Source organism: Rubinisphaera italica, assembly GCF_007859715.1.
GTDB classification, from domain to species: domain Bacteria; phylum Planctomycetota; class Planctomycetia; order Planctomycetales; family Planctomycetaceae; genus Rubinisphaera; species Rubinisphaera italica.
In genome coordinates this window covers 2087113-2144783 of the sequence record NZ_SJPG01000001.1, presented here as the reverse complement: position 1 = coordinate 2144783, position 57671 = coordinate 2087113, and the positions used below count along the sequence as shown (strand labels likewise).

The following is a 57671-nucleotide window of genomic DNA, read 5'->3' as shown; positions in this document are numbered from 1 at the left end:
ATTGGTCGTCGAGCGATGTTATCCATCCGTCGACACGCTTACGCGACGTGGTCATGCGAAGGAGAAGCTCGTCACGACTTGGATAGTCGGCAGCGTTATCACTTAACGAGGTCTTTGCCGCAAAAAGTTCACTGTGACCATCAGGAAGGCAACCTGGCTCTCCGGTGAACGCTGAAGCTACCACATCGTCCGATTGAGCAATGTGGCCCATGACCCAGAGGGCATGATTGCCTGCCGCTCCAGCACGAGCTGCCAAATGTTCGTCGGAAAGCGATTCAAGTAAACCCAGGAGAAAGCTCCGCGAGGTTTTCATTCGTTCTATGGCTATGTGTCCAAGCATTTCGTTAACTCGATTAAAATATGCGTAGCGGAAACCCCGTGATGGTAAACGACCGTCACGGGGCGTCTTTATCGCTAAGCGTTGGACTCTACGCAATTCCCGATTAGGGAATGCTGGCGTGTTTGTGGGCCAGGCACGCTGGACTATCCGAGATTTTGAAAGAACTCAGCGGACGCAACATCGAGTGGAAAGAGCAACTCAATACGTAATTCACTGAGAGCAATCTCTAGTGCAGATTCTATCTTCATTACGGTGAAGAACGTTGTAATTACCCGGTCACCGACTCGGAAACGGGGGCCGATTACTTCTGGTCCGCCTTCCGAAGGCTCGGGCCGTTCCACATCGATCATGTGGTCCAATGCCCGCTCAACCAAACGGGCAAGCTCGACATTGTCTGTGCGGGCGACTTCATGGTGCTGCCGATCTATCCACGCCCATGCCACCTCTGCCCAGTTCTCCATGCGGTCCCGATATGGCCCCGGCGAGAAGAATGTATCCACCGCCTGCTCTGGGGACAGCTTTAGGCACTCCGGAAACATCTTGCGGAATGGTCTATTAGCCAACACGATGGCCCCCAGCGAATTGAATGCAGCACCGGGATTCGGCTCGTGATGTTCAAGGATCGATTTCACGGCCCTGAAATATGGCTGCGTTAGCTCATCTTGCAGGTCTCGTTCAGGGAAGCTAGGAGCAAAGCCCGCGGCCACCAGCAGCGCATTTCTGTTTCGAAGGGGAAGGTCGAGTGCCTGCCCTAGACGCAACACAATACTACGCCCTGGGCGTGACCGACCGGTTTCAATAAAGGACAGGTGCCGAGGCGTAGTGCCTGCAGTAAGTGCTAACTGTTGCTGACTCAAGGATGCCTTCTTGCGCCACAACTTTAGCAGCTGGCCAAACGTCGCCTTCGAATTGTTGGTCATTAAGTGCCTTTCTAGCCAGCACATCCGTCGCCTTGTGTGGCGCATCCACGCCCTTAATCAGAAACACTTCACTCACTCGCCGCTGCGTCTGTTGCTTTGCGAGCGTGTCTCCCTTGACGATTCCACTCTATCAGCATCGCTAATTTCAGTCGAGTTGGCTCCATCAGGCGAAAGTACGCAGCTTGTGCTCACGATTCAGATTTCTTATTTGGTTGGCGAAGAAATGATCGTCGGAAACGGACATGGTGGACAGCAGCCATTGCGAATCTTGCTCATCATGTAGAAAAAAGGTGAATGATGACTGATTAGCCCATGCCATTAAATAAGATGTTCGCACAGCTGAAAAACAACTGTCAAAGAAACGGTCAATGCCTAAGCATTGTGACGACCGTGCGTCGGAAGCAAACTTCGAACGCAGGGTCTTGTCGCGTAGTTGGCGATGACCTCAGAGCATTCAAGAAGTCGCTACGAGACAGAGGTATGACACACTTTCCTCTGTTCCGAATCAGCGTCAGTCAAACAGACCGATGCAGCTTGGCCAAATCTCTCGGACCCTTCGGATTCATCGGCCGATGCGTCGAAAATGCACAAGAGGGCGTGGCCGCAGCCGCAAACTTTTTAGTAGCATCGGCCGGTTCGTCATTAGTCACGACCAGAGCCATTCGCGAACTGCCGGATGTCATCACCTTGACTACGATTTTCACGTAACCGAACTGCGGTCGGTGGAAACCACCGCTGTCTCGAACGACAATTCCGTCGTGCTGGAGGCTGATGCAACCTCAGTTCATAGGAATCCTGGAATGAGTGACGTGTTGCCGAGACTTTTTTGCATTCACCTGATACAGGTCAATCCCGTTAGTCTTCGACTGGGAAAAGTCATGACTGTGGAAAAACAACCATTGAACTTCTCTCTGAAAGAGAAGAGAATGCCCAATTGGTTGAGGCAATGGTCGGCATCCAAATGAAATTTAAGCTGAGGATAACATCGATGTTTCTCGATGCCATGTGGCAGGATTCAATTGTAAAGAAGTCGCAATGCTATGCGGTGAACGAATCCGCTAATCACGAATCGCCCGTCGGACCGGTTGTCCGGGATAAACGCCTTTCAAAACCTTCGAATCCTTCACGACAACCGTGCCGTTGACAATGACGTACGGAATCCCCGTGGAAGGCAAGCCGCCGTTCTTCATCGTCGAATTATCTATTACGGTCTTTGGATCGAAGAGCGTGATGTCGGCATCGCAGCCGACCTGAATTCGCCCCTTCTTTGCCATCTGTTGCACGCCGTTGTCCTGCATGAATCTGGCAATCGTGTAGGACATTTTTGAAATAGCCAACATCAAGGGAATATCGACCTTCTCTTCACGCACCAGTCGCAGCAACCGTGCATGCGCCCCGGCACCGCGCGGGTGCCCATTCACGCCATCGTAGGGTGTGTCCCATTCGATCGCCGGTCCGCCGGCTTTCAAGGAATATGCAAACGCATCGCTGCCAAGCACGGTGCTTGGATGGGCCAAGCCGTCGTAAACGGTCTGCTCGGTGGCATTGTAGAACATCACCGATGTGCCCGGAGCGGTCTTCACTAACTCTTCATACCGTTCTTTGGTGAGCGGTTTGAGTGTAGATACTTCGATGATGTCTTTGTAATCGCGTTTCATGTTGCGTTGGTAGTTGTCCGGGTGAAGATAGTCGGCACCGACAATTGTCCCGCCATAATCGTAAGGATAGATCTCTGCGATGACATGAGTCCCACGAGACCGGGCGTCATCGATCATCCGCAAAGCGAACGGCGTATCAGCCAGAGTTTGTGCCGTGATGTGCTGAACAACCAACCCTCCACCGTAAGTCGCTTGTGGAGCCATCATCTCATAGGTGCCAAGAATCCCACTGGCTGGTGGCATCTGGCTGGAGTACCGGCCATGAAGTGCCACGAACGTTTTGTGTTTTCCAGCCAACTGCTGGGCGATGGTCGATTCTTCATTGGTCACTCCGCTGACCATATAACCGGGCACGTGACCAATCGCGATCGCTCCTGCATCCAACCCCTCTTCCAACATCTTGCGGAATCGAACCATATCTTTGGTTGTAGCGATCGTTTTTGACCAGGCCATCGATGTCCGAGTTTCTTTGGGAATCTGCATATCGTAAAGAATGTCGCCCGCAAACTTGGTCTTGAACTTCGGGTTGAAGATCGTTTCGCGGATCGGCATGGTGCCGACCGAAACGCCGTAGTTCGACTGCGATTTCCCCTTGAGAGCGGCATACCACTTGTCGACTTCGTAGACGCCGAGTTCCAATTCCATGGGAGTCGTGACGCCATCTCGCAGTGCGAGTTTCTGCCCGAAGGGTACTGCAACATTATGGTGATGCATGTCGAGAAATCCGGGAGCCACGACCAGCCCCTTTGCATCGATCGAATTGGTTCCTTGAATTGACTCATCAGTAATGGTGGTGATCTTGCCATCCTTGATGCCGACATTTCGAACAGCGTCGAGCTTTGTCTCCGGGTCCATCACACGACCGTTGAGAATCACAAGATCGTAGTCAGCGGCGTTCGTTGAAGCTCCGCTGGAAAGCAGGATTGCAAGAATAAAGAAGTGAAGCTGTTTTGAAATTGACGCGATTGAGCCAATTCGAATGTTGTGCATGTGAAGACGCATATTGTTTCCTATGGTCGGGCGTTGCTTGGGCGATCTGTGGTCTTTCGCTTTTCGATTCGTGCGAGCAGCATGTGGTATTCGCAACAGAAATCAGCGTTTTTGGGAAGCCGACCTGCGAACCAAGAGGGGGAGTGGAGATTGCGCAATTCGGATGAAGCAGTTTCTTTCGAACCCGTGGACTCTTTCAGTCCTGCCTTTGAGTTTGCCATCGGTTTCACATTCGGCTTGATTCCACCGGAGTCAATTGTGTGACTCTTCAACCACTGTTTCTTCGATGCCGGAGTAAACCTCCCTTGAGTTTCAACCGGATAACGAATCGGCTCTCCTGCCCAAACTTTCTGGAATTTGGAATCCTTAACCACCATGTTCCCGTTAACCACCACGTAGGGAATCCCGGTTGTGGGCAGCCCCTGTTCGCCTGCCTTGTAAGTCGCATTGTCCTTGGCATTTTTGGAATCAAAAATAACGATGTCAGCAACCATACCAACCTGTAAACGCCCTCGGACTTTCATCGCGTCCACACCAGCATCACCGAGGTGCTTCGCTGGCCAATAACTAAATTGGGCCAGGCTGAACATCAAGGGCACGTTGTATTGCCGTCCCAATCGCAAGACCTTTCCATGGCAACCTGCGGTTCGCGGATGCCCTTTGTATTCCTCGTACTTGTCATCCCAAGAGAGTCCCGACCACATTGAATCAGCACCGACCGCCATGTGAGGCGTTTTTAACCAGAAAGGGAGCCATTCCTTACGCGGTGGTATGAAGCAGACAATCGTTCGTGCTGGATCACTCTTGGCAAGGTCGAGATACTCATCCTTATTCAGAAATTTGTCCTGCGAGGGATCATAAAGTGTCTCTTCGTATTTATAGCCCATTCCCTTTTCCCATGAGTCAGGTCGGAAGAACTCGGCACCAATTGTTGTTGAACCAGCCGTGTAAGGATAATACTCCGACCACATATTTAGCCCTTTTGCCCGAGCCATTTGCAGTTTCTCTTCGATCTCCCACCAACCGTAGTCATTGTCGTGGCAATAGATCATCGGAGCACCTAACAGGAAGGCATTCGTGAACAACTCGTCGAATCCAAGCGGGGATTCCGTTGGCGTTTGCGATGAGGGATGAAAACGAGGATGTGCAGCCGTTAGTCTGCCGTATCGAGCGGCGGCACGTTGGGCTTCAAACATCTCGTAAGTGGTGACGCCAGTCCGCATATAACCAACGGTTGAAGAGACTCCGATAGCGCCCTGACGGAGACCTTCGTCAAGGATTTTGGAAATGCGGTTCATTTGCTCAATATTGCTGCGAGTTTCCGACCACCCGATAACGCCATCCTTGCCTGCTTCGGCTCTTAACTCTGCGACTGTTGTGGCATCGACGGGGTCGTTGAGTTCGAGCCGATCGTGGACGATCATCCGAGCCCCTTCGTGACTGATCCCAGTACCGTAATTCATGGGCCATTTGTTTTTCTTCGCGGCATACCATGCGTCAATGTTCAGCGCGCCCCATTCCAAATCCATGCCCGTTGTCACGCCATCTCTTAATGCAAGCCGAACAGCGAGTCCGTCCAGTGCATGGTAGTGTGTATCGATGAAACCGGGGGCGACGACATGGCCACTAGCATCGATGGTCTCTTTCCCTTTGATGGACTCGGTTGTGATAGCGGAGATCTTGCCATCCTTGATGCCAACATTTCGAACGGCGTCGAGTTTTGTCTCCGGGTCCATCACGCGACCGTTGAGAATCACAAGGTCGTAGTCGGCGGCCATGATGATGTTGATCGGGAAAAGACTGATCGCAAAAACAATGACGACAGTTTTCAACATAGTTTCTATTCCTATTCTGGCCGGAAAGTCGATCGACTATTGCCCCGTGATCTGTTGGTGAACGCGGATCGCGTTACCGCCGATGAATTTGGCCAGATCCTGGTCAGAGAATCCGCCTTCGAGCAGCATCGCACAAAGCTTGGGGAGATCGGTGAAGTCTGGGAACCACGCTGGCATGCCACCTGAGATATAGTCGGTCGCCCACGCAACATGATCGATTCCAACGGTATCTGCCAACTTCATCACCGCCTCTACGAATGCTTCAGCACTGCCAACGTTTCCGGCGAACGGTGCAACTGCCCATGTGCCGATGACACCTCCCGTTTGCGCAATAAGAAAGGCGTAGTCTTTTGACATGAATCGAGGGAAATCGTAGAGATAGGAACCAAAACGCTTCGAGTTGTACTTCATGAATCCATGGCTGAAGGTGATTGGTCCAGTTGATAATTCCGCAATTTGGTATGCACTTTCGAATGATGCATGCGCACAATCGATAACCATTCCCAACCGGCTTGCCTCGACGATCGCCTCTCGACCGAGTGGTGTGAGCCCCCCAAAGTGCGGTTCATCTTGTCCGTTGTCCCCCAAGTTGTTTTTGACATAGTGAAACGGACAGAATTTTCGCACTCCATCGGCATAAAGCGTTTCGAGTCGCGAAACATCGTTTTCGAGCATATGGCCGCCCTCGGTCGACAGCAGTAACGCAACTTTGCCGGACTCGTAAATGCGATCGATATCGCCGGAGTGTTTCGCAACCTCCATGGGCATGATTTCGAGTAATTCGTCAAGGTTGGCTTTCATATGCTGATAGAACTGCCATGCCTCACCTTTTTCCCAGTCACGATCCATGTGTGCGGTAGCCCATGAAAAACGGACAGTGGCGGGCGATAATTTTTGCCCCTTTGAAAAGTTCGAGATTCATGAGCAAAGCCCCATTCCAGCCGCCGGCCGAAGCGTCTGGTGACCCCAAGCGTCGAGTGTACACCGACGAGTTCAAGCAGGACGTCATCCGCCTGATTACGGATGAAGACTACTCCATCCGTGGCGCGGCCAAGGCTGTCGGCGTGTGTGAGCAAACTGTCCGGAACTGGTATCACAAGCTGGCTCCCAAGCCAGAGCCGATTGGTGAGGACGCATCCGTCGAACAGCTCAAGGCCGAGGTCAAGCGGCTGACCAAGGAACTCAAGCGAGCCGAAATGGAGCGCGACATTTTGGAAAAGGCGACGGCGTACTTCGCGAAGGATCAGCTGTGAAGTACGCCTGGATTGCTGAACATCGGATTGAGTTCTCCATCACTGAGATGTGTCGAGTGCTGAAGGTGAGCCGATCAGGCTACTACGACTCGCTGGACCGGCCTCAGAGCGAGCGGGCCAAACGGACTCTGCGCGTGCGCGAAGCCGTTGCTCAAGTCCATCAGGAAACCGACGAGATCTACGGCTCAAGGAAGATCACTGAGGAACTCAAGCATCGCGATGAACTCGAAACGGCCTGTCGAAACACGGTCGCCAAAGCGATGAAAGAGCTGGGAATCCGCAGCAAAACCGGCCGAAAAGTGTTCCGTCCGACAACGACTCAGGTCGATCCGTCGAAGCGGCCGGCTGCCAATGTGCTCGATCGCGAGTTCACTGCAACGGCTCCCAACCAGAAGTGGGTGACCGACATAACCTACCTGGCCACGGCAGCCGGCTGGGTTTACCTGGCTGCCGTTGTGGACCTGTTCAGCCGCAAGGTCGTGGGCTGGTCTGTGAGCCACTCGTTGGCCACTGACTTGGTTCAGGCGGCTCTCAAGGATGCCATTGAGAAGCGACGTCCTGACGGCTCAAAGCTGTTGCATCACAGCGACCGCGGCTGCCAGTACACAAGCGATTCGTATCAGAGGACACTGCGAACTCTCGGCATCACTTGTTCGATGTCGAGGACGGGCAACTGCTACGACAACGCAGTCGCTGAACGGTTCTTCTGGAGCCTGAAGTACGAGTGGACCAACCATCAGATCTATGCCGATCTGGAGTCTACTCGTGCCAGCGTGTTCAACTACATCGAGATGTTCTACAACGAACGTCGGCGGCATGAAACGCTCGAATACGTCTCACCCAACGACTTCGAATGCCAGTTTCACAAGCGAACGGCCGATCACCGAAGAGTCGAGAAAACCGAGGCGGCTGCAGCGGCCGTCTAACACAAATCCGCCACTGTCCGTTTTTCATGGGCTACCGCAGTGTCCTGGCTTGGCAAAGTTGATCAGCGGAAAGTCGCCTGTAAAGCATATGTAGGCGCACTTGTTGATGCCGGCAATCATCCCTTCGAGATTCTCTTTGAGATGAGCGTCACCCTTGTAGACAGAAGGTGGCATGCCAACCTTGTCAATTCCTCTCGTCTCCCAGACGCCGAGGTGGCTGTGCAAATCCAGACTCGGGTTTTCACGCAGAATCGCCGTCGCTTTTTCCAGGCTATCTGCAGAGAACAGCGATTCGTCTAGAGCCTTGCCGAATTGCTCATCTGAAGAGAGTTCGCTTCCTTTTGTCGTCGTAGGATTAAGGGAAATATGCTCCATGTAAAATGCCTCCAATTTCTCTAAGTATTGGATGCCAGCCATTCTCTTGCGGAGTCGAGCTGACTGTGGTCAAAGTACTGAATCTTCGCCGAGGTGACGGTACTTATTGGTCTCGGTGATCATCACACTAGAGGTAGTTTCAAAACTTCTGATTAATGTGAACGGATTGGCAAGCGAATTGCATACCAGTGCCTCCGAAAGGAGACACTCAAATGTTAATCACCCTGCCGATGTGGCCCAATTTGGGTCGGAATCGAACGGGGGCCAGGACGACTCCGAAGCCGTATCTCAATGATGAGCAATGGAATCTGATCGAAGACCTCTTTCCCGAGCCAGTCATGACCATCGCCGGAGGACGCCCGCGGGTGCCCGCTCGGCGATGTTTGGAAGGCGTGTTATGGGTACTGGTCAGTGGCGCACGATGGAAAGATTTACCAGAACGATACCCCAGTCCTGCAACATGTTGGCGACGACTCAAAGAATGGACCGAGTCGGGCGTGTTCCGCAAGGCGTGGATTCGCTTGTTGGGGCAACTTGACGAGTTTCGCGAGATTGATTGGGAGGAAGCCATCGCCGACGGGACGTTTGCTCCTGCTAAAAAGGGGGCGCATCGGTCGGCAACACGAAGAAAGGCAAGGGAACGAAAATCATGTTGATGGTGGATTCTCAGGGCACCCCGTTGTCCGTTGACATCGCAAGTGCCAACAAGGCGGAAGTCAAGTTGATTGAACCGCTCATCGATCAACGAGCCCTCGATCGGAAACCGGCACGGCTGATGTATGATCGGGCCGCCGACAGTGATCCGCTCCGCAACCGACTGGGCCTGCAACAGATCGAGTTGATCTGTCACCATCGACGAAGCCGAAAGAAACCTGCAACGCAAGACGGACGCGCGGCCCGACGATTGAAGCGACGCTACCGCGTCGAACGAAGCATCAGCTGGTTGTTCAATCATCGAAGACTGACGGTCCGCTACGAACACTATGACCACCTCTATTTCGGCTTCGTTCAACTCGCCTGCATGTTCACGTTAATTAAATGGTTTTGAAACTACCTCTAATCAAAACCCAAATGTGTAGAAGTTGCTCATTCGATCTTCGATGTGATTCGTTCCGGCCACTGGACCAACATCGCCAAGATACCAACGGATATCGATCTCCGGTTTGGAAAGGTCAACATTCACATTGATCAGCGTGCGTTCTTTCGGCCCTGCTTCAGCCTTCTCGTCGTCAATGAACGCGCAATGAATCGCATCGGTCAAACTTGTGGCATCCTCACGTTTGAAGGGGGGCTTCAGTCTTGCGTAGGCATCGTTCAGCAAAACCTGGCGAGTAAATGAATTGTGTTCAGCCTCCATGTTGATTTCAGGAAACGTGTCTGGAGTCGGAAAGAGATGCAACGGATGGTTCGTGATGAAGAATGGTTCGCCCGCTTTGCGATCCACAAAAACATAAGCCTGGGTTTTCTGATCAATTTCAAAAGCGGTCGCATTCCCTTGGCGATCAGCGATCAAGACGTGTGCATTGATCAGAACCTGCGTGAGGTGGTTTCTAAGAATCAAGTGCTTCGCTTCTTCCACCGTCGCACACGTCGAGAGGATGTATCCAAATGATTGAATCATCGTGATCCCGGAAACGTCCATGCCTCCCGAAGGAGATGTTTCGCCTCCCACGCCCCACGGATCATGGAACGCGGTGACATAGAGTCCTTCCTCATTGATGCCGTCAATCCATGGAGAGAGAACCTCGTGTCCACCAACCTGAATTGTCTTGTAACCTTGATCGGGCCGGGTCTCCAGGACGATGCCGCGCTCCCAGCAATTGTGTGCCCCTTCGGGTGGGGTTTTGCCGATGAGTTCACTCCAAAGCACCATCGCCATGAGGTCAAAGTTGCGAGAGGCAAAAGTCGCTCCGGTATCGGTCTTCTCGCAGGGAAGCACGACCGCGGAGCAGGTGTTGGCTCCGAGACTGACACCTCTAGTTGAGTCGTAGAAGTCGTAGGGCAGTGTCGTGCCATCAAAGATGACGTCGTCTTCATCTAGGCCGTAGGCTTTGAGAACTCCCTTCGATTTTTCCAACATTTCGGGCCAGTTCCGCGACAGATACTCTCGGCGGGCCTTTGCGTAAACCGGATCATCATAAACGCAGAGTTTGGTACCGTACTCCTCGCGGGCCAAATTGCCCAAATCGTGGCCAATCTCTTCATTAGTACCGGACACGATGATGTGACGCGGGTGCGTGTAATCGCTGTCCTTGAACTCGTAAACCGGCTCATTCTTTATGATGCTCATTCCGTTTCCTTTTGACGTGCGAATCCAACTCTCAGATCATCGAACTGGTCAATCGATCAATTCAAAGTCGCTCAGTTTCCAGGTCTTGTTGATATAACCTTCGAGTGGGCCGTAAAACCTAAAGACGACGAAGAAGCCTTTTTCGGGGTCAGTCTTAATCCAGTTCTTTTTGTTGACTCCCGCGGGTAATTCCGCACCGAAGTAAACGTCCACTGAACCATCGTCATTGACTTTTGGATCTCGCATGCTGCCAATTGTGATGTTACCACCCGAATTGAGCAGGCTGCGGCTGGTTGGATCGTAAGCGGTCACGGCCCAAAAACGCTTCACGGGTGGGTTTGCCGGTACTCGCAATCGATAGGTCTTGTCACCGATCAGATAGTTGGCCTGTTTGTCTCGGAAACAGGTCAAGTAAGCTGTTCCGACCCCTGGGGTGGTTGAAAGCAGATTTGGCGAAACACAGATCGCCTGATAATGCCACAATGTCCGAGCGTCGATATCGTTATGACCGCGAAACACAAACTCGGTGTTGCGAACGAACATTTTCTCCCAATGTCTTTCTGGCCAATAGTTGATCTCCGGTTCTCGAGATGCATAAGTAATGGCCCGCGACATGGCGACGCCCTGCAGGGCTGCCTTGTGAAAGATCTTTTGCATTCTATCGTCTGGTGCGAACGGTTTACCTTTCTCAATCCCAATCGTTGCGAGATCTCCCAGGAGTTCCTTACTGAATAATTCGGAGGGTTCATGTTGAATAATGTCGTTAAGCAGTTTGAAGTAGGAACCATCTTCGGGTGGAAGTGTATTGGCTCCCTTGCCTGAACAATTCACTGCCTTCCCTCGACGGTTTGGTTCACTCAGTGGATAAACCTTGAGTCTTTCTTCAAACCATTTGACGGCCTGGTCACCGTTACCGACCTCGCCGAATCCTCGCATCATTGCCCAGATCCGATAGCTGGGTGAGTGAAAGACATAGTATCCTTCAGGTGCATCATCCTTGTAACCGGGTGGAAGAAAAAGGTATTTACCGCCTTTGCCCTTGTCTGGTCCCGTCGCTCCGAAGTCCGTCAAGTATTTAAACGCGGCATCGTTCGCGTTGCCGTACATTCCGGCCGGAATTTCCACGACGGTCGGGCCGTCGATTTTTAGATCAATCGAGGCGAACGCGTAGACGGTAATGTCGTTACCTGTTAGATAATTTTCGCTTGGCTTCATGAAGTCCGCTTCGACTCCAATGTCTGAAGAAGTCCTAAAACCAAAATCACGCGTCTGCGACTTCACGATGGTGTAAAGCGACATTGCAGGAAAGAAATCCATGTAAGCCTGAGTCGCCCTTTGCAAATCCAGTTCGTCGTAGAGCTTTCGTGTCGACTGTTTATCAGGAAATGCACCACCTTCGAATTTCAACGTGCCAAAGTTGGTTTCGATGACAGCGGGAGCCGGGACGAAGTCTATCGCCGTTTGCTTTGGTTCATTCGATTTGAACAGATTGGCATCCTGGGCATAAGATACACCAGCAAATGCAAAGACGATCGCGAGGAATGCAATTGGTTTCGATAATTTCATATTCATCATTTCCCTGAAATTAATTGACTAGCTCAATCTCGCTCGGTCGCCACGACTTGTCGATCCAAGCCTGTTCGGGTCCATACATCCGGAAAACAATCCACCAACTTTTGCTGGGGACTGTTTGCAGCCAGTTCGCATTCTTGCCCTCTGGTGCTTCTGGAGAGAAGTAGATGTCGTATGATCCGTCGTCGTTCTTCTGAATTCCGTCGGACTGACTGCCAACTGTCGGAAACTGTTGATCGGTTTGGAGCTGCGACCGTGTCTGAGTGTCATAAACGGTGACGGCCCAGAAGTCTTTCGCAGGCACATTGGGAGGGACGGTGAGCTTATAGGTTTTCGCCCCGTCCAATGCCTGATCGTTTGAGTCGACCATATTCATTGCGTAATCGGAGCCCTTTCCTGGGATCGTCACGGCCATTGCAGGTGAGACGCAGATGTAGCCGAAGTGGAAGAAGATGCGAGCATCAAGAACGCGGGCACCGTTGCGAGTGAACGTCGTGTCCTTGTCGCCGTAAGCCATCAACCAAGGACTGTCTGGACCATAGACAAACTGGCCTGGGTTTCGCGGATAGATCGAGATCGCCCGAGCTGCTCCGTTAGCAATCGCCGCAGCGTCAGAGAGGATTTGCTTCATGCGATCGCTCGGGCGAAATTTCTTTCCCTTCTCGATGCCGATCGACGCAAGCAGGCCTTTGCGTTCCGGCCCCAGGAAGCTGTCCGGCTCAATTTGAATCAACGCGTGAATTCTCTCAAAGAAGCTGACATCGTTGGGCAGAATAGTATTGACAGTCTTGCCGGAAATGTTGGTGAACGACATGTCTTTAGGAGAGGCCGCTCTTGAAAGCGGATAGACCTTAAGGTTGTTGCGAATGTTATCGGAAGCGGCCTTTAAGCCTTTGTCGAGCAGCCCCCGCATGAACAACCAGTGTCCGTAGGTATTGGTTTTGACCACAAAATATCCGTCGGGTACCTCTCCCTTGAAGCCAGGTGGAAGCACCAAATACTTGCCACCTTTTCCCTTATCGGGACCAGCCATTCCAAGGTCAGTCACGTAAAGGAACGCCCTGTCGTTGATCATGCCCAGCATGCCTTGGGGCAATTCGATGACTGTGGGTCCGTCCCGCTTCAAGTCGAGAAATCCCATCGCGTACATCGTCGAAGTATTCCCAGTCAGGAAGAGACTTTTCGAGTCCATCAGCTTGTCGAAGATGACAATTTCATGACATTCATCCGCACCGGCTGCGGCTAGCCCGGCGCGAATCTGTTCCATCGACATCGCGGGAATACAGCTCAAAAAGGCTTCCACGGCTCGGCCGCGATCCATGAAGTCGTAGAGTTTGGTAACAGTCTTCTCTTTTGGAACACCGTCGAAGAATTCGAGAGTACCAATCGATGTTTCCACCTTGTCCGCAACAGTGATCGACGGCGGGACGTCGGACGCCATTTTCAATTTCGGAATTTGAGTCAGATGTGGCCCGGCTATTAACCCGAGCACAGCGATCGCAAGTATGGTACCCTTCATATCTCGTTACTTTCTGGAATGGATGGAGTCGTGTCTGGGCACATCTAATTCACTTTCTCAATTTTGTTCATTGGGAAAGTTTGATCGAAGTACGCTTCTTCCGGGCCGTAGAGACGAAGGTAAACGAAAAACGACTCGCCTTCGTTGGTCTGGATCCAGTTGAGCTCTTTTCCTTTCGGTGCGGTTGGCCCAAAATAGAGATCAACCGATCCGTCTTTGTTTTTGATCAGCCCTTTCGTTCGGGATGAGCGGTCCGAGCGTTTCGTTTTGTTACGGATAATGAGACGATTCTTGATGTCGTAGACTGTCACCGACCAGAAATTGGCAGCAGGCGGATTCGGCTCGATCCGAAGTTGGTAGTGTTTCCCGCCCATCAAGGCGTTGCCGTCCGCATCGTAGTAACTCCCCAAATAGGCTGACCCCTTGCCTGGGACGCGCGATACCATTCCGGCCGACGTCGTCGTGGCTTCAAAACCGTAGGACGCACGTTCGTTAAATTGAGAGTAGTTCTTAAGGTCAATTTTGGGATTCATGCCCGCCATCGCGTCTTCCCATCCAGAGTCACCCCGGTAAAGACTAGTGGCGAACATCTCTTTCGTTTTGTTGAACGAGATTGCCTGGGCCATCGCCATGCCAACATCAAGAGCCTTTTGCATGGTCTCTTTTTGCTTGTCTGTCGGCTTGAACGGCTTGCCTTTTTCGATCCCCAGATCTTTGAGCCAAGCATAGAAGAACCGGTCACGTTCTGCCATTGGTTCGCGCTGGACGTAGGCGTTCACAAGTTTCCAGAAGCGGAAGTCACGAGGTTGAGTGTTGATCATGACCTTGTCGCCCGGTTTGGGGGCGTATTTGATGAACTTCGTTTTGGGTGGCTTCTTTGCCTCAGAGAGTTTATAGGCTTGGACCGCAGTCCTGAGTTTCTTTGCTTCTTCACCCGTGCCAAGTGCCCTGTAGAAGTAAAGCACAAGGAAGGTGTTGGACTGAATGGTCTCCCCCTTGAAACTCTTCGGAGCTTTCTGACCGGGGCCGAGCAACAACAGCGTCTCCGGCTCGCCTGAACCGATTTCTTTGAGTGGCTGCATCCAGGCGTTGTTGACGACGCCGTAGATTTCCCCAGCGGGAAGATCGAGGACAACCGGGCCCGTCTTCGACATATCCGACATTGCGATTGTGTAGGGAGTGGTCACGTTGGCTGTCATGTAGGGATAAACGCCGTCGTAGCCATCACACAAACTGAAGAAGACGTCCTTCTCGCTCATCTTTTGATTTATTAGCATCGCCGGATAAAGCGTTTCAAAGTTCATCATGGGCATCGCCCACGTGACCAATTGCGTGGCACGCTGCAATGCGATTTGCTCATGCAGCAATTCGGCCGTTTTTTTCGTGATTGTCTGATCCTGAAATTTGAGTTTTCCAAGATAGGTGTCCCGCGACGTCTGTGCGGATGCTGATGAGTAGCAAAATGCCGCTAATGCGATCAGGCCAAACGGCAATTGACAGTTGGTTCTCATTGTATGAAGTCCTGAAAGAAGTGATTCTCGCACTAGCGCGGTTGCTATTTGAGAAGTTCCGGATCGCTCGGCTTCCATGTTTTGTCGTAGAACGGTTTCAACGGGCCATAGAGTCGAAAGATGGTGTGCCATCCTTTTCCTGGAACCGATTGAATCCAATTGTTTTCAAACCCTTTTGGAGGCTTGGGGCCAAAGTAAATGTCGTAGGAGCCGTCCTTGTTTTGCACGAGTCCTTTCTGATTGTTGTCCAAACCGGGAAACTGCTGGTCGGTTTGCAGCATGGAACGCGTTTGCGTGTCGTAAATCGTGAACGACCAGAAGTCTTTTGCGGGCACGTTGGGCGGCAGGTGAATCTTGTAAGTTTTGCTGCCATCCAACGCGTTTTCGTCTTTGTCCAGATATGCGATGAGATACTGTGATCCTTTGCCGACATTCTTAATCGCCATCGCAGGCGTGATTCCCGTGGCGTAGAAGTGCATATAGATTCGCGAATCGATAAGTCGCACGCCATCAAGCAGGAAATCGTAGCGTCCTTGAATGAACGGATTGGTCCAGACCCGTTTGCCCGGATAGACATACAATCGTTGATCCCGGGGTCGAGCCGTCAAAGCCCGCGCCGTAATCGCGGCAACATTTGCGGCATCGGTCAGGATTTTTTTCATGCGGGCGTCCGGCTTAAACTCTTTCCCTTTTTGAATTCCGATGGTTGCCAGCCAGCCGAGGATTTCAGGGTCGAGTGCATCGGTCGGCTCACGCTGGATCACGTCATTCAGTTCTTCCCAATATCCGTAATCCATCCGGTGGATGGTGTTGTGAAACTTGCCCGAAACATTCACGAAAGACATCTTTGGAGGATTGTCCTTTTGTGAAAGCGCGTACACGCGGAAGTGCTTTTTGGTGGCGTCAACCGCAGGTTTTGTGGAGCCATCCTCTTGAAAGCCGCGCCACAAGACCCAGTTGCCATGCGTTTCAGTTTTAGCAACGTGATATCCCTCGGGCACGTCTCCTTGATAGCCGGGAGGAAGAATCAGAAACTTCCCGCCCATTCCTTTGTCCGGTCCCGCGTTGCCAAAGTCGGCGACATATTTGAACCATGCATCGTCGATTAGCCCCAGTACATTTGGAGGCGTCTCGATGACCATCGGTTCGTCTCCCAGTTCCAGCCATAACGCCATGTACACAGAGACCGTGTTCGGCGTAAGCCACAACGCTTTGGAGTCCATCAGGTCCTCAAACAATAGAGCCGTTCGATTCGCAGGCCCGAATCCAAGCAAGCCACTTCGCATGGCATTCATTGAAGATATTTGGATCGTTGATAGATAGGCTTGTGTCGCTCGTTGGAAATCGAGTTGATCAAAGACCACTTGAGTTGTTGCAGCATCCGGAACACCATCGGAAGACCGCAGCGTACCAATCGGCGTTTCTAGTATGTCAGGAGTTGAAATGCCGTCGGGAATCTCGGTTGTCATCTTCATTTTCGGAGGTTGATAGGTAGTTGCGAATGCTCCTGCGAACACAGCCGATATTCCAATTAGCGCTAACGTAGTCTTCATAATTGTTCTTTCTAATTACAGACGATGCATGTCAATTACGGTGTGGGAAACCGTTTCCTGAATTGAGATTTGAAAACAATCGAGAAATAATTTGAGTCGCCTGGGATTGCCTTCGCCCAGGATAATGTCCCGGTACACCTCAGGCGTCTGTAGGTTGTATTTGGCATTGAGTGCTCGATGAGCAGCACTGATGTATCGCGTCGTCTTGCCTTCCTTTTTGTACCGCTCAATTTCTTCCTGCTGGGATTGCAACACCTTGGCACGATCAGCCTTCCAGTCCCCGAGCGTCTTTCCTCGCGACTTGTAGTCGTACTCGATGAAAGCCATTAGCAGCGTCCGAACAACGACGAACGCGGCGTTCCGGTACAGAGTGTCGAACGTCGCCGAATCAGCATAGAACAGGGATGCGTAGTCTGAGACCCCTTCTGCGCTGCCTTTGTTGAAAGGCTGCTTCAGCTTGTCCACTTCGCCGATGGTTTGGGCCGGATTCTTGTGAACTCCGAAATAGGTCCGCTTGGCGATATCAAAATGCTCTGGGCTCCTGCGCCACAATCGCTCCGGAGACCCAGCGTCTTCCTGGATTTCGCCAGAGAACAGCTTCTCGTGGTCGACGTAGTTGCCGTAGTGAGGCATCTGTATCTTTTGTTGATAGGCAGCTCCGCGACCCGATCGGGAGATCTCAGATTTGATCCAGCCAACAACTTCCTGGTTCACTTTGTCAGAAGGCTGAGGCTCTTCTTCGGGCGGCATCGTGCCCAGTTCAAGTTGTGCCAGGACCCTCGGCCACTTCTCCGCGTCCCTGGAATCAGTGAAGCCAGAACTCAATCGGCTCAAGTTGACATCGCCCTCGGGTTCGTTCTCACCATGGCACGACTCGCAGTAATCGTTCAGAAAAGGCTTCACAACCTTGTCGAACCCCTTCTTGCTGGCTGCTGCCTGCTTATCTGCATCAGCGGCACGAACTGGAACCACCATGCAGAGGAGCAAACAAACAAAGCCAGAAGCTGCCATCTTCATGCAACGACTCCAATAGTCTTGATCATATCACTTGACGTCGCGGCAACAGCCCATCGGAATATTGCGAGTCAGGAACGCTGGGAGGTATGCTATCATACTTGGTTGTCGCTTTAAAGGACAAGCGCACTGTATGCAGAGCAGTTCTGCCCCGCCCTCGTACGGGACGTTGAACCAAACAAACCGAAGTCGTCAGCACTGACTTCGTCCAAAAGCGGCGAGAAGCCATCATAAATCGATTGTGTCGCACGAAGTGAGTGTCTGATAGCTCCTATGTTCCAAAGCCAAAACACAACTCAAAAGCAGATATACATGTCCATCAACTTGGAACATCGTCTCATACGATCCTGCTGCGCCTCAGGTAGAGACCTCAGTCTGCTGACTTTGATCTTTTCGGCAGCTTTCCTGTTCGCGCAGGAAGCTGTCGCTGGGAAACCAAATATTCTACTTTGCCTCGCGGACGATCAGTCCTTCCCGCACGCCAGTGCATACGGCGAACCGGTGATCAAGACGCCCGTTTTTGATCGTGTCGCCCGCGAGGGTGTTCTGTTTACTCAAGCCTATTGCGCTGCACCGTCCTGTACGCCGTCGCGGAGTGCAATTCTGACTGGTCAGGATATCTGGCGGCTGGGGCAAGGCGGGCAATTGTTCGGAACACTACCCGCTGAGCATCCGGTTTATACGGACCTACTGGCCGCGACCGATTACTTCGTGGGGTATTCCGATAAAGGCTGGGCACCGGGAAGCGTGCAAGCCGGCGGACGCAGTTCGAATCCAGCGGGACGGTTCTTCAAGACGTTTCAGGACTTCTTTAGCAAGACGCCCAAGGACAAACCGTGGTGTTTCTGGTTCGGCAGTCGCGACCCGCATCGTGGCTACCGAAAAGGCAGCGGAATACAGTCGGGCATGGCCCCGTCAAAAGTGAATGTCCCCGACGTCTTTCTAGACACCCCGGAGGTTCGCAGCGACATCTGCGACTACTTTTTAGAGATTCAGCGTTTCGATCAACAGATCGGCGAGATGTTGAAACTGATCGACCGAGCCGGGCAACTGGATAATACGTTGATCGTGATCACCAGCGACAACGGTATGCCTTTTCCACGTGCCAAGGCAAACCTCTATGACCTGGGATCGCGCATTCCGCTCGCCATTCGCTGGCCAAAGAGCGTGCCGCGCGGGCGCACGGTCGATGACTTTGTGAATCTGACCGACCTCGCGCCGACGTTCCTGGAGGCGGCGGGCATGACACCACCTGAGGAAATGACGGGACGCAGCCTGCTGAAGCTGCTGACATCTACGAAATCCGGAAAAGTTGAAGCAGATCGCAATGCGGTCTATACGGGACGGGAGCGGCATGCCTGGTGCCGCATTGACGGCAAGGGTTACCCCGCGAGAATGATCCGGACAGAAAAATTCCTATACATCCGCAACTACGCGCCAAACCGTTGGCCAGCGGGTACCTACCGCATTCGGACTAACGAAGGGCACTACGGAGATATTGACGCCTCGCCGACTAAGGACATCATGATTGAGCTGAGGGATGGGAATCCCCGTCTGTTTGATCTGGCTTTCGGGAAGCGTGCCCGGCAGGAACTTTACGACTGCCGCAAGGATCCGTATCAACAACGCAACCTCGATTCAGACCCTGCGTATGCGGCAACTCTCAAAGACCTGTCCGCCCGACTTACCAAGCACCTTGAGGAAACCGGCGACCCGCGCGAGACGTCCGGTGAGTCTCCCTGGGATGCATGGGAATACCACGGACGAAAGAACTGGCCCATAATTCCGGAGTAGACCCCGACATTGCAAACATATGTAGCGAAAGTCGCCAAGACGTCGCCAAGACTTTTGGTACTTCGAACGTGGCCAAAACTCTTGGCGAGTTTCGATACCCCGACTAAATCCCAGAGAAACGCTCGATGAATCCCAATAAAGGAATATAGATGATGAGAAATACGACAATCCTGATTGCTGCCATTGCGGCTCTCTTCAGCAGCGATGCGAGAGGTGCCGATAAACCGGTCAAGGTCTACATCTTGGCCGGACAGTCAAACATGGAGGGACAGGCCAAAGTCGAGACGTTTGACTATATCGGCGAAGATCCGGCAACAGCGCCTTTGCTCAAGGAGATGCGCGGACCGGATGGCAAACCTCGAGTTTGCAAACGAGTGTGGATTTCCTATCTGACTGGATCGCCGGATCGCGGACTGCTGGGTGAGGGATTCGGTAAGCTCACGGCTGGTTACGGATCGCGAAGTAACCCGGCCGAAGATGGCGGCAAGATCGGCCCAGAATTTACCTTCGGCTTAACGATGGAGAAGGCTTACGACGGTCCGATCCTGATCATCAAGACTGCATGGGGTGGCAAGTCGCTGAACACTGACTTCCGCCCACCCAGCGCTGGGACCTACGGGTTTAACGAGAACCAGTTGGAGAATTTCAGGAGACAGGGCAAGGACATTGAGCAGATTAAAGCCGACAAGGAGAAAGCCTCGGGCCGGTACTACCGACTGATGATCGATCACGTCAAGAATGTGCTTGCGAATCCGAAGCGCGTCATGCCCGATTACGACGCCAATACGGGCTATAAGATCGCTGGATTCGTCTGGTTCCAGGGCTGGAACGACATGGTCGACAGCGGCACGTATCCCGAACGTGGCAAGGCGGGCGTCGGTTATCCGAAGTACAGCGAGTGGATGGCCGACTTCATCCGCGACGTCCGCAAGGACCTGGCTGCTCCGAAGATGCCGTTCGTCATCGGCGTACTGGGCGTCGGAGGGCCGATCGGCGAGGACTACAGTCCGCGATATAAGGTTACGCATCAGAACTTCCGCGACGCAATGGCGGCTCCGGCCAGTCTGCCAGAGTTCAAGGGCAACGTCGCTGCCGTTCGTACCGAGCTGTATTGGGACCAACCCCTTGCGGCTATCGAGGCCAAACTTGGTGAAGTCAGAAACATGGCTCGTCAGCTGAAGAATAAAGCCAAAGGCTCGGCCAACGAAGATGGCAGCATGACGCCCACTCAACAGAGGGAATACGTCGCGGAGTACCGCGCGAAGCTGATCTCCGCGAAGGAGGAGGCAATGTGGGAAAGCGGCGCCTCCAACGGCGGCTATCACTATCTTGGTTGTGCCAAAACCATGGCCCTGATCGGCAAGGCGTTCGCAGAGGCGATCGTCGACATGGAGTAAGCCGCTCCAAAATCCCTTCCGGAGCCAAATGGGGCTCGAATCATTTGGGACTTCGGTTAACTGTCACGTCATGTCGTGCATTGACAGCATAATCGAGGCTGGCCATTCGTCGAATTCAGCCCCGAAAAGTTCTAACCGTGTCTGGTTGCCCCGACTATTTTTCGAAACAAGCCCTTTGGCCAACAAGTCAAAGGGCTTTCTCATTGTGGGGACTAGACTTACGTCATCGAGAGTCCAGTTCAAACATATGATTTCGAGCAGACGACATTTGGCAGAGTAATCTGCCGTAAGCCACTTCTCTCGAAGGCTTTGCGAAAGTTCAAACGCTTTGACCGCAATATCGATGATTTCGTGTCTGCCTCGATCAGCAACGTCGATTTCGAGCTTCAACTGATCTTCTCGATCCCGCAGTTCCTGGCTCTTCGAAGCGAACGTATCGGAGTTGATCTCTTCGAGCATCCGCAAGTTGAGCAGACGGTTCTGCTGGTCCCGTACCTGCACAAGCTCCTCTTGCAGTTGCTTTGCTTTTGTCGCTGAAGATCGCTCGTCCCAATTCGTCGCCTGCCGAAGTTCTTCACGGATGAGATCACGGAAGTCGTCATCCTCAACTCGAAGCGAGTCGAAGATTTCAAGCATCTGTGCATCAAGTTCTTTCTCGGTCAGCCGGATGCGAGGGTGGTCGCCTTTGTGGTACTGGGTGCAGCGATAGTACATGTACTCTCGCTCGCCGCTCTTGGTCATCTTCGTCTTCCGCTCGCCAGTGATCGGTGAACCACAGTGACCACATTTGATCAGGTCGCTGGCGTAGGTCATCTGATGCTGCTTGTAGACCTTGTGGCCTAGGAGGGCCTGCACACGATCCCAGAGCCGCCGCTCGATGATCGGGGTATGGGTGCCAGGATACCATTGGCCTCGGAACTTGATGTCACCAATGTAGGAACGGTCGTTCAGAATGGTGTAGAGCTTGCTTCGTCCAAATCTTGGCACGGATGGGAGCCACTCAATCCCTTCGTTTCGGAGTGTTTCTACCAACATGTCGAGAGTGTGGTTGTGGTAACCGTACAACTCAAAGATACGCCGTATCTTGATGGCGTTCTCGGGATGAAGCTCAATGATGCTGCGGCCATCGATGCGGACATTGCTGTATCCGTAGGGTGGCCTTGTTGGAAATAAACCACTCGCTACTCGACGTTCGAGTCCTTCTTTGACATCCAGGGATTGCTGCTCGGTGTAGAAACTCGCCATGCTCGCCAACATTCGCCGCTGCATCTGGGAGGTTGCGTCTGATGGGGATGTCGTCGTTCGCTACAATGGTCCTGCTCCTATCTTCAAAGCGTTCAAGTACTCTGACGAGCAAATAGCGGATTTGCTGGAGTAGTCAACGTAGATATAAAAAGGGCCAGTCATGCAAAAGTTACAAGTCCCTGTCCACTTCAAAGATGGAATGCAAATGAGCCGGGGTAATTCGTTGGCTTCATGAGTCGGGGAAAGCAGTCCGGACAGCCGAGTGCTGACAAACTCGCGAATCTCATCCCGAACGCGTCGATAGTGATTCATACCTTCTTCTTCAGCTCACCGACCATGGAACAGCCGCAGTGACCGCAGCTGATCAGCCTGGCGAAAGCAAATGCTTCTCGTTTCTTGGGCTTTCTGAGTTTGTTGGTTCGACGTGTTGCTCGGACCTCCTGAACCTTGTCCCAGCATTTACGACTCACCAAGCCCTCGTGGATTCCCTTGTACAACTACTTCTTGAACAGGAAATCCCCGTAGTAGAATGAATTCTTGAACATGTACTGGACGACCGCCCGGAAGTTACCTTCGCGCTTCAGTGGCAGCCTTTCCTCCATTGCCAAGAGGCTAACTTCTTCAAGCGAGACGTTGCCAGCCACGTATCGCTCGAACATCCGCTTCACGATCGGCCCGGTTTCAGGATCAGGAATGACCACTTACTTTTTGTTTGGGCCTTCGACATTCAGGTAGCCCAACGGTGCTTTGCTCGGCCAGATTCCCTGCTCAGCCTTCTCCAGCATTCCTTTTTTGACTTCCTCACTGAGGTTGTCGACGTACTGGCGAGCCATCAGCACTTTGATCCCGTGCATGAATAGCTCAGATGTGTGCGAGTCGGGAGAAAGGACAAAATTCTCTTTAACGAAGTGAATAATGACACCCAGTTCGTCGAGCGTCACATAGTCCTTCAAGTTGCGATAGAGTCGATCGGTCTTTTCGACCAGGATAGTATTGCAGCGGCGGTCATCGTCTTTGATTTTGGCTTGCTTCTCGAAGAACTCGACCATGTCGTTGAATCCGGTTCGGCCAGCAGCTTTGGCCGTTTCAACATCAATGTATTCCTCGACGATCGCTATCCCATTCTCACCGGCATACTTACGCAATAGTTTTTGCTGAGCAGGGATGGAGAAGCCTTCTTTTCCTGCTCCTCCGAGGAAACTCGCGCGTACATGACGGCCGTTTTTGGATGATTTGAAAATTCGCGAAGCACGTGCTGCTCCTTTCGATTAATTTCGACAAACCGCTACGGCAATTGATCAGGAGTTAACGTGCGAATATCTTCAATGGTTCATTAAAATCTGAATTGCAAGAGATTTCAGTTTGAATAGATATGATCTATAGCGATCGGTTGAATTGTTGGGAGGGCGATTTGTTACTTAGGGAGCAGTTGGAAGATAAGCTTCGATCTCCGTTCCCTCACCCATTACGAAAAAGACGAATTTAGGAAAACGGAATCGCTCACCCACTTGGACATGCTTTTCATAGAGGCTGACGCGGTTGATCTCGCCGGGAAAAAATTGGGTTTCTGGTTCATCGACCTTCGCGAAGCCCATTGCCACCAGTGCCTTCTCTTGACTAGCCGCCCGGGGACGTGTGGTCGGAGTTATGGCGTAGAGCATGCCCGGTTTAGTGACCACCACATCCGTATGCTCAATACTGGTACGAAAGAAACGACGATCTGCAACCGTGTCGGGCATTTCCTGGAGCGTGTAATCGCGATCCGTGAAGAGTTTCACACCCAGCTTCATAATCGCCGGAGGCATCGGTGAAACGGGGATTGGTTTTCGAGTAAGTCCTTTTTGTGAGGCGAAGGCACCAACGTCTTCCAGTTTGCCGAACATGATGCGATCCGTAGAGCCTTTATGATCGCTTTGTGAAACCGTAAGCCAGATTGCACCGTCATGTTCGTGGAAGGTCGGGTATTGAAAAGACTCCGGTGTCTCAAAACGATATTTGCGTTCCCACGTTTGGCAATCGCGAGAGACGTCCACATTAAAGACGCTGCGGTTGCACCCATCAATGCGTGTGTTTTCCTGCCAGCCGAGATAATAGACGTCACCGAATCGATCGAAGGTCGGTTTGGAATTCAGTCCCTTCTGAACGAACGGCATTTCCTCGCCCTCGCTCCATTTCCTGCCATCCACACTCGTGGTGAAATGGTAGTTGCCAACATCGTTTCGACAGATCGCCATCCACGTTCCGTCGGGAAGGCGGTTTACGGCAGCCTCGCTGAGTTGTTGAGACTGGGGCTCATTGAAATGACCAATGACCTCGAAGGTGATTCGATCGTCCTTTACTAACGCGAGAGCATTCTGTTTGCCTGGCCAATTGTTGATGGCGACATATGTCTTGCCATCGAACTGCTTAAAGGAATCGAACAGGTACAGACCGAAAGCTTTCGCCGGTTTTTGAAATCCTTGTGCTACAGCGTCTGCGTAGAAGTGTCGTGGCTGCATGTCGAACACACCAGCAGCAGTCTTGAGCTTAGCTTTATGAATGCTGCTTTCAAAAGTCTCCTTACGGAGATCGAAGTCTCGATACCAGGTCTGAGCCTCACGATTGGCTCCATCTTCGCTGGCAAAATAGCACCGCAGGAATTGCCCGTTGAGTTTGAGAATCCGCGGTACGAAGCAAGCGCCGGCAGGCAGTGTTACGTTCTCAAAGACCTGTTCGGACTTCGCCATCGGGATCGTTTTATCAACTTCCAATGTCTTCAGATTTACGATGGAAAGAACGCAATACATCTTATCACCAGCGCCGTGTCCGGGCTGTACATCATTGTCGTGTTCGACAATGTAAGCTCGATCTCCCACGCACACAAACTCTGCATCATGAGCTCCCATCACTTGGGGAGCAGATACACGGACAAGGTGGTTCATGACCTGATCACCTGCCAGTGCAGCGTCCCATTTGGTCGGAATGAGTAACAAATTAATGAGATCTTTACTGACGTTCTCATCCGCATCCAGCGTTTCGCCAGCATGTGCGTTTATGGCCAGAAAGATCACCGAGAAACAAAGTATAATCACAGGAGACCATTGTCGAACTCTTAACATCATTAATATCACTTTCTTATTGAGCGATGCATTATTAGTGCATTAAATTCTAACTGCATGATTTATCCAAATACTCAGATTGCAGAGAATTGAAACAAGAGTGCACTCTTTTGTTGTAACATGCTTCTCAGCAGGATGGACAACGCATCCTCTCAGTTGAAAATGGCTTTCCCACCCACTGCTTCAATGGTTTCACGAAAGTATTTAGTATCTCGATTGTGCTTGCCTGATATCACTTTTTCATCATATCTGCAATCAACGTGCGTTTTTACAGGCAGGATTTGACTGTTGATCCGAAAGCAACCGATACCGTTTTCGGCACAAAACTGAAGCGATGCCAGCAACGCCTCGGCATTCGCCAGGCACAGCCCCGACAGTTTGACAAGTGCCGCATCTCGATTCATGCCGCTGATTGACTTGACCGTCGTATTGCGGAACTTGATCGGCTGCTCAAGAAAGATGCAGCAAAGTCCAAGTCGAATTCCTGTCGTGGATGGATTCTCCGTCATTGCTTCCAGTTACTCCGCCAATCGCAATTGCTGCGATACACTTTGAGTCACTTGTTTCGCCAGAGCTTCATTTCCCTTTGCGTTGAAATGAACTCCATCCGTAGATTGCCAATCCGCATGGTCTTCCACCAGTTCAAACAGGTTGTTCGTCGAAACGCCATTCCTCTTCATAATTTCAGCTGCAAGCTTGTTTCGCTCTTTGACCCGCTCCGTTTGTTCCGCGAAGGATTGCAAGTCAGTCTTCTCACGCACGGGCGTCGTGGTCGCCCAGATAAGTTGAGCACCGCCCGAATTCTCCTTCAGGGCAGCAACGGTTTGGGAAAGCCCATCCCGGTATTGGTCTTCGGTATAACCCCAGCCATGCAGGCCATTATTGAAATGAATGACAGAGAACTTGTACTGCTTGAGCAACAACAGGAGATCGTCATTGAATGTCGGATCAGACACACATTTCGATGTGGTCAATCGGGCACAATAGGCTTTGCCGGCGAGTTGTTTTTCGACAGCGCCGAAGTACCCTCTGGTGATCGAGTCCCCCACGAGCAGAACTCGGGGAAGATCGTCTTTGTCAGCATCCGTGACCCAAATATCGATCCACTCGATTCGTTCATGAACCGGTTCATCAGCAGGCAAAGAGTGGCACAGTGCCAACAGCGACAACAGAACGCAGAAATACTTCATCGGTGATTTCCCTCAAAGTTAAATATATTGATCACAACCCGTCGAAACTTGCTAGAGTCTAACGCATTAAACGATGGTGAGAACTCAGCCCGACCAGATGGGATGTGCGATGATGGCCTTAACACATTGAATTTGCTCAGGCAGTACGCGATCCATTCATTTTGGCAATGCTCTGGAATTTCTCGCAGACAATAAGTGATGTTGGCAGAGACACGCATCTCCTAAAATAACAATGCATCTGAGAAATTCCGCGAGCTACCGCAGCATTGCATAGATGTGATTTTACCTAATGCTTGTTGATGACACATTCGCATGTCCACATTGCTCGGCCGATAGATTCAATGTTCTTGTGGGGGTGATTGAGGAAAAGCTAGTGCTGGGTATGGCTTGTCTGGCATGCTAAACATGGCCGCGGTTGATCTTCCATTTGTAAACGCGCGGTCGACCACTCCGCGTTCATCGCTTGGTTCAGCCTTCTTGTGAATCGACGAGAGATCGCACAGTTCCTGCGTACTCATGTGTCACAACGACCTTGTCAGGGTAAACCCAAACAGCGAACTCTGGCTGCACATCGTCGGTTTGAAGATAAATGATCCAATCTTGCTTTGCATTCGACAAGACGTCTTGAATCCCGAGAACTAACTTCGGGAATGCCGCCACGGATTCATCACTGTAGAGGACAACCGTACGTGACCGCGCGCCATTCCATTTGAAAGGAATCGTGTAGTCGTCGTTCGCACGGAAATCAGTAGCAAAAAGCTTCTCAAGTTGTCCATCCAGCCAATCCAATTCCGATGAGAGGAGGCCTTCATTTGTGTCTGTTCCGCCCATATTGAACGGTTTCTTCATGTCGTAAATGTCGAAAGACTGCTGATCGACGACGTGCAATTCAAGCGAAGGCGTATGCTTCGGTTTTGCGGCTCGAAATTCTTTGTCCCAAGGTGAAAGAGAAGCTTGTAGTTTGTCTAGCCCAGCCGGTCCTGCGCCGTTGCACCTGACGGACAACGACAGTACCGACAGTATTTCCATGGACGAATCATCGGAGAGCTGATTTGCAGTTGGCCGTGTGGCTACGTTTCGCGGACTCGTCATATGCGGCCTATCTAATGGGCAAAATGGTTGGGTCGATCTCAAGGCACGCATTCACTGGGCGGTTCGATTTATGTGCGTGACAGGCGTTATCCGCCCGCATTGAATTGCTGACGATGGCAGCGTCAATATATCTCTCGGCGATTGGTCGTCATATTTCGGCAAACTTGCAGCCCGCATTCGCAATTCAAAAGAGCAATGCCGTTTATAGATTCGCCATTCGTCCGCTTTGATAATGCCACGCATATAATGGTATGATGTCAATTCCGCAAAGCTTGCGATGTTACCCAAAAGAAGGCTGATGATTTGCCAATCCATTTGACGACCCTAACTCGACGGAGTTTTCTTCAAGCTGCGGGTGCGAGTGTTCTGCTGTATGGGCACAACGTCCAGGCGTCAGCGGCTGGCGAAGTCGATGCCGATTTGGTTTATCTGCTGAACGATACTCACATTGGTGAAAAACACCCGGAGGATTCTCCGGTCCCCAATCATTTGCGCCAGGTTGTCACCGAGCTGGTGAATCGAACGACCAAGCCAGCGTGCGTGCTCATTAACGGTGATCTGGCTCTGAAGGATGGACAGCCGGGAGACTATCGGCATTTTGCCAAACTGATTGCTCCACTTCAGAAAGCTGGCGTCGATACCCATCTCACGCTCGGCAACCACGATCACCGCGATGCGTTCTATGAAATACTCAAAGAGCAGCGACCGGATAAGCCTCCTGTCGAGTCACGTCATATCGCCGTCATCGAAACACAGCATGCCAACTTTTCCTACTCGACTCGTTGCAAAAGACGATGGTGACTCAGGGAACTATCGGTACGCAGCAACTGGAATGGCTCGCCTCAGCACTCGATGGTTGGCAAACGAAGCCCGCGATCATCGTGGCCCATCATAATCCGCGTCTGGGAGGTGATCCGTTGCACTCTCCTGGCGGACTGATTGACTCGCAGGAACTGTGGAACGTCATTGGCATGCGGAAGTGGGTCAAAGCCTACATCCATGATCGCAGCTATGCCGAACATCAAGGCATCCACATTCTGAATACACCTGCGACGTCGTATGTCGCCGATCCGAAGAAATCAACGACCGGTTGGACGACCGCAAAACTGACTGCCAGCGGAGTCACACTCACCACGCACACCACCGACGTTCAGCATCCCTGGAATGGGGAATCGAAAACGCTGACCTGGCGGGGAGCATAACAAAGTACAAAAACATGAAACAGTTGATGAAGTGCGTATTGTTGGCAGCGGTGTCGCTGCTGTCCGTGTCAACATGTCACTCCGCAGAACCAATTCGCCTGCGAGTGCTCAGCTACAACATTCACCATGCAGAAGGTATAGATCGTAAGCTGGATGTCGAGCGGATCGCGAGTGTCATACTCTCTGTCAAACCGGACATAGTGGCCTTGCAGGAAGTCGATCAGAAAGTGAAGCGAACTGACAGTGTGGATCAGCCTGCTGAACTGGCTCGGTTGACGGAAATGAATGTCATCTTCGGTGCAAATATCGAACTGCAAGGCGGCCACTATGGCAACGCCGTACTGTCACGGTTTCCAATCACCCGACACAAAAACCATCTCCTACCCAATATCGACGACAGCGAGCAACGCGGAGTCATCGAGATGGAAATCAGTCTGCCGAAGTCCAATGAGTCGCTGCTGCTACTGGCCACACACCTGGACTATCGAGCTGATGAACGCGAACGCCTCGCCTCAGCGAAGTACATCAATGAGCTGATCGCGAGTCATCCACAACATCCCGCGTTGCTGGCAGGTGATCTGAACGCCACGCCTGACAGTGAAACGCTTCAACTGTTCGGGGAAAAGTGGACTCGTGCGAATGAAAAGCCCATGGCAACTGTGCCGGTGAATCAGCCGACGAAGCAGATCGACTTTATATTGCACCGTTCGGCGAATCGCTGGAAAGTTGTTGAGGTCAATGTGCTGGACGAGGACATCGCTTCAGACCATCGTGCGATCTTTGCCGTTTTGAAACTTCAAGCAGACGATGAATAGGTTTTACCGAATGAATTACCGCGTCCATCTGATCATCCTGACATTCCTGCTCGGCGTCGGCACTCGTGATGCGTCAGCCGAGTTACGGCTGGCAGGAATTTTCGCTGATCACATGGTTCTGCAACGGGACCAGCCTGTTCACATTTGGGGCTGGGCGGATGCTGGTCAAAAAGTGACCGTCTTTTTTACCGATCAGACAGAGAAGGTAGTTGCCAATCAGAATGGTGTTTGGTCCGTCACCTTCAAACCGATGAAGGCTGACCCACAAGGTAGGCAACTGCGAGTCGAGAGCGGCGGGCAGTCGATCGTGTTCGACGATGTCCTCGTGGGCGAAGTCTGGCATGCGAGTGGTCAATCCAATATGGCAATGAATGTTGATGCGATGGCGAAGGAACTGGAGGCTGTTGCGAAGGACATTTCTGCAGCTGACCTGCCCATTCTGCGGTTCTGCCGCATCAACGAACCAGAGAGCTCGCAGCCGTTGGACGACTTACGTCAGCGAGCAACTTGGACCGTGTGTGATCCGACGACCGTTTCACGGTTTTCTGGCGTCGCGTTCTATTTCGCGCGACGGCTCCATGCTGAGCTAAACGTCCCCATCGGAATGATTGACTCCTCGCGTGGCGGAACTCCAATCGAGCCGTATATCCCGCGAGAGGCATTCGATTCACACCCGACTCTGAAGAAGGAACTGGAACTCGGAGATCGCGGCGACCTGGATGCGATTTGGAAAATGCCTGGCGGAGTCCGCGCACGTGATGCCAACTGGTTGCCGGGACGACTATTCTATTCCCGTCTGGCTCCGATCAGCCGTTTCGGCGTCCGTGGCGCGATCTGGTATCAGGGAGAATCCAACAGTGGCGTTCAGGAAGACCCGCGCGACTATCAGCACAAGATGCGGGCGTTGATCAACGGTTGGCGTCAGGCGTTTGGCGACCGGAAACTGCCGGTCTACTTCGTGCAGCTTCCTGGAAGCGGTGCTGGCGAGGGCTGGCCTTATCTGCGAGAGCAGCAACGGCTCGCCGCCGATCTGCCGCACACGGGCATGGTGGTGTCCGTGGATCTCGATGGTGCGGGGATTCATCCACCGAACAAGATTGATGTCGGCGAGCGGCTGGCCCGCTGGGCCTTGGCAAAAGACTACGGTCGCTCGATCGCATTTAGTGGTCCTGTGTTTGAACGGCAGGAGATTCAGGGAGACAGCGTCGTGATTCACTTCAGCCACGCCGAGAATGGCCTGATGGTGTCGGACAAAAAAGGGCTTGCAGAACCTCGCGAGACACCGGGCGACGAGCTGGCCTATTTCGAGGTCGTTGACAAATCCGGCAAATGGCACCCAGCCACTGCTGTGCTCGACGGCAAGCAGGTCGCCGTCAGTTGCAAGGATGTCTTGTCACCGATCGCCGTTCGGTACGCCTACGCCATCAACCCGGAAAACTGTAACCTCTATAACCGCGATGGCCTGCCTGCATCTCCATTCTGCTCGCGGCCGGAGTTGCTGACGTACGATCCGAAGCTGCCTGAGTAAGTAAGCGATGTTGTGACTACATTATGCTTCGGGAGGGTAATAGCCTTGAGCTACAATTCCTGCACATTTTTCACTGATAGCCAGGCTATTTGTCACAAAATTCTGGACTTATCCGAGTGAGTTTTCGTCACATTGACAATCAGTCGATGAATACCGGATTTGGTCGTTAATTTCAATTTGCTTGTGAAACTGCCCTTCTCTAGATTAAACCACCTCCCGCTCAAACGACTTGATCAATCCACCAACGTATTTTCTGACCTCAATCTGATCGATTGAAATGGTCGCCACTTCATCGGGCTCCCGCAGCAGGCGGTCCTTCCTCACTGCCTGGTAAGCGAGCTGGGCCAGCAGCCAGCGAGCAGTGTAACTAACTGCACGCTTTGGTGATCCGGCCCAGCCTTTGATTGCTCTCGCCGCTGTTGCGACAGCCAGGCGACAGTCCCAAGTAGTTGGCCAGACTGCGAACCCGAGGGAACCCGCTGACTTCCACCACCGCAATTAACGATTCATTGAGCTCAGCACAGCGGTCGCGCAAGCCATGGTGGTCTTGCCGACGCCACCTTTACCGGTGAAAAAATAATACGAGTGGGATGATCGAGATGTTTCATGGCAATACCTTAACAGGAGCCACTCAATGGCGTCCCCGTCCACAGTGCAAGATTCTCCCGAGTCGGATACTCGCCGCGACTCACGATTCTGCTGTCCACGAGCAACAGCGGCAGGCAGTCAACGCCATCTGTGTACAGCATCTGCTGAACCGTCGTATTCTTTGCGTATTCTGCTGGCTGTTGAGAAAGATTGAATCGCTCGACATGATGCCCTTTCGACTTCAACCATTCCAGATCACTTGCAAACCGAGGTAGCAGAGGGTCAACCTGCGGTCAGCAGATACCAGTCGAACAACACATCGCCTTGTCGTAAATTTGTACTTTTGATATCACGCTTTCTCCAAAGATAAATGGCCTGATAGTTAGTTGACACAGTGGTTTCGACTGTAATTCTCACCATGCAGAGCCTGTCTTAGCTTTTATATTTAAGGACATTGACAGCAGTTATCCCACTGCCGTGCATCGGTCCCAATGTTCTGGTCGGTACGCACCATTCCTAGTGGTGCGTCGATGTGCAATGTAAACATTTTCCTTTGTGCTTTACGTTTTTCATTACACCGCCCTAATGGGATACCAGATCCGGTTATCTCGATTCGCCTTCGTCGGACGATTCGGCTGGGAACCAGCCTTTCGTTTTGATACAAAACTTGACCAAACCCAACATCAAAGGCACTTCGATCAGTACGCCCACAACGGTCGCCAGCGCTGCTCCTGACGACAATCCATACAACATCGTGGCAGTCGCGATCGCCACTTCAAAGTGATTCGATGCTCCAATCATTGCTGTCGGAGCGGCGGTCTCGTAAGTGAATCCCATTGCTTTGCTGATCCCGTAGCCAAGTGCAAAGATCATCAGCGTCTGAATCGTCAAGGGAATGGCGATCCATAAGATTGTGAGCGGGTTTTCAACAATGGTTTCGCCTTTGAAGGAAAACAACAATACCAGCGTTACGAGCAGTGCTGTGATGGTGATTGGCGTCAGAATTTTCAGGAACTTGTCGCGAAACCACGCTTCCCCCTTAGTCGCGATCAACCATTTACGAGAGAGGTATCCAGCCACCAACGGCAACGCGACATAGACACCGATCGACAACAATAACGCTTGCCATGGAACGGGAAGCTGGCCGACTCCAAGCAAGAACCCACCCAGAACACCATAGAGCACTAGCATCGTCAGCGAATTGATCGCGACCATCACTAGCGTGTGTCCATCGTTCCCCTTCGCCAAGAATCCCCAAACCAAAACCATCGCCGTGCAGGGAGCGATACCAAGCAAGATACACCCCGCCAGGTAACTTCGCCAGAGCGGAACTTGCAGCATCTTCACGCCATCAACTAATACCACTTCGCCCGCGCCATACGTTGCACCGACGTCGAGATTGCTCCCCAATGGGGCTTTCACGTAATCGACTGCGTCGGGACCGATAAAACCAAGAAACAGTGTGCCGAGAAAGAAACTGGCAATCGCGTACATCGTGAACGGTTTGATTGCCCAGTTGAGTAACAACGTCAAACCAACGGGGCGAATTGCTTTGCCCGCTTTCACAACTTCGCTGAAGTCGATCTTGACCATGATCGGGTACATCATGAAGAACAGGCAGATTGCGATAGGAATCGAAATCACCGGAGCCTCATTGACATAGATCGCCATCCCATCAAGTGATTTGGCAATTCCGGGAGCGATCTTCCCGAGCACGATTCCTGCGACAATACACAGCCCGACCCAGACGGTCAGATAACGTTCAAAAAAGCCAATTCCTTTATTATCCGGGGTGCTAGCATCGGGTTGAGTCATATCCGTGTTTTCCATTCAGTGAATCATTATCGTTTATCGTCGCTGTGCAAGGGCAAAATAAACGGTCACAATTCAGCAATGAGCGTCTTGAGTTGTTCGAGTCGTTCGGAGTTGATGCAATAACAGACCTTGGGACCTTAAATCTCTGCCCGAATAAGGCCGGACTCCTTCAGGATTTTCAGGTGCTGGGAGACCGTTGACTGGGCAAGTGGCAGTTCCGCCACAATCTCTCCACATATGCACGATTCCCGGCTGATCAACAACCGAAGGATTCGTTCACGAGCCGGATGAGCGACCGCCCAAGCCAGCTTGGCTAAAACACCAGCGCTCTCATCGTCCGGCAATTTGACCGGACGCGAATCACACGTTCGCTGATTTTTCCTGACTGTGGACATTCTGCTCCTTTATCGTTTATCTACGATTAATAATATACAGTCTTTTTCAATAGTCAATATGGTCTGCGAAACTGCTGCTGTTGTAGCATCGCATGAGGGAACGCAGCATTTTTTAATTCCGATCGTGAACGATCTACAGTCTTCTCAATCAGCTCAAACTCTTTGAGGGCAGCAATGAACGATTCGTTGTGCTCGGCAAAGCGTTGTTTGAGTTGGTCAAAGGATTGTAGAATCTTGACAGGCCGAGTGGAGACCTGTCGAGCGAGCAGGACGTCTCCCTGCTGGTCTCTCAGGGAGACGGTCAGTTGTCGTGCATGTTGATCGATACCGAGAAAGAGCATGGTGGTCCTCCTGTGAGAAAGAGTGAGTGTGATTCCCCAGCAATAGGAAAATCACAATTCCCACTCAAAGCAACTCTTTCATCGATATCAAAGATGCTTTATTCTTATCAGAAGACCAGTTAGGTTTGGTAACACCCTCAATTGTGGACACTTATTCTGACACACACCAAGCGATTAATAATCGCGAACGGTGATATTAGCTACGACTGAACTACTGATGAAGAAAATTTTTAATCTAATTCTTATCGGTCTTGTGATGACAGGATGCGGTTTACATTCTGTATTTTTGATTGCTGCTGAAGCCCCAGTTGTCACGATTGCAAAGGAACATTTTCTTCTACTTCAGTCGCACTGTCTGGATTGTCATAGTATGAATAATGCCGAAGCAGCATTTCGTGTCGATACTTTACCATTAACGATTTCAGATATTGAAACCGCAGCTCGCTGGCAGAAGGTACTCAATGCCCTGAATTCGGGAGAGATGCCACCGAAAGAAGAGCCAGCAATTGAAAAGTCGCTCAAAGCGGATTTCCTCGATCATCTGGCAAATGCGATGGTAGCCGCACGTCGAAACCTCGCTGATCAGAAAGGCGTGATCACGATGCGGCGGCTCAATCGACGGGAGTACCAGAATACTCTGCATGAGCTGCTGGGTGTGGAAATTAATGTGAATGATCTCCCGTCCGATATCGGAAGTGGCAGCTTCGACACCGTTGGATCGAATCTCTACATGTCGAGCACTCAGTTTGAACAATACATGGCATTAGGGCGAGAGGCCCTCGATGAAGCATTTGAGTGGAAAGCGGCCTTTAATGTCCACAATATACTTCGATTTGAAACCGAGGAGATTACCTCGAAAGTGGCCAAGCATATCGAATACCAACTTGATGCACAAAGCCGGGCTACAGAATGGACGAAACTGGTTGATGAGGCGGTCGCAAAACCTGAAAACGCTAACATTGTTGCGGAAATTCGTGCAGGACCATTGGGGAATCACGCACATATCTTCTATCGATCCTGGAAGAAATTCCCTGGGGTCCCTGCCCCGGAAACCTTTGGATTCAACACCGTAGAAAACAACGCAGATAAAGCGATTACCGCGCTGCGACCATTCCATCTTCCTTATCATCGATATTATCTGGAACAGCCCGCAACGGATACTGGAGCCTATCTGGCCGCTTCTAACGAACATCCCTCCGTTCTCGACAATGCCACAATCAATCTTCTGGTTCCCTTCAGTTGGCCAGTTGGTGAATACGTCGTCCGATTCCGCGCCGGGACAACAGAACACGCCACTTCCGATCGAAAGTTTATCGAATTCGGAATTAACCCGAGGTCTCAACAGGCGTTGAGTGTTCATGAAATCACAGGCACAATCGACGCCCCTCAGGTCGTCGAAATCCCACTCACGATGACGAGGGCGAATAAAGAACGGGCGAATCGTTCGCTGTTTCTGAGAGAAAAAGGGACCCGAGACAATTGGGATCAAGCGACAAGAGTTGCTCGTGAAGGGCGGAGCCAGAATCACGAAATTGGACGAACGTTTGCACTCTGGGTCGACTGGATAGAAATTGAACGTGTCCCCGCCTCGGATGAGCAGACGTCTGCGGGCATGGCAGCAATCAGCCATCTTCCTCACGACGATAATTCAGAGATGCCCTCTGACTATGATTTATATAGGGCTTTTGATCAATTCTCCAAAACTGCATTTCGAGGAGTCGAACCATCCCCGGAATATGTCAATCGTCTCGTGCAAATCTACCAGTCACATCGAAAACTGGGTGCAAAACATACCGATTCACTAAAAGATACATTGGCGATTGTCCTGTCATCACCGATGTTTCTTTATCACTCCGAACCTCGCATGGCCGAGAGGCCAAGAGCATTAACGGATCATGAATTAGCCAACCGGCTTGCTTACTTTTTGTGGAGCGGCCCTCCAGATCATACACTGTATTCTCTTGCCGAAAACAGTGAAGTGAATCAGCCTGAGGTGCTCAGCGAACAGGTTTCTCGACTCCTGAGCGATCCTCGAATGGAAAATTTTGTAACTGGATTTACCTACCAATGGCTGGGGCTTGATCGTCTGGACTTTTTTCAAGTTAATCTCGATAAGCATCCTCGCTTCGATAACAGCACTCGGCAAGCGGCTCGTATCGAGATCTATAAAACCGTTAAATATCTCTTGAATAACAATGGCGCTCTTACAGATCTTTTAAAATCAGATTATGTGGTCATAAACAGCGTACTTGCCAATTATTACGGTATCGACGGGGTTCACGGAGACCACTATCGAAGAGTGCAACTGCCGGAAGATTCTCCCCGAGGAGGCTTTCTGGGGATGTCTGCCATTCATCTTATGGGGGGAAATGGCGACACAACCAGCCCGGTCGAACGTGGTGCATGGGTCCTGCGAAAGCTACTCCACGACCCACCTCCTCCGGCACCCGCCAATGTTCCACAGCTCGCCAGATTGGCCGGATTAACGCTGACAACACGAGAGCGAATCCTGGCTCATCAGGAAGAACCTCAATGTGCCAGTTGTCATCGCAAGATTGATCCTATCGGCTTTGGATTGGAAAATTTTGATGCCGTCGGTAACTGGAGAACAGAGGACAGTTTTCAAGTCGTTGATGATAAAGGCAAACCTGACCCCGACAAGAAAATAACATGGAAAGTCGATCCTTCCGGCTCATTATACAATGGCCCTGCTTTTGAGAATTATTTTGAACTTCGCGATCTCGTCGCATCACACGAAGAGGACTTCGCCAGAGGTTTTACAGAAGCATTAATTCAGTACGCGCTTGGCCGTCCGGTTGGCTTTACGGATGAACGTCTCATCGAAAATATCGTTCAAGAGGCACGAGAGCATGACTTTGCCATCCATGCGTTTATTCACGCCTTGGTCAATAGCCCCGAATTCCAATTGAAATGAAAGAGTTCAGATGTCATTAATGAATCCAACCCGACGTGAAATTTTGCGATCGGCGACAGCAGTCGTCGCCTTGCCATTTCTCGAATCATTCGGGTTTCGCCGCTTTGCAACTGCGGCCCCTCCTGTAGCACCACCCAAGCGGATGGTCTTTTTAGGCTTTGGATGGGGAGTGACTGAAGAATCCTTTTTCCCAGACATGAAAACACCTGGTCCCGAATACGAATTACCAGCCGGACTGAAGCCGCTCGATAGACACAAAGCCGACTTCTCAATCGTGCAGGGACTGCGGAATAAATTCTCCGTCGAAGGTCATGCAGGCAGCACTTGGTGGTTGACTGGTGCAAATCCCTACGCACAACCTGGCCAGAGCTATTGCAATACCATCTCTGCAGATCAAGTCGCCGCAAACGAGTTTGGTCAGCATACACGATTTTCTTCTCTCCAATTGAATCACAGCGAACAGGGAGACCGTTCCGGGCATGGCCCAGGCCTCTCTCTGGCCTGGGATGCCAGCGGCAAACCGATAGGAGGAGACAATGGGCCGTTGCAAGCTTATCACAGGCTGTTCTCGAAAGATTCAGTGCCGCTTGAACAGCGGCGTCTACTAATTGCCCAGAGACGCAGTGTGCTGGATACCGTGCTTGAAAATGCCCGAAGCCTGCAACGTGGTCTTGGCAAAGATGACAACGAAAAACTGAGCGAATATTTTGACAGCATCCGCAACATCGAGACTCGCCTGAGCAAAGATGAGAAATGGATGGACAGGCCGCGACCTGAGGCTCCTTTCGCCGAACCTTCATCGGAGTTGTTGGGTCGCGACGAAATCAAGTTAATGTACGATTTGATTGTTGCTGGATTTCAGACGGATAGTACCCGTGTGATTACGTATCGACAGCCTGTCGCGACTCTTCTCACCAGTATTGGGAACAAAGTCTTCCCTCACGACATGAGTCATTATCACTCGACTCGCGGCGAAAAACTGGTCTGTTCTCAACAGCGTGACCAAACTCAGAGCCAGCTGCTGGCGGGCTTTATTGATAAACTAAAGACTACTCAGGAGGAGGACGGAAGTAGCCTGTTTGACAATGTCGTTCTTGCTTATGGGAGCAATATCCGCACGGGACACGACCTGACGAATTGCCCAACTCTCGTCGCCGGACGCGCAGCCGGACTCAAACTGGGGGAGAATATTGTAGTTGAGAATAATACACCGCTCTGCAACGCCTGGCTGACTCTCCTCCAGGGTGTCGGTGTGACTACCGATCGCCATGGCGACAGCACCGGAGTAATCAATGAAATGATCGCATAACCAATGCCGCTCCTCCGGTGCAACGAATATGATCTGTGATCCGGAATGCGATGAAAAGAAAATAGCAAAGTTGATGAGAAATACCAAATTACGGTTGGAGACTTAGGTCCCAAGGATACTGTAAATTTGAGGTAAACGCAGCGTAATTCAATTCCGATCATGAATGAACTACATTCTTCTGGATAATGCAGCCTTCCGCTCAAACGACTTGACCAATCCACCAACGTATTTTTTCACCTCTATCTGATCGATTGAAATTGTCTCCACTTCACCAGGCTCCTCGCGAATCGGTGGCAGGTGATCCCGTTCCATGTGCGATCGTTTCGTATTGTAATACTGCGTGAATTCGTCCGTGAGATAATCGAGATGCTTCTTACCGAACACAATGAATTTGTTGAGATATTCCAGTTTGATTTTCTCGATGAATCGTTCGCACCGACCATTCAAATTGGGTGAGGCTTTCGGTAAGGGATTGGTTTTCATGCCCGCTGCTTGAACGGTTTCACGAAACTTTTTCGTGTATTTCGTATCTCGATCATGAATGAGGATCGCGGGGCGCTTCTGGCGATCACTGGTCGCGGCCCCAGACAACCTGATTTACTTCCCTCTCGGGTGGTTCCACTAGCAAACGAGTACCAGCTGATCAAGAGCAACATTAATCAGGAGGGCGATAAAATCTAAGAGCTTCCGACAGACAAATACGATGAGCAGTCCCGCATCAATCCAGAATCCTGGGAGTGATATTTTCCATCGACCTGGGAAAAGTTGCAGGATCGTTAACTGATAGTGACGAGTTGGAAATCGAACAGGATGACCGGTATCCGTTATCAAAGTAGAAATCGTCAGGATCGCTTGGAAAGCGATCCTCTGGATTATCAATCCCGTAAAAAGACTTTCCCTTTTTCATTCCTGCTGAATTAAAGACTCATCGTATAAAGACAGTCCAGTTGATGGAATTTCGTACTGCGTTTCTAGCCACGATATAGCGCGATCAAGGAGCTTTCCTGGAACCTTCGTGTAGTGCTTGCCCGAAATCTTATCAGGCGCGTGACCGAGAAAGAGATCCTCAATATTTTGAAACCGCTCTTCATCTCGTAGCATGGACGCTGAGGTTTTCTTGAAGGACTTCAGAGGCTTTTTGATGTCCTCTTTTTTTCTCAGGCGGTCGAAAGCGTTTTTCACATTATCTGTTTTCTTAAACTTGCCGTCTGAGCAAATCTTTTCGGTACAAATTGTTGAGCCGTTTGCGCTCTCCTGTAATCGCCCAGACGATACCGGACTTCGCTCCTGTCGAAGTAGGCGGCTATTGTTGCTGACTGATCTTCCTGGAATCTCGCTGCCGATAAATTTCGTACCAAGCATCTCGAACGGATGCAACAGGTTTATTTCGATCGGACGGGGGATTTCTGGCAATATGTTCCGGAGCGACACAAGACTGTAGACTGTCCATCATGGAAAGAAACGCATCGTTTAACTAGAACGTTAGGTTCAACGGATTCTGCAGCCGTTACTGAATCGGACTGAGGATTTCTATGTGTTCACTTCAAGTCACGGCTCGCTGAGGGATCGTGTCGGTATAAAACGGCTTCTTTAGGAAGGCAATTCCCTTACCTACACATTCAGGCACATCAGAATTCTGGGTCCGGTTCTACACATTGAAGAGTTGTTGCGTTTCCAGGATTGCGTCAGGGAGTGTATCAGCGACAGCCTCTATGTCGTCTTCGCTGAGGTCTAGTTCGTTGAGTATCTGCTGATCAACTTGGACGGTTTCTACGGTGCGTGTATATCCGATTCCTGTGCGAGCGGCCAGGATGTCCGCGACATGGATGATTGCCGGCAGTACGCGATCCGATTCGGGAAGCAGCATCGGTTTATGATGAAACCTGACTACGTGCTCGAGTTTCAGAGGAAATTGCCATTTTCTGCAGAGAGCTGCACCGAACGATTCATGTGTCGCACCTAGGACACGTTCCTCGACCTGTCGGAACGCCAGGTTTGGTTCACTTGCGAGAACCTCAGTCATGTCAGCGAACTTTTGAGGACATGCTTGCATCTCGATCGTGATTCCGATGTCGTGAATCAAACCTGCTAGGAATGCCTCATCGGTTAAGGCAAGTCGCATATCTTTTGCAAGTGCACGAGCGCCTGTCGCGACCGCGATGGAGTGCGCCCAGAGATCGCGTGCGTCGAAGTGAGATCCGATTTTCGTTGTTCGAAACAGCTTGTCGAGACTGGCAGCGATTGCGATGTTCTTAACAGCGTTGAATCCAAGCAACATGACAGCGCGATCGATCGATGCAATCTGTTGAGGCAAACCATAGAATGTGGAATTTACAACTTTGAGGATCCGTGCACATAATGCTGGATCAGCTGCCATGATCTTGTTGACATCCTTTGCTGTTGCGTTGACGTCGTTGACAAGAGACATGATCTTATGCGCGACAGCAGGCAGAGTCGCAATGTGCCGGATTTTATCGAGGCTCGCTCCAACGATTGGCGGCACAATCCATTCTAAAACGTCAGGAAGTTCTTGTTGAGTCATGCATCCGCCTCGCACTCTTGAAGCTGGTTGACATTTTCTGCGGGGACAACAATCGGTAAGCCTCCTGGCAATACATCGTATTCGTTAACGGTTGTCTTACGTCGCGAGGCTGCAAAGCCCGCGATTTCGTCGGCGGGCATTGGTTTGGCAAAGAAGTAGCCTTGTCCATACTCGCAGCCTAATGCCTGAAGCAGGGCGAGTTGATCGGCGTCTTCAATCCCTTCAGCCACCACTTGCAGATTGAGGTTGTCTGCTAGTGCCAGGATTGCTTGCAACAATGCAGCAAAGTTGTAGACTCTCCCGATATTCGCGACAAACGCCCGGTCAATTTTCAAAACGTCAATCGGGAATTCATGGAGACATGACAATGACGAGTACCCGGTACCAAAGTCGTCTATGTCGATCTTCACTCCCAATTGTTTAAGATTATTCAGGACTGTAATCATGAAGGCTGGGTCGTCCATAATCACGCTCTCAGTCACTTCCAAATGAAGGCACTCCGGTGGAACGGCATGTCTGGCGAGTGATTGTTCAACTGTCCAAGCAAAATCTGAAGATAAGAGTTGCTTACGAGATACATTCACGTGAACACACAATGGCCGGGTTGCGACTGACTGGGAATGTTTCCAGTCCGCGAACTGACGGCATGCTTCATCGATGACCCAACGGCCAATGGGAACGATCATCCCCGTCTCTTCGGCGATGGAGATGAATTTATCTGGGTTGATATTGCCAAGTTCAGGGTGTACCCATCGCAATAGTGCCTCCACCCCGGACAGACGGCCGGTTTCCAGCGAGATGATCGGTTGGTAGGCAAGAAAAAGTTCATTCAATTCAATTGCTTGGCGTAATCCATTTTCGATTTGAAGCCGGAGCTTGGCTTTGCTATGCAAGGTATGATCGAAGACTGCAAAGCATGCCTTCCCCGCTGCCTTGGCCTCGTACATTGCCATATCGGCGTCGCGGAGCATTTCAGAGGCCTTTTCAAATCGATCCTCGCTGTTGACAATGCCAATGCTCGCTGAGGAATAGATTGTATGATCTCCCAATTTATAGCTCTCGGAAAGAACTTTTAGAAGCCGCTCTGTAACGGCGATCGAATCAGCCGGTGAGGTCAGCCCCATGAGCAGAACTACGAATTCGTCCCCGCCCAGACGGGCGGCCTGAACTTTATCCGTTACACGCAAATCGCTTCTGAGGCGGGTTGCGATCGCTTTCAGCAATTCATCTCCCACCTCATGCCCAAGACTGTCGTTGATCAGTTTGAACCCGTCAAAATCCAGAAACAGTAGAGCGAAGTGATCGTCCTTTTTTTGATCAATCGCGTCCTGGATGGAGTCTAGAATTGATAATCGGTTGGGCAGCCCAGTCAACACATCATGATACGCGTTCTCATGCAGTTGAGTCATCAATAGCTTCTGTTCAGAAATATTACGAAGAATTCCCATAAACAGCGGTTCGGACTGATCCGGAATTTCGACTTTCCAAAGCGTCAACAGGCAGGGGAATACTGTTCCGTCCCGATGCATGGCATTCAATTCTCGTGGTTGTCCCAGGAGTTTGGACTTGCCGGTTTGTTGGTAGCGGGACAGGTATCCATCGTGATTGGAACGGTACGGCTCTGGCATCAAGACTTTGATGTTCTGTCCGATCAGTTCGATTGGTTTCCAGCCAAACACCGTTTCAACTGAATTGCTCGCAGTTTGGACAATACCCCGACAGTTGATGGTGATCATCGGATCGAGAGTTGAATCAAGCATTGCCTGCAAACGGGCTTGGGTCGTACTGAGCTTCTGCTGATTGAGGCTCAGTTCATGCGTGCGTTCCTGAACTAGCTGCTCAATGTGACTGTTCGTTCTTGTAAGTTGTTCTTGGTACTCAGCGCTGATTCGCATTGCTGCCTGACTGCGGCGACAGCCGATCGCAAGGATCACGACTTCAAATATGATCCAGGTTGTGTGTTCAATCCAGCGGAGCGGACCCTCAATAAAGACGCCATACACGGACTGAGGCCACAAAGCACCGAGAATCAGATGATCGAGGGTCAAGAAAATGGCCGGGACGACCAGGAGCTTCCATTCCCGATAGAATGATAAAAATGCCAACGATACGAAAATGTGGAAATATGTCTCGATGCGTCCGCCGGTGAGATAAATCAACAGCGATGACCACAGCACTTGGGACAACGCTATGACGTACCGCGTCAACGGGCGTCCAGGATATTTTAGCCCCAGGAAAACTGGGAGACTGCTGATCGCTCCCCCCAATAGTACAGCAGTCCAGACATGCAGGGATGTTACAGATGTTGTACCGATCCATGTCGTTGGCGATAAGAATACGGTCGCCGCAATTGCTGTCACCCACTGCGCAACCATCAGCCCTACAAACAAACGGTCGACTGCGATGATATTGCCGAGTTGATTTTGCCGTAACAAGGCCGCTATTCTGCGAGACGTTGGGGGACTCTCGATGCTAATCTTGGACTCCACAATTGTATGTTTCTTCCATTGTTTGTCTATTTTGATTTAGTAATCGAACAACCAAAAACCGGACACGTATTTGGTAACCGACTCGCGCCCTTTCAGGGCTTAGATTTGGGCCTCAAATAACTGAAACGCACTCCGTTGTCGTGCTTGATAACATCATGAATCCAAATTATTAGTCGGGAAGTCGCACTCGTGCTGCATTCCAGCTTAGATTTCGTGTTGTGATCCGCGAATTCGACGAAAGTACAGGCACTGGTGGATTCAATTTTGAAATGCACGGGTTTTGGGTTCGAACAGTTCGTGTGGTGATTTGAATTGGTACTTTTTGCGAGGCCGGTTGTTCAACTCCATCACAGCCGCTTGAATATCCTCGGCTTTCAGTTTACGGAAATCGCTCCCCTTCAGGAAGTATTGCCGCAGAAGCCCGTTGGTGTTCTCATTCTGGCCGCGTTGCCACGGCTGGCGAGCCGGAGCAAAATAGATCGCACAATGCAGGGCTTGCTCCAACTCTCGATGACCCGAAAACTCACTCCCGTTGTCCGTCGTCAAAGTTCGAATCAATGACGATGGCAACCCCTCAAACGCAAACACCGAAGCCGCGTTCAACGTCGATGCTTTCTTGTCCGGCAGATAGCTCGCCACAAGATAGCCGGTCTTGCGTTCGACATGCGTGACAATGTAGCCGGTCCCCTTTTGACCCTCGATGGTATCCGATTCCCAGTGCCCGATCCGCGAACGATTGCGTGCAGAAACCGGTCGCTGATCCATTGGCTTTTTGGTCGGGTCGCATCGTCTGGAGATCCCTGTGCCGTAGCGTTTGCGGCGTTTCTTTCTCGATTGACGCAGCTGCCTGTAGATGTTGCCGCCCTGCTTTTTGTTTGCTTTGATCCAGGCGTAAATCGTCTCAATGGATATTCGCATTCTGGCCTCCCGAGGATGCAGTCGCAAGAGTTGACCTGCAATCTGTTCCGGCGACCACTTGAGAGACAACTTATCGAGCAGGAATTCTTTGAGCGGAGCGTGGTTGAGTTTCCAGGGGAGTTTGCAGAGTTGTCGACGCCGTCGCGCTTTGCGGTCGGCTTTCCCGGCGAAATACTTCCCGGTCGCATCCGAATTCCGCCGCAGTTCTCGGGAGATCGTGCTGGGGTCTCGGGATAACTCGCGCGCAATTTCTATTCGAGAGTGTCCCAGGGCGTGCATGTGCGCTATGGAATCACGTTCCTCAGCAGTAAGATGCGTGTGTGACATTCGTGATTTCTTCTTAGTAGGATTGATGGTCGTTTGGTCAAAACAAACCATCTCACGAATGTCACTCTTTTTCCATCAACCCGTGCATTTCAAAATTGAATCCACCACTTTCGTCTACGTTTGAGATTTTTAACCCGCATGTTTAGATGGAACGATCCACTAGTTCCAAGGACTAGCAAGACGAATGCACTACGCCCGCTAATGTCGCCCTAGTCCGCGCACACAAGTTAGAATATATGTTGTTGCTCCGGTAGCATTTCTGATGCTGAAGCCTAGTTTACTTTTTTCAACTTCGAGCCTCGAAGTGTGTGTTGCTAAAAAGATTCAAGGCTCCGAATTCTCACAGGACTTAGAAACGTTACAGCCGGGCTTGATCGGCAACCAAACATTTACGATCACGAGAGCGGTCAAAGAGCAAATCTCCGTCTCCTGTCGGCTGCCATTGCTTTTGCCGGACGAAAAGTGGGGCGTTTTGCTAGTTGGGCGTTTAAGTCGTATACCATCTGGCAACAATTCAGGACATAACGTCCGCAATGTGCATACAATCAGTCGCTTGTCACGTTTTTTAATTCGTCAACGTCACGTTGAAAAAATGCCAAGATACGTGGTCGCGATCACAATTCTACCGGGAAGTGCCGTTACTCACCCGTTGAAGCAACCTTACGCTCTTTACTTTTTACTGCAATGGTAGAGATTACAACGTTGCGTCTCGCATTGCCTGCATCGTGCTTTTTGACGATCATGCTCTCCCCTCCCTTCTCTCCCGCAATACCTTTTCTAACGATTCCCATCACCATGTCGCTTTATTACCGGACCCTCTACGCCTGGAAGTGCAAAGGTACGCATCATAAGCTGGCCATGGAGGCGTTGCGATTGTTGTCGGGTGATCAGTCTGAGAACTGGCGGAATCTGTTTCTGAAAAGTATTGAACCTTATTTGACCGGCTCAAAAGATCCCGACAAAAAGTTCAGGGACTTCCGAAATCATGTGTTGCATGTCCAGGAGAACTACTGGGGGGGAGCTGTTAAAGCGACCCAGGAATGGTACGCGAAGGCTCGTCAGCAGTTTGCCGATCGTCAATGGTCAGCCGGGGTTTATTCGGCTGGAGTGATGAGTCACTATCTGACAGATGTTTTCTGTCCCCTGCACACCGGCCAGTCCAAAGCGGAAACAATCATTCATCGTGCCTGCGAATGGAGCGTGAGCTGCAGCTATGATGAATTGATCGACATTCTGGAAGAAGATCTTGGTGGCTTTCCGAGCATCACAATTTCTAAAAGTGACAACTGGCTTGAGGAACTCATCCAGACAGAAGCAGGACTGGCAAATCAGGATTATGAGAGTGTCGTCAAGAATTATAATTTTGATCGCGGTGCCAAAGATCCCCCTTCCGGACTCGATGAAGAGTTAGCGAAAGACTTCGCGAAAATTCTGGGACGGGCAGCGGTTTCACTTTCGCTGGTCTTGGAGCGATGCTTGAAAGAATGTGGTCAGCAACCCCCTGCGGTTTCGCTCTCTTTGCACTCAGCGTTATCACAGGCGACGATTCCCGTTTTCTGGATCACAAAGAACATGGCCGACAGTGCCGAGCGAAAAGTTGTGACTCGCATTTACAACGAACTAAAACAGACGGGAGATGTGGTTGAGAATTTACCGGAAGAAAATCGAGTCATTGCGACGCTGATTGAAAAGTATCGTCGAGGAGAAGCGGAGACTTCAGGCGAGCAGGTCAGTTCGATGAAACCAAAAATCAAAGTCAGCGGCACTTCGGAAAAAGTCAAATCCCCGCCCAAGATTCATCCTGTTGATCAGGAAGAGACCATTGTCGATCCATTCATTCAGGATGCTGAACCATTCGGAGCCAAACCAGTTCATTCAAACAATTCTGTTGAATCAGCCAGTGACGATGAGGATCTGGATGAAGACTCTCCGAATCATTCTGAGGTGACTCATCTCGATCCCGATTCGCCCATTGTCGATGCCCCATCAATTGGTCCAAAAACAGCCTCCCGGTTTAAGAAAATTGGAATCAAAACCGTTGGAGAGTTTCTGGAGTCCGAGCCGGAATCGATCGTACAAAAATTGAATACTCGCTGGATCAATCTGGAGTTGGTTATCACCTGGCAACAGCAAACACAACTCATGTGTATGGTGCCCGGCTTGCGTGCACATGATGTACAACTACTGACCGGAGTAGGCGTGGAATCCTATCAGGATTTGTGTGCCTCAACCGTGGATGATTTGCATCCTCTCATTTCAGAATACGCGGCTTCACCAGAAGGCCAGCGTGTGATTCGCAGTGGAAAAATTCCTGATCGCCTTGAAATAGAAGATTGGATTCAGAATGCTCAGTGGTGTGATCAGGAACGGGCGGCATAAAGTTTAAGAGTTTGTATTCAAATAAGTAGAGATTTTTTCTTGAATTTCATCGCGGACACGTCGAAAGAAAACCATCTGCTCCTCTTCCGTTCCCGTTGCATCAGCAGGATCGTCAAATGGCCAGTGGTAAGTTTGCTGAGCACCCGTGAATACAGGACAAGATTCTTTCGCATTGTCGCAAACAGTGACGACCAGATCGAAGTTCTGATCCTTGAACTGTTCGAGCGACTTGCTTTGATGGCGGGAAATATCGATCTCCAGTTCCTGCATCGCTTTGATGGCCAGTGGGTGAACATAACCGGAGGGTTTAGAACCAGCCGATTCCGACTCCCAGGCTCCCTTCCCAAGTGACTCCCAGAGTGCTTCTGCCATTTGAGAGCGGCAGGAGTTGCCAGTACAGAGGATCAAAACGCGTTTCATGAGATTAACTTTCTTCCAAAGGTGATTGTGTGGATTGAGTTTCATCATTTTGAATACATTGGCTGACAGGAATTGCCAACAATGCTCCGAGAGTCGGGGCGATCAGGTAGAGCCAGAAATACTGTAACTCTCCACTGACGACAGCCGGTGCAATTGAGCGTGCCGGATTCATCGAGGCTCCGCAGATTGGTCCAGCAAACATCGCTTCCAGCGCCACAACACTTCCGATCGCGGCTCCTGCCATAATGCCCTTCTCTTTGGCTCCGACAGTCACATTGAGTATCACGAACATCAGCAGAAAAGTCAGCACGATTTCAAATATGAATGACTGCCACCAGGGACCTGCAGGAAGTGTGGCACCCAATGTAACATGATCCAGAAAGAGAACGCGAAGCAACCCACTGGCCGCGAAGGCGCCAATCAATTGGCTGATGAGATAGGGACCAACAAATTTCAGTTCAAAACGCCCGGCTATCCAGAATGCGATTGTGACTGCAGGATTGATATGCGCCCCCGATATATCTCCAATTGCATATATCATCGACATCACAATCAGCCCGAATGTTAATGCAATTCCGACATGTGTGATGGAACCGCCCGCAACATCGTTCACGACAATCGCACCCGTCCCGGCAAAGACGAGGGCAAATGTTCCGATGATTTCCGCATAATACTTATTCATGGTGTAGATATTGACGCTCTAAATAGTAACAATGAATTTGACATTATCACATTATTCATAATGTCTGAATGTTGTCCATGAAGTCGTGACAATATTATCAAGAGGTTTTAAAAAAGCTCTTTTAGTGCATCTTGATGAAAGTTGAGGTCTGAGGACAAATTGGATTCCAGGCAGGTGAAGAAATTCATCGAAGATATTATCCTGGGGTTGATGGATTAAATTTCGCTAACACTCCTTTGCTGTTGGGCATCGTGCATCCAGAGCAACATAAACAAGGGGATGAGAACCAGACAGGCCCATTGATATGCAGTCAGACTTCCATACCAGATCGGTTCTGGTCGAATCCATTCTGTCAAAAATCGATACCCCAGATAACTGATAATATACAACTTCATCAGTTGACCGCGAAACAGTCTATATGAATGGAGCACATACAACACAATAGCGGCGATCAGATGGAAACTGAATTCATAAATCTGTGTCGGATGTCGAGGTAAAATTGGCACAGGAGCGGTCGGAAATTGTATTCCCCAAGGCAAATCTGTGGGAGTTCCATAACAGCAGCCGGCTTGAAAACAGGCCAGCCTCCCGATCGCAATTCCGACAGCGACTGGCACCGCAAACGAATCGCCGGTTTTGACTTTGACATCGGTCATCCATTTGGCAAGTTCAACTCCGAAGTATCCTCCGACTAGTCCGCAAATAATTGTCTTGCCGTGGGATATCCAGGATGTTAATGCCCAAACCCCTTCCGCATGAGCAATCGCGAATGGTAATTTTGCACCGATCATCGCGCCACAGAACGCTCCCAGTCCCACAGCGAATTTCTGCTGACGAGTCAACGGGAGTTGGCTTTGAGATCGTCTCAATAAAAGCGAAGTGCAGACAATCGCTGCCAGCATAATGACAGGATAAAGCCAAGTCATGTGGTAGCCGGGCTTTCTGAAAGAGATAAGGCAGCCGTCAACTCTGGTAGAGGCACATGCCCTTCACGATACAACACATTATAAGCGCAAAACGGAATGATATGGCCGCTCGGCAAAACATGGTGCGTACAGCATTTCATCAGTCTGCGGACATCAAAATTGTATGCATCCAGAAACGAAGTGATCGTAATTCGAAACGCCTGCTGAGCCCCGACTTTCTCTCCCATCACTCCAGCAAAGAATTCTTCAGCCGCCTTGATCAACTCCGGCTTCTCACGAAAAGAGGCCTCCAGTTCAATCAGTCCGGTATCGCAGCCACAGCTAGAACCGCAACTCGAAGTCAGCCGACTCAAATAAGTACTTACTAACTGCTTTGCCTTTTCGCGAGTAAGGCATATTCCATTGGCGAGCAAGTCCATATGCTCGTCAATATTGATCAGACGGTTGATCGGAAGAAAGTCGCCTCCAAAGCGAAACGCGTAGGCCAGACTGTGGCAGTTCGGGTGAGCACACGGCAGCGGACGGAAATCTTCTTCCGCAAACATTCCCTCCGTCTGCGCGGCTATCCCCTTAATAACATCGGGAAACGTCATCCGGTTTTCCAGAGTTTCCGGAAGTTCGTGCCTGCCGGAGTAAGTCGCAGGCTGAAAATTGATCCCCCCAATCCAGGGACGTTCTTTAGCAAACTGTATGAGCGGCCCCAGCTGATCATCGTTCACGCCTCCTTGCAATGTCACACCCAGCGTCACATTCAAATTCGCCTTCCCCAATGCCTCAATCGCTTTCAGTTTCAATGGGAGCAGATCTTCGCCACGTAGCTTTTGAGTCACTTCAGGTCGGAGTCCATCTAACTGAAAGAAAATCTCGACTCGTTCACGATGCCTGGCCACTGCTTCAATCAATTTTGGATCGTGACCGAAACGGACCCCATTCGTATTAATCTGCACGAAGTCAATCGGTTGAGAAACTGCGTAATCGAGGATTTCCAGAAACTGAGGATGCAACGTCGGCTCCCCTCCCGAAAGCTGCATCAACTCCGGTTGACCTTCCGTTTCCACCAGACGATCAATCGCTTTTTTGCAATCGTCCAAAGACAAATGCTTCCCTTTGGGCGAACTGGAGGCAAAGCACATCGGACAGGTCAAATTACAGGAAGAAGTGACTTCGACCAGACCAACACAGGTATGCTGTTCGTGTTCTGTACAGAGACCGCAATCGTATGGACAACCTTTCTTAGGCTCGACCCCCACCTGCCGAGGAAGTTTTGCGGGAACAGAATGTTCGAGCTTGTCGAAATAGGCCACATCCGAACAAACAAAATCTTCCCGCTCTCCACACTCCCCGCACGACTTCCGAAAATAGACCCGTTGATTCCGTACGATTATCTTCGCCGGCAGCAACTTCAGACAAGTCGGACAAAGACTCTGTGTTGTGCCGATAAACGTGTAATCTCGCAGGGGAAGTACCATGAGAATCCTTTAGACCATTTTCAAATGGTTTCTGCAGTCGCTTGAACACTAAATGACCTGAAAACGCTGTGTTTGCTCCTTCTAAAAGCTACAGGTGATTTTTGAATATGCTTTAGTAGCTTACTCTTACGATTCGGATGAATTTTTCTTTATGAACATCATAAGAGCTACAAACACCACGATGGCAACCACGAGCCCTAACAAGAGACTCAATTGCAAGTAGATGCTCTGATTCTGAGCATCAATATGGAAGTCTGAAATCATTAAACCAGCCGTGCAGGACAGTCCCCCAGCAATTACCGCCGATATCAAGGACGCGATTACTCCAAATATTGTAATCAGAACTTTTGAAAAGCTAAATTCAACATGAGTCTCCTCCCTGCGCGGTGCCTCTACTCGTTTCTCAGGTTTCGTCGTTTCATTGTCATTCATAATTGATTTATTCAGTATCAAAACTCAAGAACACTGGAGTAACCTGTTTTTATCTCCCAGATAGCGTTTTGCATAGATAGTCGTGAAAACAATTCCTCCCACCACCACGCCACACGCGATTGACCAGTACAGTAAGGTTGGATTGACATACATTTGCGGTTCCATAATTTTGAGTTCAATCGCTGCAAAATAACTCATCGTACAGGTAATCCCTCCTGCAATGATCGCAGCCAGCAGAGTGATCAAACCCCCGAAAATATAAAAAAGCACTTTCATTACTTTGTGGGTGAAGGGAACGTCCGATTCCTGCATCACAACCTTATCAGATGTCCTCGGCATGTTCTGTTTCATATTTAATTTGCTCAAATTGATTATCGTACTTTGATTGCCTCATAACTTTCAAAAACATGTAAACACCAGGGAATATGCTCACCAATAAAGAGAAAGTTCCTATACCTGAAAAAGAAAAAAATGTTGATATCACTGCGAGGAATACACAGGCAAAGATCATCATTGCCAGCGAAGCGATGAATACCGCATACATTATCAGTACGATCTTTTTGATCAATTTTTCGACAGAATCCATCGGTTCACTCAAATTCAATGCATGCTTTGAAACGCCATCGAGCAGGTGATGTATAACGCGAATACTCCAGCTGCAATGACGAGTACGGTAACGAACAGGGTTACTGCAGTCGCTAGGACAACCTGCCACAGTAACATCAAAAGGACTGCGAAATACTCCCCATATCGCTGATAGAAGTCTTTTTTCTGCTTGTCATGATTATGCTCTGAATGATCATTCATCACGCCTCCATGAAGAGTGGAGCGGTAACGGTGGTAGTCAGTATAGTAGCCTGACGGACGTGAAAAGAAAACGGATCCTCGTTTCGGATCGTGAGCCGGAACAGGCCTGAAATCGAAAGTTTCGATATCGCCGATCTCGAAATCACATTTGAGCCCCAAACTACAGAAATCCCGCGAACCTGAACGATATCGTCTGACTCAAATAGAACGATTCCCGTTCCAGAACGTCCAGAGAATCGATCAGATCTCAAGAGCTCAAAATATTGCGAATTTGAAATGGTATTCGAACTGGAAATCCCACAAAAATCTGTTAAGCTTCCATTCAGGCACCCATAGCTCAATTGGATAGAGCATCGGTCTTCGGAACCGAAGGTTGTAGGTTCGAATCCTACTGGGTGTAATTAAAAGTCGTTAAATAGCAACGACTTACGAACTCTCGGGATAATCAGGCGATAAAAGGAACCGCAAGTTCCCCCCATCTATCCCCCTACTAATGCTGATTTCTTGGTTTTCGATTTCAGCTTCTCTTGGAGTTCATCCCCTGCCGCTTGGGCAGAACGAATGGCTCCATAATGCTTTTCCGTGGTCGCGAAATCGGCATGTCGCATGATCACTTTCAACGTCTCGGCTGAGACTCCAGAATTCATCAATCTTGCGGCACATCCTCGACGGAGATCGTGAGCACTTGCATATTTAGCTCGTATCCCGGTCGACTCGTTTTCCTTCGTCACAACCACATTGGCTTCCTTGCCGATTTGAGCAATTGTTCGACTGATACAGCCAATCGATAACTGCTCATTCCGTTTTCGCTTCAATTCCAGATTGACTACATATCCTTGCCGGTCATTTTCTGGAACATTCAATAAAATCTCTTTGAGACCTGGGAGCATCGGGATTTCCTGCAATCGTCCATTCTTCTGAGAAGGTGGAACAATCACTGTGTTGTGAGAAGATTGACGATCATCCCACATTGGGTGAATCTTCTGATCATCATCCCACGAAAATTCCAACACCTCACTGATTCGGAATCCACTTTCCCAAAGAATATGCAAAGCGAATTTCCATGCTTGGCATGGAGTATCAGACGGGCCGGCGAGTGAATGCTGGCGGCGCATCAACTTCGGCCGGTCGTTTTCAAACCGGGATTCAGTACAACTTCTAGTCGAACTATTTTGCTACCAGGGTCATCACGCCGACCCCGGATCGGACAAAGACAAATTAAACTGTCTGTTGTTGACTGCGCCTGGCTATCTCCACAAGTATGTGCACCTGCTCGTCGGAAAGGCCTTCAAGGAGGTCTCGAGCCGATGTCTTCTCCATCTTAGGTACAGGCGCGGCCGAGCTACCAAGCTCATTCTTATGAAGGTCCCCGTCTTTCATGATCAACTTAAGGGACTCGTGAGGCTTCGAGAGCAACGTGATATCTTCGTGAGCATTGCCGTCGATCACCACCAGATCTGCCAGCGCGCCCTTCTGCACTACTCCGAGCTTGCCATAGGGATTACGAGGGCCGCACAGTTCGCACAAATCTGCTGAAATGGATGTCGCCTGCTCAAGAATCTCGAACGGTGTCCAGTAGTCTTGACGGGCAGTCCACTCCAAAGGGATCAGATTGATAGCTGAAGCACTCAAGCAAAGATCTGTGGAGAACGAGCATTTCACGTTGTGCGCTTTGGCATAATTCACAAGGTTCCCGAAGCCGTCGCGAACCATACGAGCCTTTCTCTTTTGGTCCGGATTGAAGAATGGAGGAATGTTCTCTTCGGCAAAAAGGATGGTCGCGGCTGCTGCTTGAGTCGATAGATACGCGCCTTCACTCGCCATCATCTGAACGGTCTCCTCGTCGCACAACATACCGTGTTCGATGGACTTGATACCGCAGCGAAGAGCACGTTGGGTAGTGTCGGAGCGATAGGTGTGGGCCATCACGTAGCTATTGAAGTTTTCAGCGACCTTGACAACAGCAATGAGTTCTTCTTCTGTGAAACCAAACGTGTCCAGGGGATCGTACTCTGAAGAGACTCCGCCATTGGCCATGACTTTTAGTTGGGTTGCTCCGTAGCGAAAGTTCTCTCGACTAGCCGCCATGAGATCCGCGTCGCCATCGGCAATGATAGTGTGACCCAGAATCTCTGCGGGTGTGCGTGCACCTCCGAATTTCGGATGAAGAGTATTGTAGCGGCGCCAGTCTCCGTGACCGCAGGTCACACTCAGGAACGCTCCGGATGGGTAAATGCGAGGCCCGGGGATGATGCCCTCGTCTATGGCTCTCTTCGTTCCATAGTCGGCTCCGCCAGCGCTGCGAATAGTGGTGAAACCCCAGTCGATCCACTTTTTCGCGAAGGCGGCCGCCCAGGCTCCTTGATAACCCCAATGAGGTTGGTCTTGATCGCTCAGGCCGCCAGCCAGAATGATGTGCTCGTGGGTGGCGATAAACCCTGGAGAGAGAATTCGTCCACCTCCATCAATGGAGATCGTACCTTCCGGTTTCTCCAGCTTGCCCTGAGTAACTTCCTCAATAAGATTGTCCTTGACCAGGACACTGCCCTGTTGAAGCGAGTGCTTCTTTCCATCAAAAATCCTGACGTTTTCTATTGCGATGTATTGATCCATTTTCTCTCTCCTCTACAGGTGTGCCTGACGTTTCGCTACAGGCAAATGCCCCCCCCAGGCGGGGGAGTAAAAACGGAGTACATCAGCGATTTAAGACAGGAGAAACCCGCCTTGGTCCGTCCTCCAGACTTCATCATTTGAGCTTAAGTGATAGATGATCTTAATGTTTTGCCGAGTACTAGTCAAGAACTTTCAGACGGGGCGTATATCATATGAGCTTTCTAACATGGAACCACGACGACCAGAATTGGGAAATGAGGGTCAGGAACCGTAGGCCCCGAAATCCAACAACCATCCCGCGTCATCGGCGGCTCCCGTTCACCGCATGGTTATCGCCTGCACTAATAGCCAGCGATTGAACCGTTAGAAACATCCCGTCTGCTGCTAACATCATATCAGTTCATTTTCGTGACGAAACTGTTGACAACGTGTCCGTTTCGAACGAGTAAGATGCCCTCGAATCCCATTAGCGCATCCCATTCTTCGTCAGGCGAAGAAGCTAGCCAGAGCTGATCACCTTCCTGCATTTGGGCGCGCAGTTTGCGCCATTGTTCGTTGCGGTAGCCAAAGGGGACGAATTTGCCACGAATTTTGACGGCGTACTCTGTCTCCGCTTCTTCAATGGTGTACTGGCGAACGACGCGGTAGCCATCAATGGTTTGATCCATGGTTTAGTTCGCACAAGGGGTTCATGTTGCGTGAATGTGATTCCAAAGGTCGGCTTGAAGGCCTGCGCTAATTGATGCGATAACTAATTGATAGACAGAATTGACTTCTGTCTAATAAGGTGTGACATTCTGTATATCACACCTCATCATTATGTGCTGATGGATCGATTCCTGTCAACCAGCGGAAGGATAATGAGATTATCTTTGACTGCGAGTCCAATGATGAAGCCTCTCTCAACCACTTCTCAATACTACCGCAGCCGAAACTGAAGGCCTCACTCAATTCGAGCCATAAGAAAAGTTGTTGCGTGGGATCTGAAGTTGAATGGCAATGTTCCAAAACAGACGCAACTACGCCGCACCCCAGCGAGGCTTTGGGCGGCCTGGACACTCCAGGGCAGCGGGATGTAGTAATAACGGGAAATGTCAGAAGATGTTATTTTGTTTGCGGGTATAAAGTCATCTGCTTGCCCGCAGCGATCAAAGAGATGTCATGCCTTGATTAATAAAACCAGGCCCAGGGCCGCAGATAAGAACGAGCAAATAAACAGGACGACCCCGGCAGTTGCGGCACAGCCACATGTTCCCAGTCCTGACCGCCGCAAAAACTCTCGGCCGCTCTTTTCGGAACGGAAGAATCTTTTCGGGATCATTAATAGATTCCAGCCATAGATAACGCCTGCTGCCCCTCCGCTGACCAACAAACATCCGAATATGCCCCGGGTCGGGTCATTTGCTCCTTCGCTTCCAAGGACAAACCATACCAATGCGGCGGCGAGACTGACGATTAGTGTGACCAATGCTGTCCAGAATGCGGACCGGTGCTTAGCATGTCCGCCGGATTCTGGGCGTTCGATCTTCTCATCAATCAGAATGCGGATGTCTGCGAGACAATCATCCAGTGATCGCAAAGCTCTACCAACGAAAAACGAGCGTCCAACAGCCCTCGCCGGTTCCGACGGAAACATAAAACGAACGGTGCCTCGAAGTAACTCGCAGATGAACCAGACAAACGCCAGTATCGCTCCGTTTCTCTGTTCGTACTCACGTTTACTCACATAGGTTCCGTAGCCCTTGGTGGCTGACATATGTGGTCGCTTATTGACATTGAGCAGAGTCGCCTTAACTGTCTTGTCGTCGATAGTTCCCGATAGTTCCATTTTGACTTTGCCAGCGAACGTGAAAGACGAGATTCGGATCTGCAGGTCCCAGTCAGAAACATGCACGTCGTCAAGAGAGCTAATGTGCTGCTTAATTTCGGTCTGCACGTACCTTGAAAGTTCGTTGGGGTTGGTGAGTTCCTGCTCAGCTGAATATTCCACGTTAATCTGCTGAACCATAGCCTCGCCCTTGATCAGAACAGTATCCGAAGTCTTATTTGTGTTCTGTGATTGTCAGCACTCACAGTTGAGATGTCTGAACAGGATTCATATTTCATCTCTGAGACAGAACCACATTCTAGACCATTTACAAATGGTATCTGCAGTCGCATGGACATCAAATGTCCTAAAACGATGTGTTTGCTCCTGCTGAACGCTGCAGGTAATTTTTGAATATGCTCTGATCAGACAAATTCAAAATATGATGTAAAGATATTTTGGCTCCTGTCTCAACAGCGAGTTGGATGTTATCTGTAGTACATACCAGTTCTTTGAGTCGATGAATGTATCCATATTCCATTCGAGAATTCGTGTCCATGCCTGGATTATTGTGACACTTCAAAATGGTGGCAAGACTTGAGGAATTGGTTGATGAATTGTTGGGAACTCGGGAAAAAATAGTGGAATGTTATGACAGGCATCAGCGTAGAATGACCTTAACCAGTTCTGTTTCTGCCAGCGGTTTATTGAATACGGAAGGCCAGGCGACGAAGCTGAATCCATTAACTCCAGCATTTTTTAGAATTACCATTCGCCACTTAGCACAAATGCGGCCCAAAATCGTGGTGGAATCGAATTGGTTTTGATCTCATCATTCCGCGAAGCAACTTGATGAAGTTTACCTCGCAGCATTGCGATCTGAGCCTGCCGGAGAGATTCCAGGCGACCGAGTTTTCTCTCCCATAAATTCTTATAGAATTCGACCATCAGTACACGTGTTGCTTCGTCGTCAACCTGCCATAATGTAGCGACGACAGTGTCGGCACCTGCCAGGTGAAACGCTCTCTGCAAGCCGAGCAAACCTTCTCCACCTGCGATTTTTCCCAAACCAGTTTCGCATGCGGAAAGAACTGCTATCTCAGTTTGCTTGAGGTCAAGTTCTGCCACTTCAATAGCCGTCAGGAGTCCATCATCTCCAGCGGAGAGTTGACTGATTGAAAAGCCACTGGATCGATTCGCTCCCGCCAGTGCGAGTCCAGATTGGAGGCCCGGTAGAATGTTGATGATTGATTCATCTGCATCGGACTTCATTGCCTCCTGCGATGCGGATCGAAAAAAACCGTGAGTGGCAAAGTGCACGTATTTGCGACCTGCTACCTGATGACGCAATTCCCCCTCG

The 57671-nt window shown here is 50.6% G+C and carries 54 protein-coding genes, 1 tRNA gene and 2 pseudogenes (2 of these 57 only partly in view); 15 read left to right on the top strand and 42 right to left on the bottom strand.

What is annotated here, in order from left to right:
* From Pan54_RS08050 to Pan54_RS08030, 5 genes are all read right to left on the bottom strand, one after another.
* Positions 1–340 carry the 5' portion of a DinB family protein gene (locus tag Pan54_RS08050; RefSeq protein WP_146502989.1) on the bottom strand. 149 nt of this gene lie to the left of the window's left edge, so 340 of the gene's 489 nt are visible here — the first part of the coding sequence; the start codon lies at positions 338–340; its stop codon lies beyond the left edge, outside the window.
* Between the two features lie 143 nt (positions 341–483).
* Positions 484–1260, bottom strand: a complete 777-nt coding sequence (locus Pan54_RS08045; protein WP_165441666.1) for a helix-turn-helix domain-containing protein — start codon at positions 1258–1260, stop codon at positions 484–486.
* 1058 nt (positions 1261–2318) lie between these two features.
* Entirely contained in the window at positions 2319–3920 is a 1602-nt protein-coding gene (locus Pan54_RS08040; RefSeq protein WP_146502987.1) for an amidohydrolase family protein, read from the bottom strand.
* Between the two features lie 8 nt (positions 3921–3928).
* A complete protein-coding gene (locus tag Pan54_RS08035) occupies positions 3929–5743 on the bottom strand; it encodes an amidohydrolase family protein (RefSeq protein WP_146502986.1) in 1815 nt (604 codons plus the stop codon).
* 36 nt (positions 5744–5779) lie between these two features.
* Complete coding sequence (locus Pan54_RS08030; RefSeq protein ID WP_146502985.1) at positions 5780–6592, bottom strand: dipeptidase; 813 nt, start codon at positions 6590–6592, stop codon at positions 5780–5782.
* 14 nt (positions 6593–6606) lie between these two features.
* Between Pan54_RS08030 and Pan54_RS08025 the strand changes: the two genes are divergently transcribed.
* Both Pan54_RS08025 and Pan54_RS08020 read left to right on the top strand, forming a co-directional pair.
* Positions 6607–6996, top strand: coding sequence for a transposase (locus Pan54_RS08025; protein WP_146502984.1), 390 nt, complete (start codon positions 6607–6609; stop codon positions 6994–6996).
* Positions 6993–7922 carry an IS3 family transposase gene (locus Pan54_RS08020; protein ID WP_165441665.1) on the top strand — a complete coding sequence of 310 codons (930 nt, stop codon included), beginning with the start codon at positions 6993–6995 and terminating at the stop codon, positions 7920–7922. The genes Pan54_RS08025 and Pan54_RS08020 overlap by 4 nt, the downstream gene beginning before the upstream one ends.
* Before the next feature lie 24 nt (positions 7923–7946).
* Here Pan54_RS08020 and Pan54_RS08015 read toward each other — a convergent pair whose 3' ends face one another.
* The gene (locus Pan54_RS08015) at positions 7947–8297 is read right to left on the bottom strand and encodes a hypothetical protein (protein WP_146502982.1); all 351 of its coding nucleotides are present in this window, start codon (positions 8295–8297) and stop codon (positions 7947–7949) included.
* Between the two features lie 212 nt (positions 8298–8509).
* On the opposite strand from Pan54_RS08015, the gene Pan54_RS08010 reads away from it, so the two are divergent.
* Both Pan54_RS08010 and Pan54_RS08005 read left to right on the top strand, forming a co-directional pair.
* Positions 8510–8953 carry a transposase gene (locus tag Pan54_RS08010; protein ID WP_146502981.1) on the top strand — a complete coding sequence of 148 codons (444 nt, stop codon included), beginning with the start codon at positions 8510–8512 and terminating at the stop codon, positions 8951–8953.
* The gene (locus tag Pan54_RS08005; protein ID WP_146502980.1) at positions 8947–9345 is read left to right on the top strand and encodes a transposase; all 399 of its coding nucleotides are present in this window, start codon (positions 8947–8949) and stop codon (positions 9343–9345) included. The genes Pan54_RS08010 and Pan54_RS08005 overlap by 7 nt, the downstream gene beginning before the upstream one ends.
* A gap of 12 nt (positions 9346–9357) precedes the next feature.
* On the opposite strand, the gene Pan54_RS08000 is transcribed toward Pan54_RS08005, so the two are convergent.
* The 6 genes from Pan54_RS08000 to Pan54_RS07975 are packed head-to-tail and all read right to left on the bottom strand — an operon-like array spanning position 9358 to position 17759.
* Positions 9358–10587 carry a carcinine hydrolase/isopenicillin-N N-acyltransferase family protein gene (locus Pan54_RS08000; protein WP_146502979.1) on the bottom strand — a complete coding sequence of 410 codons (1230 nt, stop codon included), beginning with the start codon at positions 10585–10587 and terminating at the stop codon, positions 9358–9360.
* A gap of 48 nt (positions 10588–10635) precedes the next feature.
* Positions 10636–12153, bottom strand: coding sequence for a DUF1254 domain-containing protein (locus tag Pan54_RS07995; protein WP_165441664.1), 1518 nt, complete (start codon positions 12151–12153; stop codon positions 10636–10638).
* A 19-nt stretch (positions 12154–12172) separates the two neighbouring features.
* Positions 12173–13678 (bottom strand): DUF1254 domain-containing protein, encoded by a 1506-nt coding sequence (locus tag Pan54_RS07990; RefSeq protein ID WP_146502977.1) that lies wholly within the window; start codon positions 13676–13678, stop codon positions 12173–12175.
* A gap of 44 nt (positions 13679–13722) precedes the next feature.
* Positions 13723–15189: a DUF1254 domain-containing protein gene (locus Pan54_RS07985; protein ID WP_165441663.1), complete on the bottom strand. Its 1467-nt coding sequence runs from the start codon at positions 15187–15189 to the stop codon at positions 13723–13725.
* A 44-nt stretch (positions 15190–15233) separates the two neighbouring features.
* Complete coding sequence (locus Pan54_RS07980) at positions 15234–16742, bottom strand: DUF1254 domain-containing protein (protein WP_146502975.1); 1509 nt, start codon at positions 16740–16742, stop codon at positions 15234–15236.
* A gap of 15 nt (positions 16743–16757) precedes the next feature.
* Positions 16758–17759, bottom strand: a complete 1002-nt coding sequence (locus tag Pan54_RS07975) for a c-type cytochrome domain-containing protein (protein ID WP_146502974.1) — start codon at positions 17757–17759, stop codon at positions 16758–16760.
* 309 nt (positions 17760–18068) lie between these two features.
* On the opposite strand from Pan54_RS07975, the gene Pan54_RS07970 reads away from it, so the two are divergent.
* Both Pan54_RS07970 and Pan54_RS07965 read left to right on the top strand, forming a co-directional pair.
* A complete protein-coding gene (locus Pan54_RS07970; RefSeq protein WP_165441662.1) occupies positions 18069–19550 on the top strand; it encodes a sulfatase family protein in 1482 nt (493 codons plus the stop codon).
* Positions 19551–19699: 149 nt separating this feature from the next.
* Positions 19700–20947, top strand: coding sequence for a sialate O-acetylesterase (locus Pan54_RS07965; RefSeq protein ID WP_207310084.1), 1248 nt, complete (start codon positions 19700–19702; stop codon positions 20945–20947).
* Positions 20948–21010: 63 nt separating this feature from the next.
* Here Pan54_RS07965 and Pan54_RS07960 read toward each other — a convergent pair whose 3' ends face one another.
* A complete protein-coding gene (locus Pan54_RS07960; protein WP_165441661.1) occupies positions 21011–22192 on the bottom strand; it encodes a recombinase family protein in 1182 nt (393 codons plus the stop codon).
* Between Pan54_RS07960 and Pan54_RS26550 the strand changes: the two genes are divergently transcribed.
* Entirely contained in the window at positions 22191–22325 is a 135-nt protein-coding gene (locus Pan54_RS26550; RefSeq protein ID WP_261343173.1) for a hypothetical protein, read from the top strand. The two genes, Pan54_RS07960 and Pan54_RS26550, sit on opposite strands and share 2 nt — an antisense overlap.
* 364 nt (positions 22326–22689) lie before the next feature.
* Here Pan54_RS26550 and Pan54_RS07955 read toward each other — a convergent pair whose 3' ends face one another.
* The 6 genes from Pan54_RS07955 to Pan54_RS07930 all read right to left on the bottom strand — a co-directional run bounded on the left by Pan54_RS07955 (position 22690) and on the right by Pan54_RS07930 (position 27509).
* Positions 22690–22893: a recombinase family protein gene (locus tag Pan54_RS07955; protein WP_146502971.1), complete on the bottom strand. Its 204-nt coding sequence runs from the start codon at positions 22891–22893 to the stop codon at positions 22690–22692.
* Positions 22894–23358, bottom strand: coding sequence for a recombinase family protein (locus Pan54_RS07950; protein WP_261343198.1), 465 nt, complete (start codon positions 23356–23358; stop codon positions 22894–22896).
* A gap of 252 nt (positions 23359–23610) precedes the next feature.
* The gene (locus tag Pan54_RS07945; RefSeq protein WP_207310083.1) at positions 23611–25293 is read right to left on the bottom strand and encodes a sialidase family protein; all 1683 of its coding nucleotides are present in this window, start codon (positions 25291–25293) and stop codon (positions 23611–23613) included.
* 149 nt (positions 25294–25442) lie between these two features.
* Entirely contained in the window at positions 25443–25799 is a 357-nt protein-coding gene (locus tag Pan54_RS07940) for a hypothetical protein (protein WP_146502969.1), read from the bottom strand.
* Between the two features lie 9 nt (positions 25800–25808).
* Positions 25809–26480, bottom strand: coding sequence for an SGNH/GDSL hydrolase family protein (locus tag Pan54_RS07935; protein WP_146502968.1), 672 nt, complete (start codon positions 26478–26480; stop codon positions 25809–25811).
* A gap of 468 nt (positions 26481–26948) precedes the next feature.
* Positions 26949–27509: a hypothetical protein gene (locus tag Pan54_RS07930; protein ID WP_146502967.1), complete on the bottom strand. Its 561-nt coding sequence runs from the start codon at positions 27507–27509 to the stop codon at positions 26949–26951.
* Between the two features lie 366 nt (positions 27510–27875).
* On the opposite strand from Pan54_RS07930, the gene Pan54_RS07925 reads away from it, so the two are divergent.
* Genes Pan54_RS07925 through Pan54_RS07910 form a run of 4 tightly spaced genes read left to right on the top strand, consistent with a single transcriptional unit; the run spans position 27876 to position 31117 of the window.
* Positions 27876–28373: a metallophosphoesterase gene (locus Pan54_RS07925; protein WP_146502966.1), complete on the top strand. Its 498-nt coding sequence runs from the start codon at positions 27876–27878 to the stop codon at positions 28371–28373.
* The gene (locus Pan54_RS07920) at positions 28367–28774 is read left to right on the top strand and encodes a metallophosphoesterase family protein (protein WP_146502965.1); all 408 of its coding nucleotides are present in this window, start codon (positions 28367–28369) and stop codon (positions 28772–28774) included. The genes Pan54_RS07925 and Pan54_RS07920 overlap by 7 nt, the downstream gene beginning before the upstream one ends.
* A 14-nt stretch (positions 28775–28788) precedes the next feature.
* Entirely contained in the window at positions 28789–29589 is an 801-nt protein-coding gene (locus Pan54_RS07915) for an endonuclease/exonuclease/phosphatase family protein (protein ID WP_146502964.1), read from the top strand.
* 10 nt (positions 29590–29599) lie between these two features.
* Positions 29600–31117, top strand: a complete 1518-nt coding sequence (locus tag Pan54_RS07910) for a sialate O-acetylesterase (protein ID WP_207310082.1) — start codon at positions 29600–29602, stop codon at positions 31115–31117.
* Positions 31118–31484: 367 nt separating this feature from the next.
* Here the strand turns inward: Pan54_RS07910 and Pan54_RS26765 are convergent, their stop codons facing one another.
* The 6 genes and pseudogenes from Pan54_RS26765 to Pan54_RS07880 all read right to left on the bottom strand — a co-directional run bounded on the left by Pan54_RS26765 (position 31485) and on the right by Pan54_RS07880 (position 34256).
* Positions 31485–31607, bottom strand: coding sequence for a transposase (locus Pan54_RS26765; RefSeq protein WP_390621945.1), 123 nt, complete (start codon positions 31605–31607; stop codon positions 31485–31487).
* 8 nt (positions 31608–31615) lie between these two features.
* On the bottom strand, positions 31616–31768 hold the full coding sequence (locus Pan54_RS26760; protein ID WP_165441659.1) for an ArsA family ATPase: 153 nt from the start codon (positions 31766–31768) through the stop codon (positions 31616–31618).
* Positions 31735–31986 (bottom strand): annotated as a pseudogene (locus Pan54_RS07895) (arsenic metallochaperone ArsD family protein); the annotation flags it as partial. The gene Pan54_RS26760 and the pseudogene Pan54_RS07895, both read right to left, overlap by 34 nt.
* Before the next feature lie 322 nt (positions 31987–32308).
* Positions 32309–33535 (bottom strand): ACR3 family arsenite efflux transporter, encoded by a 1227-nt coding sequence (arsB, locus tag Pan54_RS07890; RefSeq protein ID WP_315852375.1) that lies wholly within the window; start codon positions 33533–33535, stop codon positions 32309–32311.
* A 50-nt stretch (positions 33536–33585) separates the two neighbouring features.
* Positions 33586–33915 (bottom strand): annotated as a pseudogene (locus Pan54_RS07885) (ArsR/SmtB family transcription factor).
* Positions 33916–33968: 53 nt separating this feature from the next.
* Positions 33969–34256, bottom strand: a complete 288-nt coding sequence (locus tag Pan54_RS07880) for a hypothetical protein (RefSeq protein ID WP_146502961.1) — start codon at positions 34254–34256, stop codon at positions 33969–33971.
* Between the two features lie 217 nt (positions 34257–34473).
* Between Pan54_RS07880 and Pan54_RS07875 the strand changes: the two genes are divergently transcribed.
* Positions 34474–37191 (top strand): DUF1592 domain-containing protein, encoded by a 2718-nt coding sequence (locus tag Pan54_RS07875; RefSeq protein ID WP_261343172.1) that lies wholly within the window; start codon positions 34474–34476, stop codon positions 37189–37191.
* Between the two features lie 19 nt (positions 37192–37210).
* Positions 37211–38500, top strand: coding sequence for a DUF1552 domain-containing protein (locus Pan54_RS07870; protein ID WP_146506356.1), 1290 nt, complete (start codon positions 37211–37213; stop codon positions 38498–38500).
* A gap of 168 nt (positions 38501–38668) precedes the next feature.
* Here the strand turns inward: Pan54_RS07870 and Pan54_RS07865 are convergent, their stop codons facing one another.
* The 5 genes from Pan54_RS07865 to Pan54_RS07845 form a co-directional block, all read right to left on the bottom strand.
* A complete protein-coding gene (locus Pan54_RS07865) occupies positions 38669–39091 on the bottom strand; it encodes an integrase core domain-containing protein (RefSeq protein WP_146502960.1) in 423 nt (140 codons plus the stop codon).
* A gap of 312 nt (positions 39092–39403) precedes the next feature.
* Positions 39404–39913, bottom strand: coding sequence for a hypothetical protein (locus tag Pan54_RS07860; RefSeq protein WP_146502959.1), 510 nt, complete (start codon positions 39911–39913; stop codon positions 39404–39406).
* 235 nt (positions 39914–40148) lie between these two features.
* Positions 40149–41042, bottom strand: a complete 894-nt coding sequence (locus Pan54_RS07855; RefSeq protein ID WP_146502958.1) for an HDOD domain-containing protein — start codon at positions 41040–41042, stop codon at positions 40149–40151.
* Positions 41039–43477, bottom strand: a complete 2439-nt coding sequence (locus tag Pan54_RS07850; RefSeq protein WP_146502957.1) for a putative bifunctional diguanylate cyclase/phosphodiesterase — start codon at positions 43475–43477, stop codon at positions 41039–41041. The genes Pan54_RS07855 and Pan54_RS07850 overlap by 4 nt, the downstream gene beginning before the upstream one ends.
* A gap of 312 nt (positions 43478–43789) precedes the next feature.
* Positions 43790–44776 (bottom strand): IS30 family transposase, encoded by a 987-nt coding sequence (locus Pan54_RS07845; protein ID WP_165441826.1) that lies wholly within the window; start codon positions 44774–44776, stop codon positions 43790–43792.
* A 795-nt stretch (positions 44777–45571) separates the two neighbouring features.
* Between Pan54_RS07845 and Pan54_RS07840 the strand changes: the two genes are divergently transcribed.
* Positions 45572–47155, top strand: coding sequence for a DUF4332 domain-containing protein (locus Pan54_RS07840; RefSeq protein WP_165441658.1), 1584 nt, complete (start codon positions 45572–45574; stop codon positions 47153–47155).
* Positions 47156–47158: 3 nt separating this feature from the next.
* On the opposite strand, the gene Pan54_RS07835 is transcribed toward Pan54_RS07840, so the two are convergent.
* The 7 genes from Pan54_RS07835 to Pan54_RS07805 all read right to left on the bottom strand — a co-directional run bounded on the left by Pan54_RS07835 (position 47159) and on the right by Pan54_RS07805 (position 51891).
* Positions 47159–47575 carry an arsenate reductase ArsC gene (locus Pan54_RS07835; RefSeq protein ID WP_146502955.1) on the bottom strand — a complete coding sequence of 139 codons (417 nt, stop codon included), beginning with the start codon at positions 47573–47575 and terminating at the stop codon, positions 47159–47161.
* 4 nt (positions 47576–47579) lie between these two features.
* Positions 47580–48257 carry an MIP/aquaporin family protein gene (locus tag Pan54_RS07830; RefSeq protein ID WP_207310080.1) on the bottom strand — a complete coding sequence of 226 codons (678 nt, stop codon included), beginning with the start codon at positions 48255–48257 and terminating at the stop codon, positions 47580–47582.
* A 215-nt stretch (positions 48258–48472) separates the two neighbouring features.
* Positions 48473–49183, bottom strand: a complete 711-nt coding sequence (locus Pan54_RS07825; RefSeq protein WP_146502953.1) for a prolipoprotein diacylglyceryl transferase — start codon at positions 49181–49183, stop codon at positions 48473–48475.
* On the bottom strand, positions 49180–50652 hold the full coding sequence (locus tag Pan54_RS07820) for a radical SAM protein (RefSeq protein WP_207310079.1): 1473 nt from the start codon (positions 50650–50652) through the stop codon (positions 49180–49182). Before Pan54_RS07820 ends, Pan54_RS07825 begins: the two co-directional genes overlap by 4 nt.
* 126 nt (positions 50653–50778) lie before the next feature.
* Positions 50779–51084, bottom strand: a complete 306-nt coding sequence (locus Pan54_RS07815) for a hypothetical protein (protein ID WP_146502951.1) — start codon at positions 51082–51084, stop codon at positions 50779–50781.
* A 24-nt stretch (positions 51085–51108) separates the two neighbouring features.
* A complete protein-coding gene (locus Pan54_RS07810) occupies positions 51109–51423 on the bottom strand; it encodes a hypothetical protein (RefSeq protein ID WP_146502950.1) in 315 nt (104 codons plus the stop codon).
* Positions 51424–51684: 261 nt separating this feature from the next.
* Positions 51685–51891, bottom strand: a complete 207-nt coding sequence (locus tag Pan54_RS07805; RefSeq protein WP_146502949.1) for a hypothetical protein — start codon at positions 51889–51891, stop codon at positions 51685–51687.
* 326 nt (positions 51892–52217) lie between these two features.
* Between Pan54_RS07805 and Pan54_RS07800 the strand changes: the two genes are divergently transcribed.
* A tRNA-Arg gene (locus Pan54_RS07800) sits at positions 52218–52291 on the top strand.
* A 79-nt stretch (positions 52292–52370) separates the two neighbouring features.
* On the opposite strand, the gene Pan54_RS07795 is transcribed toward Pan54_RS07800, so the two are convergent.
* The 5 genes from Pan54_RS07795 to Pan54_RS07775 form a co-directional block, all read right to left on the bottom strand.
* Entirely contained in the window at positions 52371–53006 is a 636-nt protein-coding gene (locus Pan54_RS07795; RefSeq protein ID WP_146502948.1) for a site-specific integrase, read from the bottom strand.
* Positions 53007–53109: 103 nt separating this feature from the next.
* The gene (locus Pan54_RS07790; RefSeq protein ID WP_146502947.1) at positions 53110–54504 is read right to left on the bottom strand and encodes a metal-dependent hydrolase family protein; all 1395 of its coding nucleotides are present in this window, start codon (positions 54502–54504) and stop codon (positions 53110–53112) included.
* Positions 54505–54899: 395 nt separating this feature from the next.
* Positions 54900–55172: a hypothetical protein gene (locus Pan54_RS07785; RefSeq protein WP_146502946.1), complete on the bottom strand. Its 273-nt coding sequence runs from the start codon at positions 55170–55172 to the stop codon at positions 54900–54902.
* Positions 55173–55663: 491 nt separating this feature from the next.
* Complete coding sequence (locus Pan54_RS07780) at positions 55664–56512, bottom strand: hypothetical protein (RefSeq protein ID WP_146502945.1); 849 nt, start codon at positions 56510–56512, stop codon at positions 55664–55666.
* Positions 56513–57076: 564 nt separating this feature from the next.
* Positions 57077–57671, bottom strand: the 3' end of a protein-coding gene (locus Pan54_RS07775; RefSeq protein ID WP_165441656.1) for a CHAT domain-containing protein. Its footprint extends 5123 nt past the window's final position; only the last 595 of its 5718 coding nucleotides appear in the window; its start codon lies beyond the right edge, outside the window; its stop codon occupies positions 57077–57079.

Coding starts and splice junctions, on each gene's coding strand:
- Pan54_RS07990 (WP_146502977.1), bottom strand. CDS start 13,678: ATGAAGGGTACCATACTTGCGATCGCTGTGCTCGGGTTAATAGCCGGG.
- arsB (WP_315852375.1), bottom strand. CDS start 33,535: ATGGAAAACACGGATATGACTCAACCCGATGCTAGCACCCCGGATAAT.
- Pan54_RS07915 (WP_146502964.1), top strand. CDS start 28,789: ATGAAACAGTTGATGAAGTGCGTATTGTTGGCAGCGGTGTCGCTGCTG.
- Pan54_RS07920 (WP_146502965.1), top strand. CDS start 28,367: ATGGTGACTCAGGGAACTATCGGTACGCAGCAACTGGAATGGCTCGCC.
- Pan54_RS07880 (WP_146502961.1), bottom strand. CDS start 34,256: ATGCTCTTTCTCGGTATCGATCAACATGCACGACAACTGACCGTCTCC.
- Pan54_RS07830 (WP_207310080.1), bottom strand. CDS start 48,257: ATGAATAAGTATTATGCGGAAATCATCGGAACATTTGCCCTCGTCTTT.
- Pan54_RS07825 (WP_146502953.1), bottom strand. CDS start 49,183: ATGACTTGGCTTTATCCTGTCATTATGCTGGCAGCGATTGTCTGCACT.
- Pan54_RS07870 (WP_146506356.1), top strand. CDS start 37,211: ATGAATCCAACCCGACGTGAAATTTTGCGATCGGCGACAGCAGTCGTC.
- Pan54_RS07835 (WP_146502955.1), bottom strand. CDS start 47,575: ATGAAACGCGTTTTGATCCTCTGTACTGGCAACTCCTGCCGCTCTCAA.
- Pan54_RS08000 (WP_146502979.1), bottom strand. CDS start 10,587: ATGAGCATCATAAAGAATGAGCCGGTTTACGAGTTCAAGGACAGCGAT.
- Pan54_RS07805 (WP_146502949.1), bottom strand. CDS start 51,891: ATGAATGATCATTCAGAGCATAATCATGACAAGCAGAAAAAAGACTTC.
- Pan54_RS07815 (WP_146502951.1), bottom strand. CDS start 51,084: ATGAATGACAATGAAACGACGAAACCTGAGAAACGAGTAGAGGCACCG.
- Pan54_RS07845 (WP_165441826.1), bottom strand. CDS start 44,776: ATGTCACACACGCATCTTACTGCTGAGGAACGTGATTCCATAGCGCAC.
- Pan54_RS07940 (WP_146502969.1), bottom strand. CDS start 25,799: ATGACGGAGAATCCATCCACGACAGGAATTCGACTTGGACTTTGCTGC.
- Pan54_RS07910 (WP_207310082.1), top strand. CDS start 29,600: ATGAATTACCGCGTCCATCTGATCATCCTGACATTCCTGCTCGGCGTC.
- Pan54_RS07795 (WP_146502948.1), bottom strand. CDS start 53,006: ATGCGCCGCCAGCATTCACTCGCCGGCCCGTCTGATACTCCATGCCAA.
- Pan54_RS07785 (WP_146502946.1), bottom strand. CDS start 55,172: ATGGATCAAACCATTGATGGCTACCGCGTCGTTCGCCAGTACACCATT.
- Pan54_RS07820 (WP_207310079.1), bottom strand. CDS start 50,652: ATGGTACTTCCCCTGCGAGATTACACGTTTATCGGCACAACACAGAGT.
- Pan54_RS08040 (WP_146502987.1), bottom strand. CDS start 3,920: ATGCGTCTTCACATGCACAACATTCGAATTGGCTCAATCGCGTCAATT.
- Pan54_RS07935 (WP_146502968.1), bottom strand. CDS start 26,480: ATGAAGTATTTCTGCGTTCTGTTGTCGCTGTTGGCACTGTGCCACTCT.
- Pan54_RS07980 (WP_146502975.1), bottom strand. CDS start 16,742: ATGAAGACTACGTTAGCGCTAATTGGAATATCGGCTGTGTTCGCAGGA.
- Pan54_RS07790 (WP_146502947.1), bottom strand. CDS start 54,504: ATGGATCAATACATCGCAATAGAAAACGTCAGGATTTTTGATGGAAAG.
- Pan54_RS08045 (WP_165441666.1), bottom strand. CDS start 1,260: ATGACCAACAATTCGAAGGCGACGTTTGGCCAGCTGCTAAAGTTGTGG.
- Pan54_RS07995 (WP_165441664.1), bottom strand. CDS start 12,153: ATGAAATTATCGAAACCAATTGCATTCCTCGCGATCGTCTTTGCATTT.
- Pan54_RS08035 (WP_146502986.1), bottom strand. CDS start 5,743: ATGTTGAAAACTGTCGTCATTGTTTTTGCGATCAGTCTTTTCCCGATC.
- Pan54_RS07930 (WP_146502967.1), bottom strand. CDS start 27,509: ATGGAAATACTGTCGGTACTGTCGTTGTCCGTCAGGTGCAACGGCGCA.
- Pan54_RS07965 (WP_207310084.1), top strand. CDS start 19,700: ATGATGAGAAATACGACAATCCTGATTGCTGCCATTGCGGCTCTCTTC.
- Pan54_RS26550 (WP_261343173.1), top strand. CDS start 22,191: ATGCTCGCCAACATTCGCCGCTGCATCTGGGAGGTTGCGTCTGATGGG.
- Pan54_RS07840 (WP_165441658.1), top strand. CDS start 45,572: ATGTCGCTTTATTACCGGACCCTCTACGCCTGGAAGTGCAAAGGTACG.
- Pan54_RS08030 (WP_146502985.1), bottom strand. CDS start 6,592: ATGGATCGTGACTGGGAAAAAGGTGAGGCATGGCAGTTCTATCAGCAT.
- Pan54_RS08025 (WP_146502984.1), top strand. CDS start 6,607: ATGAAAAACGGACAGTGGCGGGCGATAATTTTTGCCCCTTTGAAAAGT.
- Pan54_RS07960 (WP_165441661.1), bottom strand. CDS start 22,192: ATGGCGAGTTTCTACACCGAGCAGCAATCCCTGGATGTCAAAGAAGGA.
- Pan54_RS07810 (WP_146502950.1), bottom strand. CDS start 51,423: ATGCCGAGGACATCTGATAAGGTTGTGATGCAGGAATCGGACGTTCCC.
- Pan54_RS07970 (WP_165441662.1), top strand. CDS start 18,069: ATGTCCATCAACTTGGAACATCGTCTCATACGATCCTGCTGCGCCTCA.
- Pan54_RS07780 (WP_146502945.1), bottom strand. CDS start 56,512: ATGGTTCAGCAGATTAACGTGGAATATTCAGCTGAGCAGGAACTCACC.
- Pan54_RS08010 (WP_146502981.1), top strand. CDS start 8,510: ATGTTAATCACCCTGCCGATGTGGCCCAATTTGGGTCGGAATCGAACG.
- Pan54_RS07855 (WP_146502958.1), bottom strand. CDS start 41,042: ATGACTCAACAAGAACTTCCTGACGTTTTAGAATGGATTGTGCCGCCA.
- Pan54_RS07945 (WP_207310083.1), bottom strand. CDS start 25,293: ATGATGTTAAGAGTTCGACAATGGTCTCCTGTGATTATACTTTGTTTC.
- Pan54_RS07985 (WP_165441663.1), bottom strand. CDS start 15,189: ATGAGAACCAACTGTCAATTGCCGTTTGGCCTGATCGCATTAGCGGCA.
- Pan54_RS07875 (WP_261343172.1), top strand. CDS start 34,474: ATGAAGAAAATTTTTAATCTAATTCTTATCGGTCTTGTGATGACAGGA.
- Pan54_RS08005 (WP_146502980.1), top strand. CDS start 8,947: ATGTTGATGGTGGATTCTCAGGGCACCCCGTTGTCCGTTGACATCGCA.
- Pan54_RS07975 (WP_146502974.1), bottom strand. CDS start 17,759: ATGAAGATGGCAGCTTCTGGCTTTGTTTGTTTGCTCCTCTGCATGGTG.
- Pan54_RS08015 (WP_146502982.1), bottom strand. CDS start 8,297: ATGGAGCATATTTCCCTTAATCCTACGACGACAAAAGGAAGCGAACTC.